54 protein-coding genes and 2 tRNA genes (2 of these 56 running past the window's edge) are annotated in these 56,881 nt (G+C 61.8%); 28 read left to right on the top strand and 28 right to left on the bottom strand.

The genetic code is table 11. The annotated features are described in order from the left end of the window. From LPW11_RS05810 to LPW11_RS05800, 3 genes are all read right to left on the bottom strand, one after another. On the bottom strand, positions 1-802 hold the 5' portion of the coding sequence (locus LPW11_RS05810) for a hypothetical protein (protein WP_230997186.1). Its footprint begins 314 nt before the window's first position; the window shows 802 of its 1,116 coding nt (coding positions 1-802); its start codon is at positions 800-802; its stop codon lies off the left edge, out of view. A gap of 27 nt (positions 803-829) precedes the next feature. Next, positions 830-1,231: a hypothetical protein gene (locus LPW11_RS05805; protein WP_230997185.1), complete on the bottom strand. Its 402-nt coding sequence runs from the start codon at positions 1,229-1,231 to the stop codon at positions 830-832. Between the two features lie 324 nt (positions 1,232-1,555). Further along, positions 1,556-1,631: transfer RNA gene (locus LPW11_RS05800), tRNA-Asn, on the bottom strand. Positions 1,632-1,908: 277 nt separating this feature from the next. On the opposite strand from LPW11_RS05800, the gene mobB reads away from it, so the two are divergent. Together mobB and LPW11_RS05790 are read left to right on the top strand one after the other, a co-directional pair. Next, positions 1,909-2,415 carry a molybdopterin-guanine dinucleotide biosynthesis protein B gene (mobB, locus tag LPW11_RS05795; RefSeq protein WP_230997184.1) on the top strand — a complete coding sequence of 169 codons (507 nt, stop codon included), beginning with the start codon at positions 1,909-1,911 and terminating at the stop codon, positions 2,413-2,415. Positions 2,416-2,795: 380 nt separating this feature from the next. Continuing rightward, entirely contained in the window at positions 2,796-4,196 is a 1,401-nt protein-coding gene (locus tag LPW11_RS05790; RefSeq protein WP_230997183.1) for an OmpA family protein, read from the top strand. A 108-nt stretch (positions 4,197-4,304) separates the two neighbouring features. Here the strand turns inward: LPW11_RS05790 and LPW11_RS05785 are convergent, their stop codons facing one another. Together LPW11_RS05785 and LPW11_RS05780 are read right to left on the bottom strand one after the other, a co-directional pair. After that, positions 4,305-4,964 (bottom strand): hypothetical protein, encoded by a 660-nt coding sequence (locus LPW11_RS05785; RefSeq protein WP_230997182.1) that lies wholly within the window; start codon positions 4,962-4,964, stop codon positions 4,305-4,307. A 133-nt stretch (positions 4,965-5,097) separates the two neighbouring features. Then, positions 5,098-7,467: a PAS domain S-box protein gene (locus LPW11_RS05780; RefSeq protein WP_230997181.1), complete on the bottom strand. Its 2,370-nt coding sequence runs from the start codon at positions 7,465-7,467 to the stop codon at positions 5,098-5,100. Positions 7,468-8,027: 560 nt separating this feature from the next. On the opposite strand from LPW11_RS05780, the gene LPW11_RS05775 reads away from it, so the two are divergent. After that, entirely contained in the window at positions 8,028-9,050 is a 1,023-nt protein-coding gene (locus LPW11_RS05775) for a DUF2950 domain-containing protein (protein ID WP_230997180.1), read from the top strand. A 439-nt stretch (positions 9,051-9,489) separates the two neighbouring features. Here the strand turns inward: LPW11_RS05775 and LPW11_RS05770 are convergent, their stop codons facing one another. Then, positions 9,490-10,311: a metallophosphoesterase family protein gene (locus tag LPW11_RS05770; RefSeq protein ID WP_230997179.1), complete on the bottom strand. Its 822-nt coding sequence runs from the start codon at positions 10,309-10,311 to the stop codon at positions 9,490-9,492. Then, a complete protein-coding gene (locus LPW11_RS05765; protein WP_230997178.1) occupies positions 10,308-11,294 on the bottom strand; it encodes a diacylglycerol/lipid kinase family protein in 987 nt (328 codons plus the stop codon). Before LPW11_RS05765 ends, LPW11_RS05770 begins: the two co-directional genes overlap by 4 nt. A 135-nt stretch (positions 11,295-11,429) precedes the next feature. Between LPW11_RS05765 and LPW11_RS05760 the strand changes: the two genes are divergently transcribed. From LPW11_RS05760 to LPW11_RS05730, 7 genes are all read left to right on the top strand, one after another. Further along, entirely contained in the window at positions 11,430-11,930 is a 501-nt protein-coding gene (locus LPW11_RS05760; RefSeq protein WP_230997177.1) for a GNAT family N-acetyltransferase, read from the top strand. Between the two features lie 722 nt (positions 11,931-12,652). Next, entirely contained in the window at positions 12,653-15,178 is a 2,526-nt protein-coding gene (locus LPW11_RS05755) for a PAS domain S-box protein (protein WP_230997176.1), read from the top strand. Beyond that, positions 15,153-15,803, top strand: coding sequence for a response regulator (locus tag LPW11_RS05750; RefSeq protein ID WP_230997175.1), 651 nt, complete (start codon positions 15,153-15,155; stop codon positions 15,801-15,803). The genes LPW11_RS05755 and LPW11_RS05750 overlap by 26 nt, the downstream gene beginning before the upstream one ends. 238 nt (positions 15,804-16,041) lie before the next feature. Next, the gene (locus LPW11_RS05745; RefSeq protein WP_230997174.1) at positions 16,042-17,985 is read left to right on the top strand and encodes an ATP-binding protein; all 1,944 of its coding nucleotides are present in this window, start codon (positions 16,042-16,044) and stop codon (positions 17,983-17,985) included. Further along, positions 17,982-18,425, top strand: coding sequence for a response regulator (locus tag LPW11_RS05740; protein WP_331001598.1), 444 nt, complete (start codon positions 17,982-17,984; stop codon positions 18,423-18,425). The genes LPW11_RS05745 and LPW11_RS05740 overlap by 4 nt, the downstream gene beginning before the upstream one ends. Positions 18,426-18,454: 29 nt before the next feature. Beyond that, complete coding sequence (locus LPW11_RS05735) at positions 18,455-20,404, top strand: hybrid sensor histidine kinase/response regulator (protein ID WP_230997173.1); 1,950 nt, start codon at positions 18,455-18,457, stop codon at positions 20,402-20,404. Positions 20,405-20,525: 121 nt separating this feature from the next. Then, positions 20,526-22,835, top strand: a complete 2,310-nt coding sequence (locus tag LPW11_RS05730; RefSeq protein WP_230997172.1) for a response regulator — start codon at positions 20,526-20,528, stop codon at positions 22,833-22,835. A 176-nt stretch (positions 22,836-23,011) separates the two neighbouring features. Here the strand turns inward: LPW11_RS05730 and LPW11_RS05725 are convergent. Continuing rightward, a tRNA-Phe gene (locus tag LPW11_RS05725) sits at positions 23,012-23,087 on the bottom strand. A gap of 55 nt (positions 23,088-23,142) precedes the next feature. Continuing rightward, a complete protein-coding gene (locus tag LPW11_RS05720) occupies positions 23,143-23,706 on the bottom strand; it encodes an elongation factor P (RefSeq protein WP_230997171.1) in 564 nt (187 codons plus the stop codon). A gap of 111 nt (positions 23,707-23,817) precedes the next feature. On the opposite strand from LPW11_RS05720, the gene yaaA reads away from it, so the two are divergent. Then, complete coding sequence (yaaA, locus tag LPW11_RS05715; protein WP_230997170.1) at positions 23,818-24,015, top strand: S4 domain-containing protein YaaA; 198 nt, start codon at positions 23,818-23,820, stop codon at positions 24,013-24,015. 4 nt (positions 24,016-24,019) lie between these two features. On the opposite strand, the gene LPW11_RS05710 is transcribed toward yaaA, so the two are convergent. Both LPW11_RS05710 and LPW11_RS05705 read right to left on the bottom strand, forming a co-directional pair. Then, complete coding sequence (locus tag LPW11_RS05710) at positions 24,020-24,385, bottom strand: translation initiation factor Sui1 (RefSeq protein WP_230997169.1); 366 nt, start codon at positions 24,383-24,385, stop codon at positions 24,020-24,022. A gap of 199 nt (positions 24,386-24,584) precedes the next feature. Then, on the bottom strand, positions 24,585-25,670 hold the full coding sequence (locus tag LPW11_RS05705; protein WP_230997168.1) for a ribonuclease Z: 1,086 nt from the start codon (positions 25,668-25,670) through the stop codon (positions 24,585-24,587). A 147-nt stretch (positions 25,671-25,817) separates the two neighbouring features. Between LPW11_RS05705 and LPW11_RS05700 the strand changes: the two genes are divergently transcribed. Next, positions 25,818-26,150, top strand: a complete 333-nt coding sequence (locus tag LPW11_RS05700; protein ID WP_230997167.1) for a cupin domain-containing protein — start codon at positions 25,818-25,820, stop codon at positions 26,148-26,150. A gap of 246 nt (positions 26,151-26,396) precedes the next feature. Here the strand turns inward: LPW11_RS05700 and hemB are convergent, their stop codons facing one another. The 6 genes from hemB to LPW11_RS05670 all read right to left on the bottom strand — a co-directional run bounded on the left by hemB (position 26,397) and on the right by LPW11_RS05670 (position 33,197). Then, positions 26,397-27,383 carry a porphobilinogen synthase gene (hemB, locus tag LPW11_RS05695; protein WP_230997166.1) on the bottom strand — a complete coding sequence of 329 codons (987 nt, stop codon included), beginning with the start codon at positions 27,381-27,383 and terminating at the stop codon, positions 26,397-26,399. Between the two features lie 114 nt (positions 27,384-27,497). Continuing rightward, entirely contained in the window at positions 27,498-29,063 is a 1,566-nt protein-coding gene (gene cobA, locus LPW11_RS05690; RefSeq protein WP_230997165.1) for a uroporphyrinogen-III C-methyltransferase, read from the bottom strand. A 234-nt stretch (positions 29,064-29,297) separates the two neighbouring features. Further along, the gene (gene hemC, locus LPW11_RS05685; protein WP_230997164.1) at positions 29,298-30,254 is read right to left on the bottom strand and encodes a hydroxymethylbilane synthase; all 957 of its coding nucleotides are present in this window, start codon (positions 30,252-30,254) and stop codon (positions 29,298-29,300) included. A gap of 99 nt (positions 30,255-30,353) precedes the next feature. Further along, positions 30,354-31,655, bottom strand: a complete 1,302-nt coding sequence (gene hemA, locus LPW11_RS05680; RefSeq protein WP_230997163.1) for a glutamyl-tRNA reductase — start codon at positions 31,653-31,655, stop codon at positions 30,354-30,356. Between the two features lie 55 nt (positions 31,656-31,710). Further along, positions 31,711-32,526, bottom strand: a complete 816-nt coding sequence (gene ccsB, locus LPW11_RS05675) for a c-type cytochrome biogenesis protein CcsB (protein ID WP_230997162.1) — start codon at positions 32,524-32,526, stop codon at positions 31,711-31,713. Next, complete coding sequence (locus LPW11_RS05670) at positions 32,523-33,197, bottom strand: precorrin-2 dehydrogenase/sirohydrochlorin ferrochelatase family protein (RefSeq protein ID WP_230997161.1); 675 nt, start codon at positions 33,195-33,197, stop codon at positions 32,523-32,525. Before LPW11_RS05670 ends, ccsB begins: the two co-directional genes overlap by 4 nt. 348 nt (positions 33,198-33,545) lie before the next feature. Between LPW11_RS05670 and trxA the strand changes: the two genes are divergently transcribed. Together trxA and LPW11_RS05660 are read left to right on the top strand one after the other, a co-directional pair. Then, a complete protein-coding gene (trxA, locus tag LPW11_RS05665) occupies positions 33,546-33,875 on the top strand; it encodes a thioredoxin (protein ID WP_230997160.1) in 330 nt (109 codons plus the stop codon). A gap of 4 nt (positions 33,876-33,879) precedes the next feature. Then, a complete protein-coding gene (locus tag LPW11_RS05660) occupies positions 33,880-34,401 on the top strand; it encodes a TlpA family protein disulfide reductase (protein WP_230997159.1) in 522 nt (173 codons plus the stop codon). A gap of 34 nt (positions 34,402-34,435) precedes the next feature. Here the strand turns inward: LPW11_RS05660 and LPW11_RS05655 are convergent, their stop codons facing one another. The 7 genes from LPW11_RS05655 to gcvT all read right to left on the bottom strand — a co-directional run bounded on the left by LPW11_RS05655 (position 34,436) and on the right by gcvT (position 41,404). Next, positions 34,436-35,038, bottom strand: coding sequence for a M23 family metallopeptidase (locus tag LPW11_RS05655; protein ID WP_230997158.1), 603 nt, complete (start codon positions 35,036-35,038; stop codon positions 34,436-34,438). A gap of 194 nt (positions 35,039-35,232) precedes the next feature. Further along, positions 35,233-36,111, bottom strand: a complete 879-nt coding sequence (gene lipA / locus LPW11_RS05650) for a lipoyl synthase (protein ID WP_230997157.1) — start codon at positions 36,109-36,111, stop codon at positions 35,233-35,235. A gap of 23 nt (positions 36,112-36,134) precedes the next feature. Further along, entirely contained in the window at positions 36,135-36,953 is an 819-nt protein-coding gene (locus LPW11_RS05645; RefSeq protein WP_230997156.1) for a lipoate--protein ligase family protein, read from the bottom strand. 102 nt (positions 36,954-37,055) lie between these two features. Then, complete coding sequence (gene gcvPB, locus LPW11_RS05640) at positions 37,056-38,492, bottom strand: aminomethyl-transferring glycine dehydrogenase subunit GcvPB (RefSeq protein ID WP_230997155.1); 1,437 nt, start codon at positions 38,490-38,492, stop codon at positions 37,056-37,058. Continuing rightward, positions 38,483-39,820, bottom strand: coding sequence for an aminomethyl-transferring glycine dehydrogenase subunit GcvPA (gene gcvPA / locus LPW11_RS05635; protein ID WP_230997154.1), 1,338 nt, complete (start codon positions 39,818-39,820; stop codon positions 38,483-38,485). The genes gcvPB and gcvPA overlap by 10 nt, the downstream gene beginning before the upstream one ends. Next, positions 39,820-40,194: a glycine cleavage system protein GcvH gene (gene gcvH / locus LPW11_RS05630; RefSeq protein ID WP_230997153.1), complete on the bottom strand. Its 375-nt coding sequence runs from the start codon at positions 40,192-40,194 to the stop codon at positions 39,820-39,822. The genes gcvPA and gcvH overlap by 1 nt, the downstream gene beginning before the upstream one ends. A gap of 118 nt (positions 40,195-40,312) precedes the next feature. Further along, entirely contained in the window at positions 40,313-41,404 is a 1,092-nt protein-coding gene (gene gcvT / locus LPW11_RS05625) for a glycine cleavage system aminomethyltransferase GcvT (RefSeq protein ID WP_230997152.1), read from the bottom strand. 171 nt (positions 41,405-41,575) lie between these two features. Here gcvT and LPW11_RS05620 point away from each other — a divergent pair, with 171 nt between their 5' ends. The 7 genes from LPW11_RS05620 (at position 41,576) to LPW11_RS05590 (ending at position 48,395) form a co-directional block, all read left to right on the top strand. Next, positions 41,576-41,914, top strand: a complete 339-nt coding sequence (locus LPW11_RS05620; protein WP_230997151.1) for a hypothetical protein — start codon at positions 41,576-41,578, stop codon at positions 41,912-41,914. A 3-nt stretch (positions 41,915-41,917) separates the two neighbouring features. Beyond that, positions 41,918-42,916, top strand: a complete 999-nt coding sequence (locus tag LPW11_RS05615) for a 2-hydroxyacyl-CoA dehydratase family protein (RefSeq protein ID WP_230997150.1) — start codon at positions 41,918-41,920, stop codon at positions 42,914-42,916. 22 nt (positions 42,917-42,938) lie between these two features. Further along, positions 42,939-43,703 (top strand): acyl-CoA dehydratase activase, encoded by a 765-nt coding sequence (locus LPW11_RS05610; RefSeq protein WP_230998251.1) that lies wholly within the window; start codon positions 42,939-42,941, stop codon positions 43,701-43,703. A gap of 952 nt (positions 43,704-44,655) precedes the next feature. Beyond that, the gene (locus tag LPW11_RS05605) at positions 44,656-44,958 is read left to right on the top strand and encodes a cytochrome C (RefSeq protein ID WP_230997149.1); all 303 of its coding nucleotides are present in this window, start codon (positions 44,656-44,658) and stop codon (positions 44,956-44,958) included. Next, the gene (locus LPW11_RS05600; protein WP_230997148.1) at positions 44,955-45,539 is read left to right on the top strand and encodes a putative metallopeptidase; all 585 of its coding nucleotides are present in this window, start codon (positions 44,955-44,957) and stop codon (positions 45,537-45,539) included. The genes LPW11_RS05605 and LPW11_RS05600 overlap by 4 nt, the downstream gene beginning before the upstream one ends. Positions 45,540-45,801: 262 nt before the next feature. After that, positions 45,802-47,001, top strand: coding sequence for an MFS transporter (locus tag LPW11_RS05595; RefSeq protein ID WP_230997147.1), 1,200 nt, complete (start codon positions 45,802-45,804; stop codon positions 46,999-47,001). Between the two features lie 104 nt (positions 47,002-47,105). Next, a complete protein-coding gene (locus LPW11_RS05590) occupies positions 47,106-48,395 on the top strand; it encodes an FprA family A-type flavoprotein (RefSeq protein ID WP_230997146.1) in 1,290 nt (429 codons plus the stop codon). 115 nt (positions 48,396-48,510) lie between these two features. Here the strand turns inward: LPW11_RS05590 and LPW11_RS05585 are convergent, their stop codons facing one another. The 3 genes from LPW11_RS05585 to LPW11_RS05575 form a co-directional block, all read right to left on the bottom strand. Next, positions 48,511-49,146, bottom strand: coding sequence for a flavodoxin family protein (locus LPW11_RS05585; protein ID WP_230997145.1), 636 nt, complete (start codon positions 49,144-49,146; stop codon positions 48,511-48,513). 212 nt (positions 49,147-49,358) lie between these two features. Further along, entirely contained in the window at positions 49,359-50,345 is a 987-nt protein-coding gene (locus LPW11_RS05580; RefSeq protein ID WP_230997144.1) for a DUF4382 domain-containing protein, read from the bottom strand. A 75-nt stretch (positions 50,346-50,420) separates the two neighbouring features. Continuing rightward, a complete protein-coding gene (locus LPW11_RS05575) occupies positions 50,421-50,912 on the bottom strand; it encodes a cupin domain-containing protein (protein WP_230997143.1) in 492 nt (163 codons plus the stop codon). A 358-nt stretch (positions 50,913-51,270) separates the two neighbouring features. Between LPW11_RS05575 and LPW11_RS05570 the strand changes: the two genes are divergently transcribed. The 5 genes from LPW11_RS05570 to bfr all read left to right on the top strand — a co-directional run bounded on the left by LPW11_RS05570 (position 51,271) and on the right by bfr (position 55,271). Continuing rightward, positions 51,271-52,509, top strand: a complete 1,239-nt coding sequence (locus LPW11_RS05570; RefSeq protein ID WP_230997142.1) for an FprA family A-type flavoprotein — start codon at positions 51,271-51,273, stop codon at positions 52,507-52,509. Between the two features lie 248 nt (positions 52,510-52,757). After that, the gene (locus LPW11_RS05565) at positions 52,758-52,967 is read left to right on the top strand and encodes a hypothetical protein (protein WP_230997141.1); all 210 of its coding nucleotides are present in this window, start codon (positions 52,758-52,760) and stop codon (positions 52,965-52,967) included. A 318-nt stretch (positions 52,968-53,285) separates the two neighbouring features. Next, complete coding sequence (locus tag LPW11_RS05560) at positions 53,286-54,101, top strand: rhomboid family intramembrane serine protease (RefSeq protein ID WP_230997140.1); 816 nt, start codon at positions 53,286-53,288, stop codon at positions 54,099-54,101. A 173-nt stretch (positions 54,102-54,274) separates the two neighbouring features. Then, entirely contained in the window at positions 54,275-54,655 is a 381-nt protein-coding gene (locus LPW11_RS05555) for a molybdenum cofactor biosynthesis protein MoaE (protein WP_230997139.1), read from the top strand. A 142-nt stretch (positions 54,656-54,797) separates the two neighbouring features. Further along, positions 54,798-55,271 carry a bacterioferritin gene (bfr, locus tag LPW11_RS05550; RefSeq protein WP_230997138.1) on the top strand — a complete coding sequence of 158 codons (474 nt, stop codon included), beginning with the start codon at positions 54,798-54,800 and terminating at the stop codon, positions 55,269-55,271. A 300-nt stretch (positions 55,272-55,571) separates the two neighbouring features. Here bfr and LPW11_RS05545 read toward each other — a convergent pair whose 3' ends face one another. Continuing rightward, positions 55,572-56,033 carry a hypothetical protein gene (locus LPW11_RS05545; protein WP_230997137.1) on the bottom strand — a complete coding sequence of 154 codons (462 nt, stop codon included), beginning with the start codon at positions 56,031-56,033 and terminating at the stop codon, positions 55,572-55,574. Between the two features lie 106 nt (positions 56,034-56,139). On the opposite strand from LPW11_RS05545, the gene LPW11_RS05540 reads away from it, so the two are divergent. Beyond that, positions 56,140-56,307: a hypothetical protein gene (locus LPW11_RS05540; RefSeq protein ID WP_230997136.1), complete on the top strand. Its 168-nt coding sequence runs from the start codon at positions 56,140-56,142 to the stop codon at positions 56,305-56,307. Between the two features lie 391 nt (positions 56,308-56,698). Then, positions 56,699-56,881 carry the start of an acetyl-CoA hydrolase/transferase C-terminal domain-containing protein gene (locus tag LPW11_RS05535; RefSeq protein WP_230997135.1) on the top strand. 1,464 nt of this gene lie beyond the right edge of the window, so only the first 183 of its 1,647 coding nucleotides appear in the window; it begins with the start codon at positions 56,699-56,701; its stop codon lies off the right edge, out of view.

Genomic DNA, 56,881 nt, shown 5'->3' with positions numbered 1-56,881 from the left:
CCATGTGTTCGGGGTCTCCAGAGTATCGAGCCACAGTTGCTGGATGGAGCCCAGCGGCATTGTACGTCGAAGCCGTCAGGCCGCTGCCACCTTGTGCTGCACTTGCCAAGCCCCCGCCGAGGGAATGACCGACGATGTGTACATCCGCTTGAGTTTTGGCTAGGAGGTTACCGATCAGTACGGCATTACGGTAGTATCTGGATTCTTGGTTCGCATCCTGCGCGAGATTGTTTCGCCAATCCTCCTGTGCAAGCGTCGAACCGCGGAATGCAACGACAGCGCTCGGTTTGGGGTCCAGTCCCCAAACGGCCGGATCCTTCACGTAGACTGCTGCCCGAAAGTTGCTGCCTTCCGGCCGCAGCATTTTTTCCTGCAGTCCCATCGCTGCTAGGTCCTCCGGCGTTGCCTTTTTGAACCCGGGCGGGGGATTGTCGCGCAGATCCTCAGGAGCGTTCGGGTCATTGGCTAAGTACACATGCTTCGCGCAGCGCATGTTCTCCACTTCGTCCATGTCCCCGCGTAGCCGGGCTGCTTGTGTGGCGTGGGTGGGGCAGGCGACCATATGTCTGCTGACCAGGTCGAGACGCTCCTTGCGCCGTGCGGCTTTCGCGTCGACGATGCAATGCTGGCAGATAGGGAACGGCTGCGACGAGAATTCTCCGAGGATGGCCTGGCGAGCCACGTCATACTCGTGCTGCCGCATCGCAGGAGTCTTCCTCGCCTCAGCCTCTTGCAGCTGAGTGGACTTTTTGTTGGCGAGCCAATTGCCTAAGGCAGCCTTCACCGGATCTGAAAGTCCCATGGGCGTCCCTTTATCGTCAGCACTTTTCTACCTGCCCCATGCCTCTGTTCGGCCGAATGCCTCTTTAAGTTTTCTATCTGCAGCGGCTATGTCGTCGGGGTTGCCGATCATCTCATGGACCCACTCGTTCATCGCGTGCACCTTGCGGGTCTCCGGGTAAGAACTCCCAAGCAACGCCTGAAGTTCCTCCGAAACGGTCTCGAAATCCGGCCCCAGCCACCATACCGCAAGCGCGTAAGATGCCATGCCCTGCTCGGTGATCAAGCCGATGGCTTCTGCAGCGGACATGCTCTCGTCAAGGAACTCCTTGCGGTCCTGTTCCGCGAGATCGGCAAAGCCGGGAATGTCCCGCGAAAATGCTGCCTGCATCTTTTGAATGAACATGGCGCGCGCCAGTTGTTCCTGTTGTTGCGAGTGCACTTTCAGCATGATCATCTCCGTTATGGCGGGAGGAGGGTGAGTTTCCACCTGTTTTCTTGCTGATCGCAAAATGGCATGAAAAACGTGCGCCGGCGGGAGGCGGACCCGGGAAAGGGTACCACAAGATCATCTAATGTGAATTATGCGGAGTCGTGGAAGGGGTCGCCGGGGGGAAGCTACTTGAGGTGCAGACGTAGCCGTGTCGGTGCTGTGTTGTTTGTGGAGGTGGGGATTCTGCACGCCAACTAGCCACTTGATGGGAAGTCGGAAGATCGTGTGGAGGGAAAAGAGAAAGGGCCGATTTCCTGGAGGAAATCGGCCTTTTCTTGAAGATGGCTCCCCATCGCGGACTCGAACCACGGACATGGTGATTAACAGTCACCCGCTCTACCGACTGAGCTAATGGGGAATAAATTGCTGATGCTACAGGCTTTTCTTCGGTGCCCGCGCCGTTGCGGGGTGTACCTCGAAAGCAGAGAGTTTATAACACGGTCGTTTTTTACTGTCAACTTCATTTTTTCCAGCCGTCAACTTTTCCGAAATTCTCCCTGCTCCCGCCGCGCAGCGAGCTCGTCGGCAGCTGTTGACTTGTCGCAGGCGGATGGCTATAGTGCACCTGCGCCGGGAGGTGCCTGCGTGCACAAGACCCCCGGGACGGCGAGCCCGACAGCAAGGAGGCAGCAGCGATGCAGACGAAGGTTGTTTCATTTGTAGCGAAATCGGGGACCGGAAAGACGACCTTGCTGGAGAAGGTTATCACCGAGCTGAAAAAGCGCGGGCTCCGCGTCGGCGCCATCAAGCACGACGCCCACCGCTTCGATATCGACATCCCCGGCAAGGACAGCTACCGCCTCACCGCGGCCGGTGCGGATACCATGCTCGTCTCTTCCCCTGAAAAGCTCGCCCTCGTGAAACAGCACAACGTCTCCCCCGAAATCGACGAACTCATCGCCACCTACTTCGGCGACGTGGACATCGTCGTCACCGAAGGGTTCAAAAAGAGCGGAATGCCGAAGGTGGAGCTGCATCGCAAGGAAAGGAGCGCCACCTTGCTCTGCCGCGGCGAGAACCACGACCCCACCCTCATAGCTGTCGCCAGCGACGAGCCGCTCGAACTGGACGTGCCGGTGCTCGATCTGAACGACCCTGCCCAGGTCGCGGAGTTCGTGATACAGCACTTCAATCTGCATTAAATAACGTTCACATTAATTGTTGCGACCCGCGGAAAAAATGATAGCATAGCGAACATGCATTGATATCTGATTCCGCGGGGTGAGGGGATGCAGCAACTATCGAGTCACAGGGAACCGTTCAGTACTCCTTGGCATCCCGCACGGCCGCACTCCGTCAGCACACATTCCGCCTTCCTCACAAGAATCTCCCAGCCGAAAGGCTTTTTCCCTCCATCAGGTGACGCAGCAACACTCGTTTCGCAGGTGCCGTTTCCACGACGGCATGAACGGAAAGAAGCGCGAAATTTCGCCCGGCGACCCGCGGTGAAGTCCGTGCATCAGCATGCAACGCTCGTTCGGCAGCGCATACGAGATTCCCATCATTCAAAGGAGGTCGGAAGATGAAAAGGTATCTGCTACTAATCCTTGTTCCAGCCCTGTTCCTGACAGTGCCAAATCTTGCCAGCGCCGGGGTCAATGCCGAGAGTTTCTCCGTCACCCCGGTGGTCGGGGGGTACACCTTCATGGGGGCCGAGCACCTGACGACGAGGCCGGCGTACGGAATCCGCTTCGGCTACAACTTCACCAGCAACTTCGGAGCGGAACTCGCGTTCGACTACATCCGCACACACCAGAATACCAACACAAGCCCCTACGGGGTCTCCCCGGGTGAGGACGTCAGCGTCTACAAGTACGGCCTCGACTTCCTCTATCACTTCATGCCGGAGGGGCCGTTCGTTCCGTACCTTGCCGCCGGTTTCAGCGAGATAACCCGCGACTATCCCGAGCCCGCAGGAACCCGCCACAGACCCGCCTTCAACTACGGCCTCGGCATGAAGTACTTCTTTGCCGACAACATGGCGGTAAGGACGGACCTCCGCCACATCGTGATGGACGACAACAAGACCTACCACAACCTCGAATACCTGCTCGGGCTCGATTTCCTCTTCGGCGGAGCGAAACCGGCAGCACTCCCTGCAGCAGCCACTCCCGCACCGGCCCCCGCGGCCCCTGCCCCCGGGAAGGAAGCCCCGCTGGCGCCGGTCCCCGCCGCCGAACCGTCGCCGGGACATTACAAGTACTGCATGACGCTGCACATCGAGTTTGATATCGACCAGGCCCTGATCCGCCCCGAATACCACAACGAGATTGCGAAGGTCGGAGAGTTCATGAAGAAGTACCCGACCACGACCGCGGTAATCGAGGGGCATACCGACAACGTGGGCAATGCGGAATACAACATGGATCTCTCGCAGCGCCGGGCCCAGGCGGTGGTGGACTACCTCTGCGACAAGTTCGGCATCGACGGGTCGCGCCTTAGCGCCCGCGGTTACGGGCTTACCCGCCCGATCGCCGACAACGCGACCGAGCAGGGGCGCCAGCAGAACCGCCGCATCGAGGCGATCATCGACTGCGCCTTCGACGTGAAACAGGCTCCTCCTCCGCAGCGCCTGTGCATGACGCTCGACCTCGAGTTCGATACCGGCAAGGCGGACATCAAGCCGGACTGCACCGGCGATGTCGACAAGCTCGGCGAGTACATGAATACCTACCCCACGACCACCGCGGTAATCGAGGGGCATACCGACAACACGGGGAGCTACGAAGGGAACATGAAGCTCTCGCAGCAGCGCGCCGAGGCGGTGGTCAATTACCTGGTAGAGAAGTGCGGCATCGACCGCAGCCGCCTCTCCGCCAAGGGGTACGGTTCCAGCCGCCGCGTCGCCTACAACAACACCGCGGAAGGGCGGCAGAAAAACAGAAGGATCAACGCCGTCGTCGATTGCGTGATCAAGAAGTAGCTTCTGCAAACGAAAAGAGGCGCCGCGGTCACGCGGCGCCTCCTAAGGCGGGAACGGAAGGGGGGGCTACCTATGGCTCCCCCTTTCGATTTACCACCGTAACCAGATTCAGGTGCGGTAAAGCTCCCTGTCTATGAATCGTTCCACTCCCCGCAGCATCTCCTCGATATCGATCATGCGGTACTTGTCGCCGTAGCAGCGGAGCATGTCGTCCCAGATGCAGCACCAATCCGTGATCCGCTGGCGCATCCCCACCTGATAGATCCCTTTCCTGTGCAGCGTCTCATTCATCTGCGCCACGCTCTGTTCCGGAAGCCGGTTCCTGGCACACAACTCCTTCAGCGCGCTTTCCAGGAGGACCCCCGCGAGCACGCACGCCGTTTCCTTCTCGCCGCGGCGCATGAACTCGCGGCTTCTCTTGGAGAGGTACTCGAGGACTGCGTAGCCGAGAAAACCTTGCAGCTCAAACTTGTATCCTGCCTCGTAATCCTCCCGTGCCGCCTGCATTATCGCCCTGCAGTTGTCGAAGCTCTCCTGGTAGGCGATGTTGATGATCTTGGAGTAGATCCCGAAGAAGTTGCGGTAGTGCACGCTGTTCTCCCCGAAGACCCGCTGCAGCAGGTTCAGCGAGGAGGTCGCCCACTCCTGAAACTTCTTGCAGTCCACCGAGGCGGCGATGTCGGTGACCTGCAGGGTGGCGCGCACGGCATTCCCCTTCTCGGCAAGCTCGTCGAACCGCCCCAGCACCATGGCATCAAGCTGCTTCATCGGCTAATCTCCCGTTCCGGCACCGCTTTGGGAAAAGGGAATACCATAGTATCGCGGTGCGGTAAAGGAGCCGCAGGTAAAAATACCTGTTTTTACCGGGGAAAAAGCGCGGTGGGAGATGAAAAAGGGGGCTCTACCGTTCGAGCATGCCACGCACCTTCTTGAGGAGCTCGCGGGGCTCGACAGGCTTCATCAACAGTTCGGCGCCGTCCGCCAAGTCCCCCCGGTCGCGGATGTAATCCATGGTGTAGCCGCTCAAATAGAGGACCGGCACGCCGTGGCGCATCCGGCGGATCTGTTCGCAGGCTTCCTTGCCGTTCATCTGCGGCATGATCATGTCGAAAAGGAGGAGCTGCACCTCGTCGCCGTGCTCCTCGAAGGCACGTACCGCCTCGCTGCCGTCTTGCGCCACGATGACGCGGTACCCGTAGCTGGTAAGGATGCTACTCATGAGCTGACGGACGGCTGCATCGTCCTCAGCCAGAAGGATCGTCTCTCTCCCCCCTGCCGCGGCTTCGTCCCCAGCGGACTCCTGCTCGGTGCAGACGCAGTTCTCTGCGGCGGGTAGGAATACCTCAAAGGATGCGCCGTTGCCGGGCGTGCTGCTGACGATGATGAAGCCGCTGTGCTGCTTCACGATGCCGTAGACGATGGAGAGCCCGAGACCGGTCCCTTTCCCCACCCCTTTCGTGGTGAAGAACGGCTCGAAGATCCTCTTCCTGATCTCCTCGTCCATCCCCCTGCCGGTATCGGAGACCGTTATCACCGCATAGCTTCCGGGGGTGCCGAGTCCGTGGCAGGAGACGAAATCCTCGTCGATGTCGCGGGATCCGGTCTCTAGGGTCAGGACCCCCCCCTTCGGCATCTCGTCCCTGGCGTTGGTGGCGAGGTTGATGACCACCTGCTGTATCTGGGTTACGTCCGCGTACACCGTGGGGATGTCGTCCCCAAAGATCGTCCTGAAGCTGATCTCCTCGCTGATGATGCGCTTCAGGAACCGTCCGAGGTCGGAAAGCGCGTCGTTCAGGTTCGCAGGCCGAAGGTTTACGTTGTGCGTCCTGCTGAAGGTGAGGAGGCTCCGGGTGAGCGTCGCGGCGCGCCCGGCTGCGGCAAGGATCTGCTCCACGTTGCTCTGCAGCGGGTCGGTTAGGGGCATGCGCAGCTGCATGATGCTGGCAAAGCCGATGATGGCTGTAAGGATGTTGTTGAAGTCGTGGGCAACCCCGCCTGCGAGCTGTCCGACCGCTTCCATCTTTTGCGCCTGGAGGAGCTGTTCCTTGATGCGCTTTTGCTCGGTGATGTCCTGTTCCAGTGCGACGAAGTGGGTCACCCCTCCGCGGGTGTCGCGGATCGGCGAGACGGTGACGTGCTCCCAGAGCGGTTCCCCCCCCTTTTTCCTGCAATGGACCTCCCCCTCCCAGACCTTTCCGTCCCGAAGCGCGGACCACATTTCCTCGGCATACGGTTCCGGCGCAACGGAGCGGCCGAGAATGCGGGCGGCTTTCCCCACGACGTCCTCAGGAAGGTATCCCGACACCCTCGTGAACATGGGGTTAACAAACTCGACGGCACCGTCTGCATCGGTGATGGTAATGCTCACCGGACTCTGCTTCACCGCTTCCGAGAGCTTGCGCAGCTCCTCTTCCGCCTTCTTACGCAGGGTGACGTCCTCGATGAACCCCTCAAGGAAGGAGATCTCGCCTGTTTTGTCACGGAGCGCCATCATGGTGAGGGTGCCGCAGAAGGTGGAGCCGTCGCGGCGGCGATAGATGACCTCGGTACTGACGAATCCGTGGGAGGCGAGCGCGGCGGAGACTATCGCCTCCCGGACCTCCGGATCGGCGAAGTACGACGGCGCGGTGGAATCCTTCTCGGCGAGCATCTCGTCGGCGCTGGCGTAGCCGAAGAGTCGCGCCAGCATCGGGTTTACACCTAGGATCTCCCCCTGCACGGTCGTCTGGTAGATCCCCACCGGGGCGTTTTCGAATATGCCGCGGTACTTCTCCTCCGACTCGCGTCTTCTCTCCTCCGCAACTTTACGTTCCGTGATGTCCTGGATCATTGCGTGCTTCGACACCGTCCCGTCGTCCTTGTAGAGCGGCGTGTTCACCACGTAGTACCAGCGGCCATCCTTCGGGCTTTGCACTTCCCAGCGCACCGTTTCCCCGCGGGAGACACGATCCTTCACGCACCAGGGGCAGACGTCCGGGAGGTGGTGCAGCACCTCGTAGCAGAACTCCCCCGTGGCGTTGCGACCTGTCCTTTGCACCATCTGCTCGTTCATGAACTCGATGCGATAATCGTGCGAGCAGATGTAGATTTGACCATCGAAGGAATTGATGATGGCAAGGTAGCGCCTTTTTGTTTCCCGCATCGCTGCGAGGGCGCGCCGGTCCGCTGCGTGCGCCTCTTTCACCGCATCGAGCTCGGCTTCGAGTTCTTCTATGCGTGCAAGGAGAGTTGCTTGCGCGTTGTCGGGGCAGGTTTGTCTTTGTCCAGGCATGGAAATCCGTATTGTGTAAAGAATGTGTGGTAGCAGAAGAACCCGCGACGGTCGGAAGGTTCTCGATGCTCCGCCTTCCCGACTCCTCAGCGCACGGTTACTTTGCAGCGCGGCCAGTTTACCGGACGAAACGTCGCACATTCAACTGCTTTTCCTTCTTATGGGTCGCAGCGCACACTTTTGCCTCCTCTACTTGATGTCGATTTCGCCGGATCCATCAGGCGAACCGTCTCCAACGATGGGTGCCCGTCATAATCGGGCGGGGCAGCTGGTAATTATCCGCAACGGAGTCGCCGACGGAAAGTGGCGGCGGCAGGCTCACCTTCATCACGGCTGTCTCTCTCTTTCCACCACTGCATGAACACTCCAGGCGCCTAATCTCTTGGCTGAAGCCCCGTGTGATAACATTGATCGTAAAGGGGTGGCAAGGGTTTTGGGGCAGTCGAGCCGGAGCGCCGGGCGAGGCTTTTACGGTCGGTATCTTCTTGCCGTGGGCGGCGCAGATACTGCTGATGGATCGGATAGTTGGAAAAAAGCACGAAGAGAAAGAGAGGGAAACGATGAAAAGGACATGTGCCACAGGAAGGGCGTTCCACCTCCTCCACTTTGTACTCGCCGCGGTCCTGGTCCTTGCGTTCCAGGGGATGGTCGATGCTGCCAATGAGGTAAGCCGGCAGGTTTCCTTTTCCTCACCCGAGGAGGCGGCGCAAGCCCTCTTTGCGGCTCTGAAAAATAGCGACGAGGCCAGGCTCGCCGAGATCCTCGGCCCCGGCTCCGAGAGTCTCATATCATCGGGAGATGTGGTCGCTGATCGCGCCGGCCGGGCGGAGCTGGTGAAGCTCTATGAGGCGAAAAACCACCTGGACATGGTGCAGGGGAACAAGGCGGTTCTCCTGGTCGGGGCACAGGACTATCCGTTGCCGATACCGGTCGTGAAGCAAGGGGAGTCCTGGATCTTCGACACCAACGCGGGTAGAAAGGAGATCCTCAACCGGCGAATGGGAAAGAACGAGCTGGAGGCCATCGAGATCCTGGATGCCTACGTCGAGGCGCAGCGCGAGTATTCGGCGCGCGCGCACGCGCCGGGTCGGCCATCGGAGTATGCCCAGCAGCTCCTCAGCACGCCAGGAAAGAAGGACGGTCTGTACTGGGAGGCGAAGGAAGGGGAAGAGGAGAGCCCCCTGGGTCCCCTGGTAGCTCAGGCGGCCCGCGAAGGGTACATGAAGCCTGAGGGGAAGTGGCCGGTACCTTTCCATGGCTACTACTTCAGGATACTGAAGGGGCAGGGGAGGAACGCGCCGGGCGGGGCGTTCGACTATGTGGTCAACGGTCGCATGGTGCGGGGATTTGGCATGGTGGCATACCCCGCGCGGTATGGAGCGTCCGGCATCATGACCTTCATCGTCAACCAGGACGGCGTAGTGTACCAGAAGGATCTGGGGCAGGATACGCCGAAGGTGGCACCCGGGATGCAGCTTTTCGATCCCGACAAGAGCTGGTCAGAAGTAGGGGGGGACGGCGAGTCTCTGCCCACCGTTTCAGACCTGGCTCTCCCGCAGGCGGGCTCGGCTGAGGGGAGGTAGCAGCTAGCGGGTAGGGAGTCCGACAAGAAGGTAATGGATCCAGATAGACAGGGCCTTGTGGTTTGTTCGCAAGGCCCTTCTTTTAGGCTCATCCGAGGAATTCCGGGAATTCAGCCCGGTCGCTTCCGTTGACGTGAGGGGACACTAGTGGCGCCGCGCTGGAGCACAGGCTTCCCAGCCTGTACCGCGGCGCCAGCCGCGCGGTCTGTGGCGGCTGCGCCGCCATCGCAGGCAAGATGCCTACGCTCCAGCGTGGGGGCACCCGGATTCTTTGTAGCGCGTTCCCCAGAATTCCCGGAAGACCCTTCGCAAAGGGGGGAACGTTGGGCCTTCTGCAGTGCTTCGTGGCAATGGACCCACGGTCCCCCGGAATTCCCAGAAGAACCTTCTTTTATACGCGTTCTGCGAGGGATGTTGTCATCTCCCAGCTCTTTCCACCTCATCTGGCAGTGAACGTATCGCCGAGATGGAGAACGTGCTGATCCGTCCGAGCAAAGCTTCCTCTTTCGTGGTCGTAATCCCAACGATCCACCACGCAGTGCCGCGGGGTATCGGAGGCGAGATAGCGGATGATGTTGACGGAGTTCGGTATTGAGCTGCGGATCCGCCAGGAAAGGGAGGTGCCCGCCTGGACGGCCCAGAGCGGGCGCGGCAGGTCTGGGAGTATTTCTTTCAAAGGACGCACGTACGGGAGATGGATGTGTCCACCGAGAATGAGGTCGGCCCCCGCAGAGGCCCACGCCTGCACCGCATCGAGATGGCCTCGCAGGATATTCTTCTCGTCGCTCGGGCGGATTACGTGCACCGGCTGGTGCGTGACCACGATGCGCAGCTGTTCTGGTGCGGCGTGCCGAAGCCGCCTGCTGATGCGGTCGATCTGCTTCGGCGAAATGGTGCCGACGGTGTGGCGGCCGGGGCGGGTAGTGTTCACTCCGACCGCGAGAAGGTCCTCCGATTCGTACTCCGGCTCAAGATCGTCAAACGCCCGCATATAGTTTCCGTATGGCGTAAAGGCCCGGGCGAAGACGTTGAAAAGGGGGATGTCGTGGTTTCCCGGCAGTACGATGGTGTTTGCAATGCCGAGCCGCTGCAGGAAGGCGGCGGCCCGGTCGAACTGATGGCGCCTTGCGCGCTGGGTGACATCGCCCGAAAGGATCAGCAGGTCAGGTTGCTGCGTCCCGGCCAGTTGCAGAAGCGCCTCCTCCACAGGAGACTGGTCGGTGCCGAAGTGGGGGTCGGAGAGGTGCAGGACGGTGCTCATGCGGTAACCGCCAGGGCAGGAGCTGCGGAGGAGGCGGGCGCCTCTTTGGGTGCCGGAAGCACCAGGAGCAAGGGGTCAGGGGCCACGGTAAATACGAGGGGGGGTGCAAGCCATACGATCTCCCCGTCCGTTGCCACCTTTATGCGCCGGCGTCTCAGGGGCTTCACAGTCAGGGTCTCGAACGGGAAACTGAGCACCTTCTCCGCCTTCGCGAGCTTCCCCAGCGCTGCGTAACCGAGGAGGACCAGCATCTCGAAGACCCCGCGTGCCTGCACCGTTACCGCTGCAAGTTCCCCCCTCTTTACCGCGTGCGCCTCCGGGAGGCCGACCTGCTCGAGCTGGAGGGCGTTGTTATCCACTACCAGGGTCGGAGTAGTCACCACCCGCTTTTCTCCTCCTTCTTCAAGGGTGAGGGCCATCTGGCGCGGGGGGCGCAGGACCGTCATCAGCGCGGAGAAGAGTGCCACAAGGCGGGTGCGCCCGAACTGGCGCTTGTGCGCCTCGCGGTTCTCCAGAAGGCGCGGGTAGAGGCCCACGCTCGCATTGACCAGGAAGGCGCGGCCATTTACGAGGCCGACCTGCACCGGTCGGACCACGCCGTCCAGCAGCGCTGCCGTGGCCTCCGCGGTGTCCAGCGGGATGCCATGGGTGCGGCTGAAGTAGTTGAAGGTACCTTGCGGGAGAACGCCGAACGGCCTGCCGCTTCCGAGCACCGCCTGCACCACGCTGTTGATCGTCCCGTCCCCCCCTGCGGCGACCACGATGCCGGATCGTTCCCGGGCCAGCGCCACCGCCTCCCGGGCCGCAACGGAAAGCTGCTCGGCATTGCGGACAGGCCACAGCCGGTGCTCCCTTTTTGCGTCGCTTAGTACCTGCCGGATGGTAGCTTCTCTGGTTTTTACATCCTCTTTTCCAGAGCCGGCGTTCATAACGATAAAAATAGGGGGGGAAGTCGGTGCAGAATCTCTTTCAGGTAGAGGCACTTCAGTATTCCTTCCGTAAGTGTTGCCGCTTGTACTCGGCCGCATAAGGCAGTACTATCGCTCGTCATTCTATGTCAATTATAGCGGGATAGGGAGTGCGCGTACTTCAGGATTGTGTATCAAAGAGGAGGAGAGATGGATGTGAAAATAAGAAGGGAATCAGCCGCAGATGCCGCCGAAATATCCGCCGTCACCCGGGCAGCATTCCTGGAAGCCCCATACCGCAGCGGGACGGAAGCATTCATCGTGGAAGCGCTGCGGGACGCAGGGATGCTTTCGGTATCGCTGGTCGCGGAGCATGAAGGGAAGGTAGTGGGGCACGTCGCGGTGTCCCCCGTCTCGATTTCCGACGGCACGCCGGGGTGGTACGGACTGGGCCCGATCTCAGTGCTGCCCGAGTTTCAACAACGCGGCATTGGATCGCGCCTCATGGAGGAGGCGCTGGCAGCTCTGCGGGAGCTGCGAGCATCTGGGTGTGTCTTGCTGGGGGAGCCGGAGTACTACGGCCGCTTCGGGTTCAGGGCGGAACCGTCACTGGTCTTGCCCGGCGTTCCGCCTGAATATTTCCAGGCTCTTCCGCTTTCCGGCCCGCTGCCACACGGCGTGGTGCAGTACCACGAGTCCTTCTCGCAGTAGCGGCATCTCAGCCGCCGGCAGGACGGCCCTCCCCTTTCGAGGGGGAGGACAGGAGGGTGATGGGGGGGCGATTACGGCAACCTCCAGCCATCCCCACCCTGTCCCTTGAAAGGGGGGGGACGCATGGGCCTCGCCTAGTCCTTCGAGCGAACACGACCCCGGCTCCCAAAATTCCCTGAAGAACCTTCGCAAACGGGGGGACGCCCGTTCTGCAGAACCGCAGCCGCTTGCAACAATATCTGTCGGTCGTGGAACGACTTCCTGAAGAAGCAAAACTCGGCCGCGGCACACCTGGTGCGCCACCGTTGGGGACGGGGGCGCCATCCGGATCTACAGCCGGAGCCAGGCCGCTACCATCCAGCTCCACCCACCCCCAGGCCCCCTCCCTCTACGGCGGCGGGATCCCCTTGCGGTGTATCTATTTTGCCGAAGAACGCTTGATGAAAGGCTTCTCGAGCTTCCTCCACAGTATTAGCCATCGGTTCTTTTCTATGAAGAAATATAATACCCTGTTAAACTGCTACTGCCTGTGCCTTAGACTTATGTTAGTTGGTTGGAAAATTATAACTACATGTAGGATGTTTTTCTACAACCCTTGCGGCATTTCTGAGACACTGTGCCAGCCATCCAACAGTCGATCCTCGACCGCCTAAAATACTGTTTCAATTTGTGTAAATCGATGCTACCATTCCGTATTTAATCAGCCGGCCAAGGACGCATCGATGTCTGTCGCAAACAAATCCACCATCAGAACCCGCTTGATACTGCTGGTCTTCACCTGTGTCGTTCCGATCTGGGTCCTGTCAGGTGTTCTCCTTTTTGCGGCGCATTCATCGAAGCTCGAGGTACTCAGACGGGAAATGACGGATCCCGTCAGACATCTGGAGAAGGCGGTCGACAGCGAATTGGCAAACCTCCAGTTCGCCCTTGAGGGCCTCGCCACTTCACCGGCCTTCCGCTCCGGGGACCTCGGGGAGATCCACCGACAGTGTCTTGATCTGCTGCACGCCTTTCCGGGCGCCGACATCATTGTTGCCGACAGAAGCGCCCAGCAGTTGGTCAATAGCTACCGTTCCTTCGGAACCCCCCTCCCCAAACGCAACAACCCCACCACGGTGCAGCACATCTTCCAGCACGGCAAGCCGGTGGTAAGCAATCTTTTCTTCGGGGCGGTCACCAAGCGACCTCTGGTTGCCGTCGACGTCCCGGTCTTCGTCAGCGGTCGGGTGGCCTACGACCTCTCTATTGCCGTTCCCTCCGACTGGATCGGAAAAAGAACCTGCGCGGGACTCAGGTTGCCCGCCGGCTGGCATGCAGCGGTCATCGACGGCAAACGTAACGTGGTCGCCAAGACCGGCAATTCGGAGTATGTGGTCGGCAGGCCCATACCTGCCGCACTGCGTCTCGCCTTGGACACGAGAAGCTCAGGTACCGCAGAGGTGAAAAATGCGGCCGGGGTTCCTGTCCTGGTATCTTTCGCCCAGTCCCCCGCGACGGGGTGGGCGGTATTGATCGGCGTCCCCACCTCCATCGTCATGAGGGACCTGGTCGGCTGGGCCGGCCTCGTAACCGGCGGCGCACTTTGCGTTTCGCTGCTGAGCATCTTTCTGGCCATGGGGATCATAAGAGACATCGTCGATTCGCTGCGCTCCCTGGTCCCCTACGCCCTTTCCATAGCGCAGGGTAGAGCGGAAGGGACGTTCGGACCGCATCCTGTCGCCGAAATCGATGACATCGGACGCTCGCTGGAGAAGACCTGTCTCCTTCTGCAACAGCACATCGAGAAGGAAAGCAAGCACAAGCAGAGGCTGGAACTGAGCGAGGAGCGGCTGCGGCTGGCCTACCAGGCGACCGGCATCGGTGCCTTCGAATGGAATATCCAGACCGGGGTGAATACCTGGAGCCCGGAGCTGGAAAAGATGTATGGTCTGGCGCCCGGTACTTTCGGCGGGACTGAGGAGGCGTGGGAGCAGCTTATTTACCCCCCCGACAGGGAAGGCGCCATCGCCACCGTGAACCGGGCGCTCGCCTCCGGTGAGCCGGGGGAGGGGGAGTGGCGCGTACTCCTTCCCGACGGTTCCCTGCGCTGGATCTCCGCGCGCTTTCAGGCGTTCAGCGGCCCGTCCGGGGAGCCGGTCAGAGTCATCGGGGTCAACATCGACATCACAGCGCGGAAGGCTGCGGAGGAGGAGCTCAGAAACAGCGAGGAGCGCTACCACAGCCTCTTCGAGACCGAATCGGACGCGGTCGTTCTCACCGACTGGGAGACGGGCAGGTTCATCGACGTGAACAGCGCGGCGATCCGCATGTATGGCCACACCCGCGAGGAGTTCCTGCAACTGAGGCACGTCGATCTCTCCGCCGAACCCGCGCAGACGGAGAGGGCGATCGCCGAACGGGAAACCGCGGTTCCCCTGCGCCTGCACAGGAAGAAGGACGGCACCGTCTTCCCCGTCGAGGTAGCCGCAGGGTACTTCTCCTCCCAGGGTCGCCAGATGCACGTGGCCGCCGTTCGCGATCTGACGGAGCGGGAGAATGCCAGGCAGGCTCTGCTGGAACTTAACAGGAAGATTCTCTCCCTGAGCGAGCACGTGCAGGAGGTCCAGGAGCGGGAGCGGATCGCGCTGGCCCGCGACATTCACGACGACATAGGGCAAAACGTTACCCTTTTGAAAATAGACCTGGAGTGGCTGCAGTCCCGGGTACCCGACCTTCCCGAGGTGCGGGAACGCATGGAGGAAATGAGGACGGGGATAGACCAGCTGACCGCCTCGGTGCATCGCATCGCGGCGGACCTGCGCCCCCCCCTGCTGGACGGCCTCGGGCTCTGCGCCGCCCTCGAGTGGCATGTGGCCGAATTCAGCAGGCGCAGCGGACTCGAATGCTTCCTCATGCTAAACGACGAGGCGGCACCCTCCGATCAGCAGACAGCGACCGCGGTCATGCGCATCGTGCAGGAAGCTCTCACCAACGTGGCCCGCCACGCACGTGCCACCGAGGTGGGGATCTCGCTCTGCCAGCAGGGGGACACCATGGTCCTGGAGATTTCCGACAACGGGTGCGGAGCGGGGAGCGAACAGCTCTCCTCCCCCAGGGCGTACGGGGTCCTCGGCATGCAGGAACGTGCCAGGATCTGCGGGGGGACAGTGGAGATCAACGGCAAACCAGGTAGCGGCACCGTCCTGCGGCTCAGCATGCCTCTAGGAAAAGGGGAAACTCACCATGAAGAAACTCCTCGTTGTCGATGACCATGCCATTCTCAGGCAGGGGATCATCAGGATCCTGAAGGATTTGCTGGAGCCGGCGGAGTTCGACGAGGCACAGGACGGCCAGCAGGCGATCTCCATGTTCTGCTCGGCCAGCTACGACCTGGTGCTGCTGGACATCTCCCTTCCCGACATGAACGGGCTGGACGTGCTCAAGAGGCTGCAGCGGCACAACCCGCAGGTGCCGGTGCTCATTCTCAGCACCCACAGCGACGAGCATTACGCGGTCCGTTCGCTGCGGGCGGGGGCGGCAGGGTACCTCAACAAGGCAGGAGACGCGGCCGTCCTCAAGGAAGCGATCGAGACCGGGCTGAACGGCAGGCGCTACGTCACCTCCGCCCAGACGAGCCTCATCATCGATGCGGTCGGCAAAAAAGGGGAGACCCCCCCCATGCCGGACATCCTGTCCGACCGCGAGTTCCAGCTGATTTGCATGATGACGGCGGGCAAGACCCTCACCGAGATCGCAGGGGAGTTGGGGCTGAGCGTCAAGACCGTCAGCACCTATCGCACCCGCATTCTGGAAAAGCTTCAGCTCCGGACCACCGCGGACATCATCAGCTTCGGCCATTTCCACCGACTGGCGGAGCGGAAGTTTCCTGCCTAGCCACCCCCTTCATCTTTTCCTACACGCCATCAGACCTTCACCGACTTGACCGCGTCTGCGATTGATGTTCTGCTGTTCCGTCTCGCGCCATCTCCTGCGCGACACACCCGCCAAGCCCGGGGGAGAGTGCGCCCGCAACGGTCGCTCTTCTGGCGCACCGCCCCCTCACCTCGTGCCGGCCGTTACGGGCCGGAACCGGGCACCCCACCGTACCCGCTGAGAAGGGAGCGCCAGAACGATGAAGTGTGCAAAGACGGCCCTGGTCGCCGTGATCTTCCTCTGGATCCTCTCCCCCTTTGCCGCTCGTGCACAGGGGGTGCTCAGGGTGGGGCTGTACGACTTCAAGCCCCTTATCTTCAAAGACGAGAACGGTAGCCCGGCGGGTCTCTACGTCGACGTGATCAACCACGTCGCGCGAAAGGAAGGGTGGCAGGTCCGCTACCAGTACGGCACCTGGAAGGAGACCTACCAGGCGCTGCTGGACGGCCGGCTCGACCTCGTCCCCTGCGTCGGCGTCACGGAGGCGCGCAAGGGGGAGGTCGATTTCGGCGAACAGGCGCTCTTTCTCGACTGGGGGGTGATCTACACCCGTCCCGGCAGCGGGATCGAGACCATCTTCGATTTGCGGGGCAAACGGATCTCCGGGCTCCACGGGAGCGTGTACACCGACGGGCTGAAGCAGACGCTGCGGCAGTTCGAGATCACGGCGAACTTCCTGGAGGAAGGGAGCTATCTCCAGGCATTCCGCGACCTCGAGCAGCAGCGCTGCGATGCGGCGGTGTCCACCAACCTGACCGGTCTGCAGTTCGAGGAGAAATTTCACGTCCGGCGCACCGCCATCTTGTTCACCCCGGTGAAGCTCGGCTTCGCGGTGAAAAAGGGTGCCAACCGGGAGCTCCTGGCGAGCCTGGACCGCGAGATAGGGGCTCTCAAGGCGGACAAGGGATCGCTCTACTACGAGCGCTACGAGTACTGGGTCAACAACCTGGAAAAGGACCGCTTCGGCGCCGTGGTGTGGCTTGCCTGCGCCTTCCTGGCGGTCGGGCTGGCGGTTGCGGGGAGGATCGCGTGGGTTTCGAGCCGGGAGGTCAGGCAAAAGAAGGAGTTGCTGGAGCTCAGCGAGCTCAGCTTCAAAAACCTCATCGAGTCGATGCTGCAGGGGGTGGCTCTGCATGAGCTGATCTGCGACGAAACCGGCAAGGGGGTCGACTACCGCTTCCTCATGGTGAACGCGAGCTTCGAACGCCTCTCCGGCGTCACGGGGGAGCAGGTGGTCGGGCGTACCGCACGGGAGGTCTTCCCCGACAGCGAGCCCCAGTGGCTGGAGATCGGGGAGGCGGTGGTCAGAACCGGCACCCCTGCGCATCTGGAGCGATCGGGGGACGGCCTGGACCAGCACCTGGACGTCGTGGTTTACCGGCCGCAGCCCCGGCAGTTCGCCCTGATCGTCACCGACATCACCGACCGCAAAAAAGCGCAGGAGGAACTCTCCCGCAGAAATGCCGAACTGGAGCGCTTCACCTATACCGTCTCCCACGACCTCAAAAGCCCACTGATCACGGTGAAGGGCTTTTCCGACTCCCTGAAGCAGGACCTGGCGACGGGGACGTACCACCGGATGGAGAGGGACCTGGAACGGATCGGCGCGGCCGCCGACAAGATGGCGGGGCTCCTCAACGACCTGCTGGAACTCTCCAGGATCGGGCGCGTCATCAGCACCCCGGAACGGGTGGAGATGGGGACGCTGGTACAGGAGGTGATCGTCCAGATGGCGGGACCCCTGCAGGAAAAGGGGGTCGAGATCACGGTGCAGTCCGGGCTCCCCGCCGTGCTGTGCGACCGGCGGCGCCTGCACGAGGTCTGGCAGAATCTCTTGGAGAACGCCATAAAGTACCTGGGGGCCCAGCCCCATCCCGTGATCTCTCTGGGGACGCGCCGCGCCGGCGGCAGGGAGGTCTTCTTCGTGCAGGACAACGGGGTGGGGATCGATCCCAAGTACCACCAGAACATCTTCGGGCTCTTCAACAAGCTCGATGCCAGGACGGAAGGAAGCGGCATAGGTCTCGCCCTGGTCAAACGGATCGTGGAGGCCCACGGCGGAGAGGTGTGGGTCGAGTCGGAAGGCCCGGGAAAGGGGAGCGTCTTTTGCTTCCACCTGGGGTCGTCACAGGGAGGGAAATGATGACGGGTGAGGCGCTGGTGATTCTTCTGGTCGAGGACAATCCCGACCACGCCGAGATAGTGACACGCAACCTGGAGGATTTCCACGTCGCCAACCGCATCGTCCATGTGGAGGACGGCGAGCAGGCGCTGGACTACCTGCACGGACGAGGCTGCTATGCCGATAAGGCGAGCTTTCCCACCCCTCACCTGATGCTTTTGGACCTGCGCCTGCCTAAGGTGGACGGTCTCCAGGTGCTGAAGGAGGTGAAGGAGAGTCATGTCCTGCGCTCCATACCGGTGGTGGTGCTCACCACCTCTGATGCCGAGCGCGACATGGCCCTGGCCTATGAGTACCACGCCAACAGCTACCTCACCAAACCGGTCGCCTTCGCGGATTTCAGCAGGCTCTTGAAAGACCTGGGGTTTTACTGGCTCGCCTGGAACCGGCGGCCGTGGTGACTACCTTCCCCTGAGACAGGAGGCGCGACGTGCCTACGGATACACCTGCCCCACCTCTCGTGCTGGTTGTAGAGGATGACGAGAACCACGCGGAGCTGATAAGCCGTTCCTTCGAGGCCGGTCACGAGCGCTATCGACTGGAGAGGGCCCGCTCCCTCGCCGAGGCCGCCTGTCTCATAGAGCGCTGCGTCCCGGACCTGGTCCTTACCGACTACCGCCTGCCCGACGGAGACGGCAACGCGGTGGTGGCCATGGTGAAGGAGCTGTGTCCAGTCATCATCATGACCTCCCAGGGAAACGAGCAGGTCGCGGCCTCCACCATGAAGGCGGGCGCAAAGGACTACCTGGTGAAGTCGCCCGACGTCTTCCTCGCCCTCCCCGGGATAGTGAAGATGGCCCTGGCGGAGTGGGACCTCGTCAAGGAGCGCAGAAGGACGTATGAGGCGGTGGCCCGGGGGAAGCGGGAATGGGAGCAGACCTTCGAGGCGGTCTCCGACCTTATCTTCATCATCGATGCCGGGTACACGATAACGCGGGTGAACCGCGCCATGGCAAGCCGCTTCAACCTGGAGCCCGACGAACTGACAGGGCGCAGATGCTGCGAACTCATGCACTCCACCGCTGCCCCCCCTGAGGAGTGCCCCGTCTTCCGCGCCCTTGCCAGCGGCCGGGAGCATTCCGAAGAGCTGGAAGTGCACGGCTGCTTACTCGAAATCTCCGTTTCTCCCCTCTACGACGAAGAAGGGTGCATCACCGCCTTCGTGCACGTGGCTCGGGACGTCACCGAGCGCAGGAAGGCGGAGCGGGAGCGTCTCTGTCTCGAGCAGCAACTGCAGCAGACCCAGAAACTGGAAAGCCTGGGGGTCCTTGCCGGCGGCATCGCCCACGACTTCAACAACATCCTGATGATCATTCTCGGCCACTGCATGCTGGCCCAGGAAAACCTCGACTCCCGCGCCGCCGTCGAAGCACACTTCCAGCACATCGATGGTGCCGCGCGCAGGGCCGCCGACCTTTGCCGCCAGATGCTTGCCTACGCGGGGAGAAGCCCCCTGGTCCAGACTCAGGTGAGCATCCGCCCCCTGGTGGACGAGATGGTGCGCATGCTCAGATCGGCCATCAGGAAGAACGTCTCCTTCACCCTCGACCTGGCAAGCGAGGTGCCGGCCGTGCACGGCGACCAGGCCCAGATCCAGCAGGTCGTCATGAACCTCATCATGAACGCCGCCGAAGCGCTCGGCGACGGTGCGGGGACGGTGAAGATCGCGGTTGCCGAGAGGGAGGTGGCGGAAGATGCGGAAAGGGACTTCCTCGGGGTGCCGATTCCGGCCGGCAGGTACGCCTGCGTGGTTGTCGCCGATACCGGCTGCGGCATGGACGAGGAGACGAGGAAGCGGATCTTCGAGCCCTTTTTCACCACCAAGCTCGCCGGCCGCGGTCTCGGGATGTCGGCGGTGCTCGGCATCATCAAGTCGCACGGGGGGGCCCTCAAGCTGTGCAGTGCGCCCGGCGCAGGAACCACCTTCACCGTCTACTTCCCGTTGAGCGCCGACGGCGACGAGGGGGAGCCGGTGCAGACCCCCCCGTCTCCTCCGGCAACGACACCGCGCGGCACCGTTCTCCTGGTCGACGACGAAGCGCAGCTTCGCCTGATCGGGGGGAAGCTGCTGAGGTCGATGGGCTTTTCGACCATCACCGCATCAAACGGTCGGGAGGCGCTGGAGATCTACCGGGCGAGGGGTTCCTCCATCGATCTCCTCCTGATAGATCTCGTGATGCCCGAGATGGGAGGACTGCAAACCTACACGGAGCTACGCAAGATCGCCCCGACGATCCCGGTAGTCATCTGCAGCGGATATGACGGAGACGAGGTCGCCTCTTCGATAGAGAGTGACGAACACGCCGTTTTCGCCGCGAAGCCGTACCAGCCGGAGCAGCTGCGCGAGCTCCTGACGAGACTTCTGGCACCCCTTGAGTAACCTGCACGCGGCGCACGGTGACTCCCGACTGCGCCAGAGGTGCCGAGCCCGCTCGCTGCTGAAGAGAGAGGGGTGCTGCGGTTGGGCCGACGGCGCGCCCCCCACATTTTGCGAGGCATCGATGAAATTACCGCACCGGGACCTTAGCCGGGATAGCATGCTGATCGTTGAGGACGACCCCATAACGCGGGACGCGCTTCAACGCGCCCTCTCACGAAGGTATCCCCACCTCGCCCTCGATTTCGCCGACAACGGCGCGCGGGGGGTGGAGCTCTTCAAGGGGGTCAGGCCGGAAATCGTCCTCACCGATCTGAAGATGCCGAAAATGAGCGGGCTGCAGATGGCGCAAGAGATACGCCTCCTTTCGCCGCAGGCGCACATCATCGTCCTCTCCGCCCACACCGAGGTAGAGCAGCTGATCCTCAGCATCAGCCTCGGCATCAGCCGCTACGTGTTGAAGCCGATCGTATATCCGCAGCTCTTCCAGGCGATCGACGAGGCGATGAACCAGATCCGGCTGAACCGGGAGCTGAAGGCGCACCAGGAGGCACTGGCGGAACGCGAACTGCGGCTGCGCCAGGCTCTCGACTCGGCGGAGCTCGGCACCTGGGAGTACCGGGTAGGGAGCGGCGAGGTCGTTCTGGACGAGCGCAGTCGCGCCATCTTCGGGATCGCGCCGCGGGTACCGGTCACCTACATGGAGATCCTGCAGTGCGTCCACCCCGTGGAGCGCGCCCAACTGCACGAAGGGATCAAGAAGAGCGTCATAGACGCCGACGGCGGCACCTACCGAAAGATACACCGCGTCGTCGGGCCCAAAGGGGAGGTGCGCTGGGTAGCCCTGCACGGCAGGATGTACCGGCACGATGAAGGGGGAAGGGCGGCCGGGTGCTTTGTCGGCATCGCCAGGGACATAACCTACCGGGTCCACGCGGCGGAGGAGGTAAAGGAGCACGAGGCGCGCTACCGCGAGCTCTTCTCCTCCCTGCAGGAGGGGTTCTCGCTGCATGAGGTGGTCGTGGAGACGCATCTCGAGTATCGCTTCGTCGAGCTGAACGCCACCTTCGAGAGGATGGCCGGTATAGGGCGGGAATATCTGGTGGGACGGAGCCTGGGCGAGGTGATGCCGGAGCTTTGTATGGTACTGTCGAGCCGGATGGATCAGGTCGCCAGGACCGGCGTCCCCGCCGAGATCGACTGCAAGATGCGCGACCGCTACCTGGAGATACGCATCTATGCGCCGGACAGGACCCATATCGCCATCATCTATACCGACGTGACCGAGCGCAGAAAGCTGCAGGAGGAGCAGGAGAAGAACGAGCGGCTGGCGTCGCTCGGGGTCCTTGCGGGTGGCATCGCCCACGATTTCAACAACATACTTACCGCCATCGGGGGAAACATCACCGTGGCCCAGCTGGAGGTGGAAAGCGGGGGGGATCCCACGCCGCGCCTGGTGGAGAGCCAGGTCGCCATCGCCAAAGCCGCCGGACTCACCCGCCAACTCCTCACCTTCGCAAGGGGTGGCGAACCGATCCGCAAGCCGCTGGACAGCGAGCCCCTGATACGGGAAGCGGTGTCGCTCTTTCTGAGCGGCACCAACTGCAAGGCCGATCTCGACCTGGTGCCGGACCTGTGGTGCATGGATGCGGACGCGGCCCAGGTCCAGCAGGCCCTGAACAACCTGATCCTGAACGCAGTGCAGGCGATGCAGGGGGGCGGCGTCATCTCCGTCACGGCAACGAACGAGGAGATCGCCGTCTCCCAGAGGAACCTCGCGCCTGGCCGCTACGTGAAGTTAAAGATCGCCGACCAGGGGGGAGGAATTCCCCCCGACACCCTCCCGCGCATCTTTGACCCGTACTTCACCACGAAGCCGACCGGGTCCGGGCTGGGGCTCGCCTCCGTCTTCTCCATCGTGAAGCGGCACCGGGGGGACATCGCCGTGTCGTCAGAGCAAGGGGTGGGGACCTGTTTCGAAATCCTGCTCCCGGCAGCCGGACCGAGGGAGCCCGCGCAGCAGGGGGTTCCCGCCAGCGTTGTGCCGGTGACAGCACGTGGGCAGATCCTTGTGATGGATGATGAAGCGTCCGTACGCTCGGTGGCCCGCCGCATGTTGAAGAAGATCGGCTACGACGTCGTTACCTGCTGTGACGGCGAGGAGGCGATCACCTTGTACCGTGAGCGCCTCGCCGGGGGAGAGCCTTTTGACGCGGTGCTCCTCGACATGACGGTGCCGGGGGGGATGGGGGGGAAGGAGGCGGCGCTGCAGATTCGGCAACTGGACAGTAACGCCGTGATCGTCGTTTCCAGTGGGTACTTCTCCGAGGCGTTGTCCGAGTGGCAGAGCGAGGCGGCAGTAAATGGTGTCGTGGCAAAGCCGTACTCCATTTCACAGTTGGCCGACGAACTCTCGCGGGCGCTGGGCCATTAGTGAGAGCGGGCATGGCTGAGGCGCTCGCCCGCCGTGTCTTCCCGGGGGTAAAGGGGTAACTTCCCAAACATTGACGGTGTGAGCATCGGGAAGGAGTGCGACTTGGGTGGGACAATGTGAGTGCAAACAAAAAAGGCCTTGCGGTCGGTAACTCGCAAGGCCTTTCTATTTTTGCATGGTGCCCAGAGACGGAATCGAACCGCCGACACGAGGATTTTCAATCCTCTGCTCTACCGACTGAGCTATCTGGGCGAAGAACCACTCTTATACGCGGATTGACCTTCGGTGTCAACCCTTTTTTTACCTGCTATGCCCGGGAGATGAACCGGCCGTCTCTGGTGTCGACCTTTATCTTCTCTCCGCTCTCCAGATACGGCGGGACCTGGAGCCTCAAACCGGTCTCCAGGATCGCTTCTTTCGTCTGCGCGGTGGCGGTGGCGTTCTTCAGGGCGGGTGCGGTCTCCGCTACGACCAGTTCGACGGTCATCGGCAGGTCGACGCTTACCATGCGCCCCTCGAAGAGCCCCAACTGCACTTCGGTACCGTCGAGAAGGTACGGCGCCAGCTCGGAGAAGTCGTCTTCGTCCATCTCGAACTGCTCGTAGTTCTCCAGATCCATGAACACGCCGCGGCCGCCGTCGGCGTAGAGGAACTGCCCCTTGTGACGCTCGAAATCGGCCTCGTCGACCTTGTCGCCGGAACGGAACGTCTTGTCCAGCACCTGCCCGGTGATCAGGTTGCGGTACTTCGTCTTCACCATGGTGTTGGCGCCGCGGGCACTCGGGGACTGGAAGGCGACATCGACAAGGACGCAGGGGGCGCCGTCTAACTGGATGATCAGCCCCTTCTTAAAATCGTTGGTGGTAAACATTCGGTTCTTCTCCTTGGGAAAATTTGTCCTTTCTACCAGAATTCTGTGATAAATTCAACGGCTGCCGTAAAGGCGGAATTCCCGGGCGTCACTCGCACAATTGGAGAAAGCATGAAGATAGACACAGAATACATCAAGTTGGACAGCTTCTTAAAGGCGGTAAACGCCGTATGTTCGGGCGGTGAGGCGAAGATCATCGTCTCGGAAGGGATGGTGCGGGTAAACGGGGAGACGGAACTGCGCCGCGGCAGGAAGCTGCGCCCGGGCGATACGGTGGAGGTCGAGGGAAACAGCTTCCAGGTGGAGTGACCACTCACCCTCCAGCGCGCTTCGCCTTGTAGCCGCGCTTGGCAAGCTCCTCGAGGAGGAGATCCCCGTGGTCTCCCTGTATCTCTATGACGCCGTCCTTGGCAGTGCCGCCGCAGCCGCAGCGCCGCTTCAACTCCCCGGCGAGCAGGGTGAGGGCGGCCGCGTCCAACGGGAGGCCGGTGATGACCATGACGGTCTTGCCGCCGCGCCCTTTGCTCTCGCGCCTGATGCGCACGACGCCGTCACCGGCGGGGGGAGCGCCCTTTTTCGAGCAGACGCAGCTTTTGACGGGCTTGTTGCAGGACGGGCAGATTCTGCCGAGTTCGGAACTGTAGACCAGGGTGGAATTGCTGGAGGTGTTCTTTTTCATCCGTCTCTTGTAGCAGAAAGGTGGTGCCGTTCACAAGTTCATTTAGCTGCGATTGCAGTCAGCGAACCCCATCCCCACCCTGACCCTCCCCTTGAAAGGGAGGGGACGTAAGTGAGACGGTGGAGGTGTGATGTAGGCCGGGATATGCCGCAGGCGTTCCCGGCATCACTGCATCAGGCGAACCAGGAGTCGCTACCCATCACGCGTGCATCTTGCCGAAAAGGCTCGGCACTTCGCATGCCATGATGGGACGGGGGGTGATTCTGTCCGGCACCTTCAGCACCGTGACTCCCGGCGGCGGCTCGATCTCCTGATAGAGACGCGGGCTGTGCTCGAGATATCCCTTGGAGAGGTGCATCGGCAAGGCGTAGCGCGGCCGCAGCCGGTCCAGGAGCTTGTTGAGATCGGTCGTGCACAGGTGGCGCGAGGAAGCTGCCTTTTCATGCTCCGCGGAAAGAAAGGCGCACTCGCAGATCAGGAGCGTTACGCCGCTGAGAAGCTTCTCCACGCGCTCCAGGTTTTCGGCGGAGTAGGCAATGTCCGTCACATACCCGATGCTCGCCGGTTCCTCCATCCTCCTGATCGTTTCATAGAAGCATGCTGCGTCGGAGGTCTCTTCCTCCACTACTTCTCCATCCTTCATTACCAGATACCTCAACGGCGCGCGCGCCATGGTCGCCGTGTGGAAAAACCTCTCAAGTTCCTTTATCCACTCTCCCTTTACCACTCCCGCCGCCGCCATGCGTGCGTCGTCCACCATGAAAGCTGGGGTTTCCGTGATACGGTAGGCGAGGACCGGGATCCGGTGCTCGCAGAGCAGCCCCTCCACCTTGAGGAACTGGTTGCGGTAGATCTCGCCGAAGCGCTCCCCGTCCGGAGTCGCGGCGAAGGCATCCGGCCCACGGTACAGGGTGGAGACGATGCGCTCTCCTTCCACCTCTCCTACGCGGAAGTTGCCCCAGAAGGTGTCGGCGAGGTTCCAGTCGTAGGAGGCGAACTTGTTCTCCAGCTTCTTTGCGAGACCGGGGGGGCCGAAGACGTCGATGGTGCGCGGCGAGACGTGGCTGTGCCGAATGAAGATGTCCATTCCCATGAAGTGATCCATGTGGGCGTGGCTGATGAAGATGGCATCGATCGATTTGAGGACGCGCTTGGCGAGGTGGTGCATCTGCCCGCAGTCGAATAGAAGGCACCGTCCGAGGGGGCGGACGTAGATCAGCAGGAGTGGGTCGTCGAAGAGGCCGGAGAAGAAGGTCGGTTCTATGTATCGGAATGGCTTCGGCATGGCCTTATTCTATCATAAGGCCTTTCAATCATCGGGCGCGCGATGACTGAGTCATTCTTCAGAATGTTGATCTGTATCAATTGCAGGCGCACTCTCTCAATGTAGAGTTGTTTCAAAAGAAAATGATGCTCTTCAAAGGAGGATGAGATGGCTGAGAAAAAAGGTGTTGTCACGGGTGAGAAGCTGGAGCTGGCTGGATTAGCTGGTTATCAGGATGGTGCTGTGGTCAGTCGCACTATTCTTGACAAGCCGGTGGGTACGATCACCGCTTTCGCGTTCGACGAGGGGGAAGGGCTGAGTGAGCATACCGCACCGTACGACGCGTTTGTGCAGGTGCTGGACGGCGAGGCGCAGATAAACATAGATGGTACCGCGCACAATGTAGCCGCAGGGGAGATCATCGTCATGCCGGCGAACAAGCCGCACTCCCTGCGCGCGGTGCAGAAATTTAAGATGTTGCTGGTGATGATAAGGGCTTAAACGCGGCTTTTTCCGCAGATTACGCACATCTTAAAGGCGGGTTTTATCCGCAGATTACGCAGATTTCCGCAGATTTTAAAGGTAAAGGCGGAGGGTAAATCGAGAACCTGATCTTCCCTCAATTACTTCTCGAATAAGAGGTAAGGCTGGCAGCTGCTCGAAAATAATCTGCGCTAATCTGCGTAATCTGCGGACGAAAAAACAAAAGGGGCAGCGGTGTCGATGACCGCTGCCCCTTTTCGTGCCCTAGGCGCCGTACCCCTTCTTCAGGAGCTTCGCCACCTCTTTCGAGTGGTAGGTGAGGATGAGATCGGCTCCGGATCTCTTGAACGCCATCATCGTCTCCATGATGACGCGGTCCTCGTCGATCCACCCCATTTTCGCTGCGGCCTTCACCATGCTGTACTCGCCGGAGACGTTGTACACCGCCAGCGGCAGGTTGAACTCGTTGCGCACCTCGCGCACGATGTCCAGGTACGGCAGCCCCGGCTTCACCATGAGGATGTCGGCGCCTTCTTCCACGTCCATCCGCGCCTCGCGGATCGCCTCCAGCCTGTTGGCCGGATCCATCTGGTAGGAGCGGCGGTCGCCAAACTGCGGGGTGGACTCGGCGGCTTCCCTGAACGGCCCGTAGTAGCCGGAAGCATACTTCACGGCGTAGCTCATGACAGGGATGTCCTTGTAGCCGTTGTTGTCCAGCGCCTCGCGGATAGCTGCGACGCGCCCGTCCATCATGTCGGAGGGGGCGACCATGTCGGCGCCTGCCTTTGCATGGGAAAGAGCCTCCCTCGCCAGGAGCTCAAGGGTCTCGTCGTTGTCGACGTCGCCATTTTTGATGATGCCGCAGTGGCCGTGGTCGGTGTACTCGCACATGCAGACGTCGGTGATGACGGCGAGACCGGGGACCGCCTTCTTGATGGCGCGGATCGTTTCCTGGATGATCCCCGTGTCGCAGTACGCATCGCTTCCGACCGCGTCTTTCGTCTCGGGAATCCCGAAGAGGATCACCGCCGGCACGCCGAGCTCATAGGCCTCCTGAGCTTCCTCGACGATGTACTCGATCGACTGCTGGTAGATTCCCGGCATGGAGGAGATCTCCTTGCGGATCCCCTTGCCGAAGGCGGAAAACATCGGGTAGATCAGGTCGTTGGCGGAGAGGCTGGTCTCGCGGACCATGTTTCTGAATACCTCTTTGCTGCGAATGCGCCGGGCGCGGTAGACTGGGTAGAACATGTGCTGTCTCCTTTGGTTATGCGATGAGGCTCCTGACGATGCCTCGGCAGTGACATGCGGCGCGTCTGCCGACCTTGAAATCGCGCCTCTTTTGTAAAGTTGTGATCTTTCTGCCTAAACCGTGGTGGCGGCCTCCGCCTGCGGCGTCCCAGCGAAATACTCCACCAGCTCCGCTTCCAGTGCGTCCAGTGTGTACTGTGCGGGCTCCACATGCACCTCCAGCCCGAGTTCCCGGCAGGTGGACGAGGTGATCGGGCCGATGGAGGCGATGGCTACGCCGTCCAGCAGGTGCAGAAATCTCTCGCCGCCAAGAATACGCTGAAGATTCTGCACAGTCGAGGATGAAGTGAAGGTGACGCAGTCGATCTTTCCGTCTTCCAGCGCGGCCAGAGATTCCGCCGGAATGTCGGCGGGGATGACGTTGGCGTACGCCACGGGCGTCACCACCTCTGCCCCCATCCGGGCGAGCTCCCGCGGCACGACATCGCGTGCACGGTCCCCTTTCGGAAAGAGCACTTTCTTCCCCGCGATCTCCAGCGAGCCGAAGGCGTCGACCACCCCCTCAGCCTTGTAGTCGGGGGGGACAAGATCCGCGCGCACTCCGAAGACCTTCAGCGCTGCGGCGGTTTTCGGGCCGACGGCGCAGACCCGGCAGCGCCCGAGGGCGCGGGTGTCGAGACCGTGCGCGTTGAGGCGGCAGAAGAAGTACTTCACCGCGTTGTACGAGGTAAAGATTATCCAGTCGAAAGTGTCGATCTCGGTGATGGCGCCGTCCAGCTCCTCGAAGCTTGCCGGCGGAATGATTTCGATCGTGGGGCAGCTGTACACGCGGGCACCGAGGCGCTCGAGGCGGCCGGAGAATTCACCCGCCTGGTCCGCCGCACGCGTCACGAGGATCGATTTCCCGAAGAGGGGCCTGTTGTCGAACCAGCGCAGCGTCTCCCGAAGGCTCACGACTTCTCCGACGACCGTTATGGCGGGAGCGCGGAATCCGGCCTCGCGCGCCTTTTCGGCGATGTTTTCCAGGGTGCCGACCAGCACCTCCTGCTCAGGCCGCGTCCCCCAGCGGATAAGGGCTACCGGAGTCTCGGCCGGCCTGCCGTGGGAGATCATGTTCTGGGCGATCTGCGGGAGGTTTTTGACTCCCATGTAGAAGACGACCGTCCCGGAGCCGAGCGAGAGCCGCTCCCAGTCGATCTGGGAGTTCTCCTTCTCCGGGCTTTCGTGCCCGGTGACGAAGGCGACGGATGTGGCGATGCAGCGGTGGGTGAGGGGGATGCCGGCGTAGCTGCTAGCCCCGATCGCGGCGGTGATACCGGGGACCACCTCGAACGGGATCCCCGCAGCCTCGAGGGCCAGGCACTCCTCACCGCCCCTGCCGAAGATGAACGGATCGCCCCCCTTCAGCCGCACGACCTGCCGGCCGCTCCGTGCTTTCTCCACCAGTAGCTCGTTTATCTTCTGCTGATCGCTGTTGTGCCCACCGCCGATCTTTCCTGCGTAGATGAGCTCCGCTCCCGCCGGCGCGAGCCTCAGCAGATCGTCGTTGGCGAGGTAGTCGTAGAGGACGACCTCTGCCTTGGCGAGGCAGTCGCGCCCCTTGACGGTGATCAGCCCGGGGTCGCCGGGACCTGCGCCGACAAGATACACGAAGCCTTCGGCTGCTGAATTTTCTGTCATACCGTCACCACCTTCCGGGAGAAATGCCGCTGGCGCCTTCCCTTTTGTGAGCGGCCGCGAGACCGCGTCCAGGGTTGTCGCCTTCAAAAGCTAAAAGGCTAAGGGAGGACCGTTAGCCTTTTTGATGCCTTCTACGTCTGCTGCTGAATCCCTTCCGCGAAGGATGAATGCCCCCCTGTGAGAGGGGCATTCATCGGACCAACAGACGTTGTGATGCTACCTGATAAGCGGTGCTTAGACCGGGATTTCCTTCTCCCGGGAAACTTCGCGCTGGTATACCTCGGCGAGAATCGCGTGGCCCCCATCCGCCAGAAGCTGCTCGGCGAGCTTGATGCCCAGCTTCTCGCACTCGACTGCCGGCCCGGTGACGGTGCCCTTCACGGAGGTCTTGCCGTCAACGGACGCGATGAAGCCGGTAAGCTTCAGCTCGTCGCCGGTAACCTGCCCGAAGGCTGCGATCGGAACCTGGCAGCCCCCCTCGCAGCGCCACAGGAGCGCGCGCTCGGCGCGGACCGCATGGGCAGTGTCGGGGTGGTTGAAGAATTCGATCGCCTGCTTCACCTCTTCGTTGGCGAGTGCGCACTCGATGCCGAGAGCGCCCTGCCCGATGGCCGGGAGGGAGAGGTCGGTGTCGAGGTACTCGCTGACGTTGTCGGCAAAGCCGAGACGATTGAGGCCTGCTGCGGCAAGAATGACTGCGTCGAGCCCTTCGGTCTCCAGCTTCTTCATCCTGGTTTCCACGTTGCCGCGGATGATCACCATTTCGAGGTCCGGGCGCACCTTGAGGAGCTGGGCCTGGCGGCGCAGCGCGGAGGTGCCGATCTTCGCGCCCCGCGGGAGGTCGGCGAACTTCACGCCGCGGGAGATGACCGCGTCGCGCGGATCTTCGCGCTCGGTGATGCAGTACAGGCCGAGCCCTTCCGGGAACTCGGTCGGCACGTCTTTCATGCTGTGCACAGCGATGTCGATCTCGCCGCGCAGCATCGCTTCCTCGATCTCCTTCACGAAGAGCCCTTTGCCGCCGACCTGCGCCAGCGGTACATCAAGGATCTTGTCGCCGATGGTCTTGATCTTGACGAGGGTAACTTCCATATCCGGATAGCGCTTCTCAAGCTCGGATTTTACCCAATTTGCCTGCCACAGCGCGAGCTGGCTCGCGCGGGTCCCAATTCTCAGCTGTTTCAACGCCATCTAGATACTCTCCTTATAGTGAACAAGTCCAACTCGGTGTGTCTTTTCTTTAACGTCAGGCTGCGGGGCGCCCCTCAAGGGGACTCGTGAACCTCGGTATTACTCTTCTATCTCCATCAGCGCCTCGCGCGGCGCGGTGTCCTCCAACTCGAAGAGCTGGCGCAGCGCGTCTACGTACAGCTCGTTGCGGCTCCCCTGGTCGGTCTTTTTCAGGATGCTGGTTGGCTGGTGCAGAAGCTTGTTCATGATCGCATTGGTCAGCGACTCCAGCTTCTTCTCGGCGTCCGGCGGCAGGTCCTTCCAGTTTGCCAAGGTCTTTGCGAGCTCGGTCCTGCGCACATCGTCGAAGCGGGTCCTCAGCGCCACGATGGTGGGGGTCACCTCCAGGGAGGAGAGCCACTTGAAGAACTGCCCGATCTCCTGCTCCACGATCGCCTCTGCCTTCGCAGCCTCGATCTTTCTCTGCTCCAGGTTCGTGGCGACGACGCCATTCAGGTCATCGACCGTGTAGAGGTAGACGTTCTCCACGTCGTTGACCTTCGGGTCGATGTCGCGCGGCACGGCGATGTCGATGAAAAACATCGGCTTCAGCTTGCGGCGCCGGATCACCTCGTCCACCTCTTTCGGCTTGATGATGAAGTGCGGCGCGCCGGTGGAGGAGAGGATGATGTCCGCCTTGTGCAGGTGGTCGAAGAGCTCCTCGAAGCGGACCGGCTTCCCGTCGAACTCCTCGGCGAGCTTCTCGGCGCGCTCGAAGGTCCTGTTGGTGACCATGACGCCGCGCACTCCGGAGTTTATGAAGTGCTTCGCCGCCAGCTCGCACATCTCCCCTGCGCCGACGAGGAGGACGACCTTGTCCGAGAGGTCGCCGAAGATCTTCTTGGCGAGCTCCACTGCCGCGAAGGCGACGGAGACCGCAGAGGAGGCGATCTTCGTCTCGGTGCGCACCCTCTTTGCGACGGAAAACGCCTTGTGCAGGAAGCGGTTCAGGATGACGCCGGAACTCTTGAACTCTGCGGCGTAGCCGTAGGAGGTCTTGATCTGTCCGAGGATCTGCGGCTCCCCCACCACCATGGAGTCGAGGCTCGCGGCGACGCGGAAGACGTGGCGGGTGGCGTCCTCGCCGTGGTAGGCGTAGAGGTGCTTTTCCAGGAGCTCCAGGTCCACCTTGTGGTAGTCGGCAAGGAAGCGTTTCAGGCGCGCCATGCCGCCAGCCACGTCCCTCGTGGTGGCGTAGATCTCTACCCGGTTGCAGGTGGAGACGATGACGGCCTCGGTGATATCGGGAAGCGCCACCACGGCGCGCAGCGGTTTTTCCATCTGAGTCGGGGCGAACGCCACCTTCTCCCGGATTTCCACTCCGGCAGTCTTATGGGACAGCCCGACCACGATAATGTTCATAAACAACCTGCCTCTTTTGAGAAGTTACAGCTGACGGCGCTTCGGTTCCGATAACTCATTTGTAGCTGTGCAGCCCCGGCGGAAGGAAATTCAGCCCCAGGAAGGTGAAAAGGAGGATCGCAAAGCCGAGAATGGAGAGGAACGCGGCCTTTCTGCCGCGCCAACCGGTGGTGAGACGACCGTGCAGGAGTGCTGCGTACACAAACCAGGTTATGAGGGACCATGTCTCCTTCGGGTCCCAACTCCAGTAGGTGCCCCAGGCGGTTTCCGCCCAGATGGCGCCGGAGATGATGGCAAAAGTCAGAAGCGGGAAGCCCCAGGTCAGGCAGCGGTAGCTGATCTCGTCCAGAAGGTCGAGGGGGGGGAGCTTCTGGAAGAGGGCGCCGAGCTTCTTTTTCTTCAGGTAGTGCGACTGTATGAGGTACATGATGCTGACGCCGAAGGAGATGGCGAAGGCAGCGTATCCCAGGAAGGCGAGGGCGGTGTGGATCGAGAGCCAGCCGCTCTTGAGCGCCGGGTTGAGCGGCATGATGTCCGAAGGGTACCCTGCCGAAAGCGCCAGGAAAAGGAGCGCCAGAGGAGTTACGAAGGACCCGAGGATAAAGACGTGGTAGCGCCTCTCGCAGACGATGAAGACGCCGATGACGGCGAGGCTGAAGAAGGAGAGGGATTCGTGCAGGTTTGTTATCGGAAAGTGTCCCGCCTCGCGGAAGCGGTTCAGGGTGAAGATGAGATGGACGAGAAAGCCCGTCGATATGAGCCAGTGAGCGGCGCGCCCAAAGATGTCCCGCGGCTTGACCAGAAAGGCGAGGTATACGGCGGTGGCGGCTGAGTAGATGGCCAGGGCGGAATTGAAGAGCAACGCGTTCATGAAGGATCCTTTTTTACCGCTGCGGAGAGGACCTGTGCGAATTCGGGGCCCAGGAGTTTTAGGAGCGTCTGGAGTGCTTCGTCCCGGGAGCCGTTTTTGATCATGGCAGGGAGGTCGAGCGCGGCGAGCTCGGAAAAAATCGGCTCATTGTATTCGCTACCTGCCTTGGCAGTCAATATCTTTTCACGGACGCGTCCGAGAAGCTCCAGAGCCTCTGCGTACTCCGGTCCGAATTGCGTTTCCAGCGTCTCCACGATCTTGCGGGAGAGCGCGGGGCTCACTCCGCCGGTGGAGACGGTGATCTGCAAGTCGCCGCGGCAAAGGAGGGCGGGAGTGCCGAAATCGGAGTCCGCCGGGGCGTCCACCCGATCGACTAGGACCCCGATGCGGCGGGCCTCCGTCGCGACGGAGGCATTGGTCGCTTCATCGTCGGTGGCGGCAAAGGCGAGAAAGGCGCCGGCGAGATCCCCCTCGGAGTAACCCCTGGCGAGGTGGGTCGCGTTCCCGGCGGAGACGATGGCTTGGAGCTGGTTGCAAAGTTCAGGGGCGATGACGGTGACGGAGGCGCCGGCGGCGACGAGACGTCCGGCCTTGCGCGCGGCGACCCGACCCCCGCCGATGATGACGACTTTTTTGCCGTGGAGGTTCAGGTTGATCGGGTAACAGCGCAAGGAAGGGTCTCCTGGTGATATGAAGCCTGCAGTGGTATGTAATTCTGCTATGGCAGTGGCCGCAGCGCCAAATGTGAAGCCCCCCGGCGATGGCGGCCGAGCCGCCTGGAGGGATCGCAGGTGGAGGTGCCCCTGGCGGCCTCTGCGCTGCATACACTATTGCGGCGAAATGCAACTGTTACTCGCCACTTTTTCTCAGGGTGTCACTATGGCCCAACCTGCGAAGCCCTGTCAACAGCGGATGTGGAACTGTCACAGCGCCGCTGCCGGCTTTAATTACTCCTTGCTTTTTTTGGCCGCTCATCTATGATCATAGACGATTGTATATTTCCTTAAGGAGAGGGTTACATGGCCAGTGAACACGTGCATGCATTCACCGATGACAACTTTGAAAAAGAAGTTCTTCAGTCCGATATACCGGTGCTGGTAGATTTTTGGGCCACCTGGTGCGCCCCCTGCAAGGCTATCTCCCCCCTCATCGATTCCATCGCAGAGGAGTACCAGGGGCGCGTTAAGGTCGGGAAGGTAAACGTTGACGACAACCCCGCTACTCCGGGAAAATACGGCGTGCGCGGCATCCCCACCGTCATCCTCCTGAAGGACGGCAAGGTGCTCGATCAGGTCGTCGGTGCGATCCCCAAATCACAGCTGGAGGCGCTGATCAAGAAGGCCCTTTAACTCCATGAAAAGAGTTCTCGCCAGAATCAGTCGATACTCTCTCCCCTTAGCGGTTGCCGGCATGCTGATGAATGCAGTGCCGGCCGCCGCTATTTTGCAGAAAGGGGATGTCGCTCCTCCCATCAAGCTGACCACCACTGCAGGACAACCGATCTCCCTCGCGAACTACCGCGGCTATGTGCTCGTCATGGACTTCTTCGCCACGTGGTGCGTCCCGTGCAAGAATTCCATTCCGCATCTCAATACGCTCAATCGCAAGTACGGGAAGCAGGGGCTGCAGATCCTGGGAGTCAGTGTGGATGAGGGGGGGGAGAAAGAGGTGAAGTCCTTCTCCGCCGAGAAGAAGATCGGCTATCCGATCGCCATAGCCGGTGAAGATATGCAGACCGATTACGGCCTGCGCTCTGTGCCCACCATCTACATCATCAACAAAAGAGGGGTGGTCGCGGAGAAATTCCAGGGGTATTCCGAGCAGACCGGCAAAGCGATAGAGGACACAATCAGAAGGCTCATCGCCGAACAGTGACGTAATAGAATAGAAGAATCGACAGGGAGTAGAGCTACTCGTTCAGGTCATCCGGCAGGTAGAATTCGCTCCCTCCACCCATCCCCCCCCCGTTGAGATGCGGTCCCGCATTCCCTTTCACCTGACCTTCCACCCAGCCACCGATCTTATTCTCCACAAGCTGTTTCAGGTCCTTCTCCATCTTGGCGCGCTGCACCTTCTGGTAATTGGGGAGCATCCGCATCTCGTAGTGGACGTGGGGGCCGGTCGACCTGCCACTGGTGCCGGAGAGGGCGATGACGCTGTCGCTGGTGACCTTCTCCCCTGCACGCACCTTCACGGCGGAGTTGTGGCCATAGATGGTGAGGTAGCCGTTGCCGTGGTCGATGGCGACCATCTCGCCGTACCCCTTGTAGGTGCCGGCGAAATAGACGGTTCCCGATTCGACGGGGTGCACGGGAGTCCCCATCGGGACGGCGATGTCGTAGCCGTTGTGGTACATCATCCTCCCGGTGCCGAAGGGGTCGAGGCGCCACCCGGTCCCGGACGTGACCGTGCCGCCATCGACGGGGGAAGTCCTGCGGGCTTCGGCTGGAGCGGGGCAGACGGAAAGTGCGGTGAAAAGGATCGCGCCAAGGGCGAGAGTGCGGTGAAGCATTCCGATCTCCTGGTGCGGCATGGCCGCCGCGGGTACTAGGTTGTGCATCATACCCTTGTGAGCCGGAAGAAACAACCGTGTCGGTGAAAAGCATTCTGGGGGCGAGCCGCGGGGGCGGATGTGGCATCTGAATGTAGGCCGGGATAAGCCGGAGGCGTTCCCGGCGGCTGTGGACTCTGCCGGAAACGCTGCGCTTATTCCGGCCTACATCGATTCCGTCCTATCCTTTTCGATTCATAGTCCTGCGCATGGTACGAGCTGCGCACGTAGGGGGCGCTTTCCACGTGGAGGAACCCCAGGGAGAGGGCCTTCTCCCGGTAGCGCTCGAAAAGCTCCGGCTCGAGGTAGCGCTGCACCGGGTAATGCTGCCGGCTCGGGGCGAGGTACTGCCCGAGGCTCAAGTATGAGCATCCCGTCGCGCGGAGCTCTTCCAGCACCGCGAAGAGCTCTTCTTCCTCTTCCCCGAGGCCAAGCATCAGTCCCGACTTCGTCTTCAGCTGCGGTGCAAGCTGGTGTGCCCTCGCCAGTAGCTGAAGAGACCGGCCGTAGTCGGCGCCGGCGCGGATGAAGTACAGCCGCGGCACCGTCTCGAGATTGTGCCCCAGTATCTCCGGAGCGCTCTGCAGCACCACCGACAGCGCCCCTTCGTCTCCGGCAAAATCCGGCACCAGAAGCTCCACCGCGGTCTCCGGAGAGGCCCGCCGAATCTGCCGGACCGTCTCCGCGAAGTGTGCCGCGCCTCCGTCTGGGAGGTCGTCGCGCGTGGGGCTCGTCACCACCACGTGGGCAAGCTTCAGCCGCTGCACCGCCTGCGCCACGTTTCCCGGCTCCTGCGGATCAGGGGGGCGTGGCGCTTCCTTCGAAACGTTGCAGAACGAACAGTGCCTCGTGCAGATGCGGCCGAGGATGAGGAAGGTGGCCTGGCTCCTGGAAAAGCACTCGGTGATGTTCGGGCAATGCGCCTGCTGGCAGACCGTCTCGAGACGCAGCTCGCTCAGCAGCCCCTCCATCTCTCCGTGAGCGCCGGGGTTGATCTTTTTCTGCAGCCAATGTGGTTTCCGCAACGGATCCATGCACTACCTTTCCAGTTGAGCTATTACTTCCCGGCGTCTCCCTTGAGGGTCCACCGTTCGCACCGGTACTTTTCGTCCAGAAGCCTCTGCACGTTTTCCCATTCCTGCGCCGTTACCGGATGAGGCTTCAGCGTCACCTGCACATCTGCCTCAAACGAGGCCGCCAGCGCTTCCTTCAGTGTCTCCACCGGTACGGTTACGCCGAGCTCTTCGAGACTTACGGCGCGCTCTGCTCCCGGAGCCGGCTCGCGCAGGTAGCGCAACCCCCGGGCCACGCGGCTCGACAGCGGGATAGACCCGTGCTGGAAGATGAGGTCGCGTTTCCTGCGCTGCGCGTTCCCCCCCAGCTTCCGCCCCCCCACCACGATGTCGTACGCTTCCCTCCCCGCAAAGCAAAAGGGTGTCGCCGCTCCGAAGCGGACCTCGTCGTCGCTGCACTCCGTCGCAAACGCGGGATCGAGCCCGAGTCCGCGGTAGGTGCTCATGAGGAAAGCGCAGAGCTGGCGAAAGCCGTCCTTTACGCTGGAGATGTGGCCGAGATGGGAGGGTGAGCAGACGAGGCTGTAGGTGAGCTCGTGGTCATGGTAGATGATGCCGCCGCCGGTCATGCGCCGAACGACGTCGACGCCGTCGCCGCTGCAGACCGGCAGGTTCAGGGAAGCTGCGGCATCCTGGTAGCGCCCGACGCTCAGGGCGGCCGGGCTCCAGCCGTAGAGGCGAAGTACCGGAGGGGAAGCGCCGGCGGCAAAGCTCTCCAGGAGTGCCTCGTCGAGCGCCATGTTGGCGGGGCCGTCCAGCCTCCCGCTGTCAACCAGGCGCCACGCGCCTCCGTTTTCTCTCACTGCAACTCCTTTCGTTCGATCTTCCCGCGCGACGGAGAGGGGGACAGCGACGGAGAGGGGGACAGGCACCTTTTAACAAAGGAGCCAGTCCCCGCCTAGTCCCTACTCGCAGCAGACCTGCTGCGCCCTCGCGGCGCGCGCCTCGTCGAGCCGCCCGACCGGTGTCCCGACCGGAGCCTGCCGCAGCGATTCCGGATCGGTAGCCGCTATCCGCGCCGCTTCCAGCATCGCGTCGACAAAGTCATCGAGAGTCTGCTTGCTCTCTGTTTCGGTCGGCTCGATCATGATCGCTTCCTTCACGTTGAGCGGGAAGTACACGGTCGGCGGGTGGTAGCGGCGGTCGATCAGGTACTTTGCGATGTCGATGGCGTGCACGCCGTCCTTCGTCTGCCTGCTCGCGGAAAAGACGCATTCGTGCATGCACAGGGTGTCGAAGGGAAGATCATACGCTTCTTTCAGCCGCGCCATAACATAATTCGCATTCAGAACCGCCTGCTCGCTCACCTCGATCAGTCCTTCCTTCCCGAGGCGGGTGATATAACCGTAGGCGCGGGCCATGATGCCGAAGTTGCCGAAGAAGTCGGAGACGCGGCCGATGCTCTTCTCGCTGGGGACGAGGGTAAACTTGCCGTCCTCCCCCCGCACCACCCGCGGTCCCGGCAGGAAGGGGGCGAGCCGCTGCGCCACGCCGACCGGGCCGCTCCCGGGGCCGCCGCCGCCGTGCGGGGTGCCGAAGGTCTTGTGCAGGTTCACGTGGATGACGTCGAAGCCGAGATCCCCAGGCCGCACCTTTCCGAGGATGGCGTTCAGGTTCGCGCCGTCGTAGTAGGTGAGGGCGCCCACCTCGTGCGCCATGCGGCACACGTCGGCGACGTAGGGGTTGAAGATGCCGAGGGTGTTGGGGCAGGTCAGCATGACCGCGGCGACCTCGTTCGTGAGCACCTGCCGGTAGGCGTCCAGGTCCATGTCGCCGTACGGCGCGCTCGGTACCGTGATGAGCTCGTAGCCGGCGATCGCCGCGCTCGCGGGGTTTGTGCCGTGGGAGGAGTCGGGGACGATGACGTAGCGCCGCTTCTCCCCGTTTGCCCGGTGGTAGGCGGCGATCATGAGGATCCCGGTCATCTCCCCGTGCGCCCCCGCCAGAGGCTGCGTCGTTACCTGGTCCATCCCCGTGATCTCGCACAGCTGCCGCTCCAGCTCCCAGATAAGCGACAGAGGCCCCTGCGCCATCTCCGCGCCCCCAGGAAGGAGTGCCAGCATCGGGTGGCAGTCGCGGAAGAGGGCGGCGAGGTCCTCCATCACCTTCACGTTGTACTTCATGGTGCAGGAGCCGAGGGGGTAGAAATTGGTATCGACCGAGAAGTTGCGCCTGGAGAGGTTCGTATAATGCCGCACCAGATCGAGCTCGCTCACCTCCGGGAGCCGCGGCGGCTCCTTTCGGGAGAGCTCGGCGGGGAACGGTTCGGCGTGCGGGACGTCCGGCGCGGGGAGCCTCACCCCCGGCCGCCCCGGCATCGATTTTTCGAATATCAGCTGCATACCGCCTCCTGCAGACCCTCGGCGAGTTTCTCGATCTGCTCCCGGCTGCGCCGTTCGGTCACCGTCACCACGAGGGAGTTCTCGCGCCCGGGGTAGTACGACCCGAGCGGCACCCCCGCGGCGATCCCCCGCGCCAGGAGCCGCTGCACGACACTTCCCGCGTCCGTGGGGAGCGTGAGGGTGAATTCGTTGAAGGTCGGCGCACGGTTTTCCAGGGTGACGCCGTCGATCAGGGCGAGCACCTTCTTGGCGTGCTCCGCCTTGTCGTAGTTTAGCTGTGCCAGCTCGCGGAAACCGTCCGCGCCGAGCGCCGTCATGAAGATCATCCCTCGCAGCGCGCAGAGGCTCTGGTTGGTGCAGATGTTGGAGGTCGCCTTGTGCCTCTTTATGTGCTGCTCGCGGGCCTGCAGGGTGAGGACGTAGCCGCGACGCCCGGAGCGGTCGATGGTCTCCCCGACGATCCTCCCGGGAAGGTTCCTGATGAGGCTTTTTGTGGCGGCGATGAGGCCGAAGGCGGGGCCGCCGAAGGAGAGGGGGTTGCCGAGGCTTTGTCCCTCACCGACCGCGATGTCCGCGCCCATTTCCCCGGGACTCTTTACAAGACCGAGCGAGATGGGGTAGCACGACACCACCAGGAGCGCCCCCTGCTGGTGCGCCCGTTCGGCGAGTGCGGTGAAATCGGCGACGCTCCCGAAGAAGTTTGGATTCTGCACGAGGACCGCCGCGGTCTCCCCGCTGATGGCGGAAGAGAGGCGCTCCAGATCCGCCTCGCACCCCTTCGCCTCGATCTCCACGAGCTGCGCCTCGTGCCCCGCCAGATATCCCCTGACGATCTCCCGGTGCAAAGGGTTCACGGACTGGTCGAGCACGATGGCGTTGCGGTTGGTGACGCGCAGCGCCATGAGCGCCCCTTCCGCAAGGGCCGTCCCGCCGTCGTAGAGGGAGGCGTTCGATACCTCCATCCCGGTGAGGCGGCAGATCCCGCTCTGGTACTCGTAGAGCGCCTGGAGCGTCCCCTGCGAGCACTCCGGCTGGTACGGGGTGTAGGAGGTGGCGAACTCTGCGCGGGAGCCGAGGTGGTCGACGGTCGCCGGGATGAGGTGGTCGTACAGACCTCCGCCGATGAAGGGGACGATCCCGCTGCCGCCGGCCTGCGCCAGCTGGCGCGCCCGGTCCATGAGCTCGAATTCGGAGATGCCGGGGGGGAGGTCGAAGGAGCGGGCGCGCAGCTCCTTCGGTATGGGGGCGAAGAGATCCTCGATCGTCTCCACCCCGATCACCGAGAGCATCTCCCGTATCTCCTCGGGGGTGTTCGGGCAGTATGTCATCAGCTGAGCCCCTTCAGGTACTCCTGGTATTTTGCCTCATCCATGAGGGCGGAGAGCTCGGAGAGGTCGGCGGGCTCCAGCTTGCAGAGCCACCCTTCACCTTCGGCGCTCTGGTTTACTATCTCCGGTGCGCTCTCCAGATCGGGGTTCACCTCGATGACGGTGCCGGAGAGGGGTGCGTACACGTCACTTGCCGCCTTCACCGACTCTATGCCGGCAAGTACCTCGGACTGGCTTACCGTCTTCCCGGTCGCGGGCAATTCGATGAAGGTGATGTCGCCGAGCTCGTGGGCGGCATGGACAGAGATGCCGACCGTCGCCACTTCACCGACCACCTCCACCCACTCGTGCTCCTTCGTGTAGTACTTTGTCATCTGCCACCTCCCCCCTGGAATGGTGCCGCAGCACCAGATGCCCCGTAAAATGCACGCGGTAAAGTATTGCAGCAGGAGGGTCCCGCGTCAACCCGCGATGAGCGCGGTTTTATGGATATTATCCCCGCAGGGACCCCTCGCGGTAAAAGGGAAGCTCCACGACCACCCCCTGCAGTTCCACCTTCTCGTGCCTGATGGTGAGGGGGGTTCCGATCGGCGCGCAGTGAGGGGTGACATACCCAAGCCCTATGCCGCACCCAAGCATGGGAGAAAAGGCGCCGCTGGTCACGCGGCCGACCTCCGCGCCTTCGTGGTAGATGCCGTAGTCATGCCGCGGTGCGCGCCGCGAGTCGACGCGGAAGGCGACCTTAACCCGCTTTGATCCCTCGCGCTCCTCGGCTACGAGCGCTTCCTTCCCCACAAACTCCTTCCCCAGGTCCACAAAGCCGCCGAGACCGGCGGAGATCGGTGTGGTCTCCTCGTCTATGTCCGAGCCGTAGAGGGAGTAGCCGAGCTCCAGGCGCAGAAGATCCCGCGCCCCGAGCCCCGCGGGCGCTACCCGCTCATCCCGCACGAAAAGATCCCAGAGCTCGCCTACCTTTTCCACCGGAATGAAGATCTCGTAGCCGAGCTCCCCGGTGTAGCCCGTGCGGCTCACGATCGCCTCCACTCCGAGGAGTTCCCGCTTCACGAATTTGAAGAAGGGAATGGATGCGAGGTCCTCCCCGAAGGTCTCCACCAGCACCGCGCGGGCGAGTGGCCCCTGCAGGTCGAGCTTCCCGAGGGCGGGGGTGATGTCGGTGAAATCGGCGCCGGGGCGCAGGCGGGAGCGGATGACGGCAAAGTCGTTCTCCGTGGTCGCCGCATTGACGACAACCATGGCGCGATCTTCGGCAAGTCTGAAGACGATGAGGTCGTCGAGGATCCCACCCCGCTCGTTCAGCAGAAACCCGTAGCGCGAGCGGCCGACGGGGATCTTCTTGACCGAAAAGGTGAAGACATGCTCCAGCCCGTCCCCCTCGATGTCCCCCTGGAAGAGGAGCTCACCCATGTGGCAGATGTCAAAGAGGGCGGCCTTCTCGCGGCACCACCTGTGCTCGGCGAGAATTCCGGCGTACTGGATCGGCATGAGCCACCCCCCGAATGGTGCGAGGAGCGCCTGCAATCCCTGGTGCTTTTCAAGTAGCGGTGTGTTCTTCATTCCATCCATGATCCTCTCCTTTCCCGGATTGTTGAACGAAGGGCAGAGGTCGACGGACAGATCCCCTTTCCTCCTATATTCAATACACTTTTACTCGCAGGACATTTTCTGCTATATCTTTACTGCGACTTTACCAGGATTTTTTGCTGCAGGCAGAGAAGTACGGCCCCTGGAGGGGGTATGGACAAAGAGGCGATACTGAAAAAGACGGCCGAGGTGCTCACTCCCTTCGAGACAGGGAACCTGGTGGAGTTCGTCCGGCACCTCACCGTGCAGAAGGCGATTTCCAACCCCTGGTTTGTCGCCGTCTTCTTCGTTCTCGCCTTTTACGCCATCGTGAAGCGCTCCAAGTTCGTGCTGGGAGCCCTTTTCACTGCGGCTTCCCTGCTGATCCTGATTCATTATACGATTCCTGCCGAAGGAGGCCAGCTCTCCCTTTCCACCACTCTCCCCTTCGCCTTCGGGGCGCTCGCCATCGGCGGGGTCCTCATCTACTGGAACTTCATCAAGACGGAGTAACTTTTGCGCAAAGTCGGATTTACCAGCACCATCCCCCTCGAAGTCATCATCGCGGCGGGAGCGGTCCCGGTTGACCTCAACAATATCTTTATCACCTCCCCAAAGAGCACCATACTCATTGAAGACGCCGAACTCGCCGGTTTCCCCCGCAATGTCTGCGGCTGGATCAAAGGGATCTACGGCACGGTCGTCGCCCACGGCATCGACGAGATGATCGCGGTGACGGAGGGGGACTGCAGCTACACGAAGGCGCTCATGGAGGTACTCTCCCTGCAGGGTGTGCGCGTCCACCCCTTCGGCTACCCGGCAAGCCGCGACCCGCAGGTCCTGCGCCACGAGATAGAAAAGCTCATGGAGTACCTCGGCGTGGGGTGGGAAGAGGTGAACGCGGCGAAGAGGCGGCTCGACGCCATACGCCTGAAGGTGCGCGAGATCGACCGGCTGAGCTGGGAGGAAAACCGGGTGACCGGGGAGGAGAACCATTACTTCCAGGTCGCCACCTCCGACATGAACGGCGACCCCGATACCTTCGAGGCGGAGGTCGACGCCTTCCTCGCGGAGGCGCGCGGGCGGGAGCCGATGAAGCAGAGAATGCGGCTGGCCTTTCTCGGCGTTCCCCCCATCACCTCCGGGCTGTACCCCTTCGTGGAGAGCCTGGACGCCCGGGTCGTCTTCAACGAGACGCAGAGGCAGTTCGCCATGCCGTACGGGATCGAGGACCTCGTTGAGCAGTACCGCGCCTACACCTACCCGTACGACATCATGCACCGCCTCGCCGATGTAAAGCGGGAGATCGGGAGGCGCCGCATAGACGGGGTGATCCACTACGTGCAGTCCTTCTGCTTCCGGCAGATCGAGGACCTGGTGCTGCGCCGCCAGCTGGAGATTCCCATCATCACCCTGGAGGGGGACAAACCGGGGCCGGTCGACGCGCGGACGAAGATCCGCATGGAAGGTTTCCTGGAACTTCTCGCCGAGCGGCTGGACGAGCGGAGCGCATAAAATGGAGCAATCGCCTGAGAAGATGAAGATAGGGATCGACCTCGGAAGCCGGAAGGCGAAGTTTGCGCTTCTCAGCGGGAAAGAGGTGGTGAGGCTTGCCAACCTCGATACCATCACCTTTTACAAGCGCTTCGGCCGTATGGAAGGGGACGAGCTCTCCCTTGACCTGGAAGGGAGCGGGATTTTCACGGGGGATGAGCTTGCCGCGGCATCGGTGACGGTAACGGGATACGGCCGGAACACGGTGAACCTGAAGGGGGCGCGGGTGATCTCGGAGATCCGGGCGCATGTGGCGGGCGCGGTGCTGCAGACCGGGCTGCACGACTTCACCCTCCTCGACATGGGGGGACAGGACACGAAGGTCGCCCAGGTGTCGGGGGGGAAGCTCATGGATTTCGTCATGAACGACAAGTGCGCGGCCTCGAGCGGGAGATACCTGGAGAACATGGCGGCAGTTCTCGAGGTGCCGCTGGAGGAGCTCTCCCGGCACTACGAGGAGCCGGTGGCGCTCGATGCGACCTGCGGGATCTTCGGGGAATCGGAGCTTATCGGCCAGATCCTGCGCGGGTACCCGATGTCGCGGCTCTGCGCCGGGGTCAACCTCACCCTGGTGAAGAGGGTGCTCCCCATGCTGAAGCGCTACCCGTCGAAGGCGCTGGTTGTTACAGGAGGGGTTGCGCTGAATACGGCAATGATCCATCTCCTGGCCGAGCACCACGGCATCCTGCCGGTCGTGCCGCGCTACCCGCAGCACAACGGCGCCATCGGATGTGCGTCGATGGGGTAGGGGAGGAGGCCGCTGCGTTACGATCGCTGGCACTTCTGGCGTTGTAGGCCGGAATAAGCGGGTAGCGTTTCCGGCATTCGCTGCCGCGCGGCTCCGGCTGTGGTGGACCGCCCGGGAACGCCGGGCGGCTTATCCCGGTCTACATGGACGCGCCCCATCCGCACCTGCCCCGGCGTTGCACTGTAGGCCGGAATAAGCGGTAGCGTTTCCGGCATTCGGTGGCCGCGGCTCCGGCTGTGGTGGACCGCCGGGAACGCCGGGCGGCTTATCCCGGCCTACATGGACGCGGCCCCATCCGCCCCTGGCCCGGCGTTGCACTGTAGGGCCGGAATAAGCGGTAGCGTTTCCGGCATTCGGTGGCCGCGGCTCCGGCTGTGGTGGACCGCCGGAAACGCCGGGCGGCTTATCCCGGCCTACATGGACGCGCCCCATCCGCACCTGCCCCGGCGTTGCACTGTAGGCCGGAATAAGCGGTAGCGTTTCCGGCATTCGCTGCCGCGCGGCTCCGTCTGTGGTGGACCGCCGGGAACGCCTGGCGGCTTATCCCGGCCTACATGGACGCGGCCCCATCCGCCCCTGGCCCGGCGTTGCACTGTAGGCCGGAATAAGCGGTAGCGTTTCCGGCATTCGGTGGCCGTGGCTCCGTCCGTGGTGGACTGCCGGGAACGCCTTGCGGCTTATCCCGGCCTACATGGACGCGGCCCCATCCGCCCCTGGCCCGGCGTTGCACTGTAGGCCAGAATAAGCGGTAGCGTTTCCGGCATTCGGTGGCCGCGGCTCCGGCTGTGGTGGACCGCCGGGAACGCCTGGCGGCTTATCCCGGCCTACATGGACCACACCACGCTCCAAGGCTCCGCCCCCTCTTCGACCCCAGCCCGCCTCCCTTTTTCTCTTGAATTTTCAGTCGCTCGCGTTTACCCTCTGGCAACCTTTTTGTTGCGGAGGAAGTACCGTGAAGATCAGCAAGAAAGACTGGATATTCATCGCCATTGTTGCAGCCGTAATAATCACCTTCGTCGCCATTTCCGGTGAGGAAAAGACGAAGCAGGTGCCGATGGACAGCCAGCACGCTCCCGCCTACGAGCTCATGAAAAAGACCGGCAGCAAGATGGAGGTCGACAAGACCTGTCCGTCCTGCCACTACGAGCCCGGCGGCATTCCCTTCCCGCCGAAGCATCCGGTCAAGCCGAAGGACGGCCCGATGCGCTGCCTTTTCTGTCACAAACTCAAGCTGGCAGGTATGACCGAGAAGTGATCGTACTGAACCTTACCGGGGAGCTCGAGTCGCTGATTCGGGAGATTTCGCTCACCACCCCGGAGCTTTGCCACATAGATCCCGACAGAGTACTGGTCTGCACCTCCACCGGCCGCACCGGTGGAGGGGGCAGCTATGCGAAGATCCACCCCTTGCGCTTTCCCGGGGGTGAGCGGAGCATGACGACCAAACGCGGCAGGCGGAACTATCTCTGCACCATGCCCACCATCAAGCACATGGGGCAGGAGATGCTGTACGTCATCTACTTCATGGTCCCGCGCTTTCTGACCCTTTCCTTCCGGGAGAAGCTCGTCACCGTCTTCCACGAGCTCTACCACATCTCTCCCGCCTTTGACGGCGACATCAGGCGCTTCCCCGGTAAGAACTATGCCCACGGCTCCTCCACGAGGCGCTACAACGCCTACATGGAGACGCTGGTGCACGCCTACCTGGAGCGCCTTTCCGACCGCTCGCATCTCTCCTTTCTGGACGGAAACCTCGAAGAGCTGCGCCGCCGTCACGCCGGCATCGTGGCAAGGCGCCTGAAGGCCCCCCGCATTTCCGTTACGCTGGCACGGTGAGCATGGGCGACGCAAGGTGCCTTCGCGCTGGAGCGTAGGCATCCTGCCTGCGTTGGCGGTGCAGCCGCCATAAGGGCGAAGAGGGGGACAGGTGAAGAGGGGGACAGGCACCTTTTAACAAAGGAGCCAGTCCCCGGGCGAAGGATGCTGTGCCGGGAGCGTACACTTGTGAGAGCGGTATTGCTGCCACACCCGCGCCTCACGCTCGGTGCCCCGCCGCACCGCTCTTTGTCTCCCGCACAATCTGTGCTACTCTCCGCCCATGAAGAACCTCGACCGAAACGTCCCGAAGCTGTACGCCTTCGCCTTCCTGCAGATGACGCTTTTTCCCATGGCGATCATCACGCTCTTTTGGAAGGACCACATCGGTCTCACTCTGGCACAGATCCTTCTCCTGCAGAGTATCTTCTCCGTTGCCACCGTCATCCTCGAGTATCCTTCCGGCTACGTAAGCGACAGGGTCGGATACCGGGTCTCGCTCACCATTGCGTCCGTCCTCGGCATGGCCGGTTGGGGCTTCTACACAGTGGCGCATTCCTTCGCCGACGTCCTCGTCGCGGAAATCCTCCTCGGAATCTCCCTCTCCTTCATCAGCGGCTCCGATAGCGCTCTCCTCTACGAGACGCTGCGCGCCGAGGGGCAGCTCGACCGGTACGCCCGGTGCGAAGGGCGCATGACCGGCTTCTCCCAGACCGGCGAGGCGTGCGGTGCCCTCTGTGCCGGTCTCATCTATGCCGCGGCGCCGCTGCTCCCCTTTTTCCTCCAGGTCGGCGTCTGGCTCCTCGCCTTCCTGGTGACGACCTCCATCTCGGAGCCCCCCCGGCACCGGAAGCCGACCCGCTCCCACCTGAAAGAGGCCTGGGGGATCGCCCGCTACGCCTTCCTCGAGAACAAGCTCCTGCGCTACACCATCCTTCTGAATACCATCCTCGGGCTCTCCTCGTTCTTCCCGGTGTGGCTCATCCAGCCGTACATGCGCCATGCGGGGGTGCCGCTGACCTGGTTCGGCCCGGTGTGGGCGGGGGCGAACCTCATGGTGGCGCTCTCTGCCATGGCAAGCCATCGCCTCCACGACCGGCTGGGGGACCGGGGGATGATGATCCTCTTTTTCGCGCTCATCGCAACCGGGTACTTCGGGCTCGGGATCATAGGCGGGCTCTGGGGGTTTCTCTTCTACTACCTCCTCACCTGCATGCGCGGGCTGCGCGGCCCGATGATGCTGTCACACACACAGGGGGAAACTCCGTCCGGACAGCGCGCCTCCGTACTCTCTCTCCAGACCCTCTCTTTCCGCATCTCCTTTGCCTGCATCGGTCCGGTGGTGGGGAAGGTTGCGGACAAGGCCGGGGTGCAGGGGACCTTTCACCTCCTCCTCTATCTTTTCCTCCTCGCCGTCCCCCCCCTTGCCTATCTCTGGCTGAGACGCGTCCGCCTGAGATATGAAGGCGCCCCTCTTTCCTAAACGGTCGCCGTCTCTCGAAATTCTTTTTGTGCGCTACACTGTACGGTACAAAATCTGCTTGTACGCCCGACTCACCGCGTGACCGGGCCAAGGAGGCAGCGACCATGGCGGCAGCGCACATTTCGCACGGACTGTATCGGCTCTCGGTAAACCTCTTCAACGACACCCTTTTTGAAGGGATGTGGCCGCTGCCGCAGGGGTGCTCCATGAACTCGTACGTGGTGAAGGGGTACGATGTAGCCATGGTCGACGGGGTCTGGGGAATGGACCCGGCAGCCCCTGCCGCTCTGTACCGGCAGCTGCAAGGTATGGGAAGCGATGTCGGCGACATCCGCTACGTCGTCATCAACCACGCAGAACCGGATCACACCGGGTGGCTGAAGTCGCTGCTGGAGATGACGGAGCGGGTCGAGATCGTCGCCACCGAGAAGGGAGTGGAGATAGCGAGAAGCTTTTACGGAGCAGATGCCAACTACCGCGTCGTGCATACCGGTGACACCATCGACCTGGGGAAGGGGAAGATACTGCGCTTTGTCGAGACGCCGAACGTGCATTGGCCCGAGACGATGGTGACGTACGAGGAATTCACCGGCGCGGTCCTCTCCTGCGACCTCTTCGGGAGCTTCGGCGCGCTCGGCATGGCCATGTGCGACGACCAGATGAGCGGGGAGCAGCTTGGCGGCTATGAGGACGAGGCGCTGCGCTACTACTCCAATGTCCTCGCCCACTTTTCACCGTCAGTAGCCCGTGCCATCGAGACGGTAAAGGAACTCGATCCCGCAATCATCGCGCCGGCGCATGGCCCGATATGGCGCGGGAACCCGCAACGCATCATGGAGCTGTACCGGCGCTTCACCTCCTTTGTCGACGGCCCGGCCGAGCCGGTGGTGACGGTAATCTGGGGAAGCATGTACGGCAACACGGAAAAGGCAATCGATCCGATTGTTCGGGGGGTGACTTCCGAGGGGGTGGAGGCGGTCGTCCATCGTGTCCCGCAGACGCATGTAAGCCACATCCTCGCCTCCGCCTGGCGCTCGACGGGGATCATTCTCGCCATGCCGACCTACGAGTTCAAGATGTTCCCGCCGATGGCTGCGGTCCTTGAGGATCTCGGGCGCAAGCAGGTGATCAACAAGCTCGCCTTCCGTGTGGGGAGCTTCGGGTGGTCCGGAGGGGCGCAGCGTGAACTGGAGGAGATCGTCGAGCGCCAGAAGATGAAGTGGCAGTTTTTGGAGCCGGTCGAATTCAGGGGGGACGCGGGAGTGGAGACGCTGGATCTATTGAAGGAACGCGCGGCCCACCTGGCGCGCGCGGTGAAGGAGCGGGCGGTTTGTCGAGCCGCTCACCCTTATAGTTCCCCCTCCCTCGACGGGAGGGGGTCAGGGGGTGGGTGAAGCTGCGATCAGCTGGAGTGGTGGCGCCTTCCCCCCCACCCTGACCCTCCCCCGCAAGGGGGGAGGGGACCTTACAGCCTACTCGGCAGTATTGGTATCATGATCGGTTTCAATTTCAGTGGATAAAGCTGAAGAAGGTCTTCTGCTCTCTCTCCGGCGGTGTCACCGCACCTTTCCCGTTTTCCACGAGTTTCATGAGGAAAGCCATGTTTTTCCCGAGTACCCGCATGATCTGCACCCCCTCGGGATCCTGGTGCACCTCACCGGGCGTCCTGCCGTGGATGACGTTCCAGTAGTTGGAGGTGGGAATGAGCATCTCCGCGTACATCAGAAAGTTGTTCAACTGGTCGAATGCGGGGAGCCCGCCGGAGCGGCGCACCGCCACCACCGATGCGCCGACCTTGTGGCGCAGCAGACCATCATTGACGCCGGCGACGAAGAAGGCGCGGTCGAGGAACGATTTCATCGCCCCCGCCATCGCGGCATAGTGCACCGGCGTCCCGAGAAGGATGCCGTCCGCCGCCTTCATTTTCTGTATCCACTCGTTCACGTCATCGCCGGGAAGGACGCACTCTTCATTCCTGTTCTTCAGGCAGGCGTAGCAGGCGGCACACCCCCTGATCGCCGCGTTCCCCACATGGACGATTTCGGTCTCGATCCCCTCCCTTTCCAGCTCGGCCGTCACCAGCTTCAGTGCGTTCCAGGTATTCCCCTCTTTGTTCGGACTGCCATTGAAGGCCACAACTTTCATATCAATTCCTCCTGTTTGTACTGGTGCATTCAGGTAAAGTCTTCCGTCGCAACCGGAGCGCTACCGTGACTCGTATGGGGACTTTCGTCAATAAGGAACTTTTTAGGTACTTCGTTCCTCAAAGGTGCCACAAAAACAGACCCCGCCGGATTCGGCGGGGTCTGTCATTGCTGTGGGCTGTCAGTGTGCGGAGCACCTCTACCAGGGTAATGCTACGGTGCCAGTTGCACCACCCCTGCCGGCGGGACGGCGGTATCGACTCCCGTGCTGACCGTGAAGAGGGGGGAGGAGTACAGGCCAAAGACCGGACCCTGCGAGTTCGTCGCCCGATACGCCTGCACCAGCACCCTGTAGTTTGCCGACGGCATGGTGCCTCCGCCGGTCGGCGGCAAGATCGCTGTGAACGGCGCCTTCCACACACTCGGGGAGCTGAAGTTGCTGAAGATAATCCCGGAGGTGACTGCGCTCCCGGCAGGATTGCGCGGTACGACGGAGACCGTTGCGCTCGACCAGGCGCCGAAGGCCGGAGAGCGGATCGTGCCGGAAACGGAGCCCGCATTCGCGAGGGAGTCGAAGACCTGGATGATCCTGATCCCGGTCGGCTTCAGGTTGACGTTCCCGGAGTTTCCCGCCACCACGATGGCGGTAGTGGGATTGAAGTCGAGAAGTATTGTGTTGAGCACTCCTGCGGTGACTGTGAAATTCCCGATGATCTTCACCCCCGACTGCTGCGCGCTCGGCGTCGTCAGTGCGACCCTTTGGCTCGGGGCGTTGGCGAAGGTGACGTAGTTGGTGAGCGCCGTGGGAGGGTTCGCCGCCAGGATCAGCCTGACCTGGCTGTAGCTCCCCGCAGGGATCGTGGCGCTGCCGAGGAGTTGCGGCAGGAAGTGCAGGTTGAGGATGTCCACCCCCACTCCCGACGGGAAGGTCGCAATGACCGGGAGGGATGCATCGTTGTCGGGCGCCCCTTCGCGTCCCACCGGGACGACCACGACCTTGTCCACCGTGAGGTGCACGCTCGCGAAGACCGGCGCCGTCGGGGGCGCGTCCGTGATGGAGACCTGCAGCGTCCCTGTTGTCGCGCTTCCTCCCCCACCTCCGTCCCCCCCTCCGCCGCACCCCGGGACCTGGGAAATCGCAAGGAGAACCAGAAGCAGGAAAAGGGAAGGGATGATCTTTGTCTCGATCGTTCTTTTCACAGTCGTTCCTCCTGCATTTTGATGGAGCCAGCATAACAGAGAAGCGGCGGCCTCGCATGCCGCCGCCGCAGAAAGCTACCGTACCTGCCCGCGCGGGTCGTCACTCTGGCGCACGTAGTTGATGTCGAACGGCCCCTCGCCGTGTATCTGGACCACCGTCGGCATGTCTGTGAAAGCGAAGTGGTGCATCCTGGCCGGCAGGTAGTGGTATCCACCCGGCTTCAGGGCATGGGCCTTCGAGTAGTCGAAACTGTCGCCGCCGCCGAGGTAGAGCGCGCCGGAGATGACCGTGAGGTTTTCCGCCCTGGTGTGCCAGTGAGGCATGATCTTGTATCCAGCGGGAGTCATGAGCCGGACCACGAACGGCCCCGGCTTGTGCGGGTCGCCATAGACGACCGTCGCCTTCGCACCCGCAGGAAGACCCGGCGGGGCGCTGTCCCACTTCATTTCGTCTGCGTTGATGAAAACGGGATGCTCTGCCTCCTCTGCGGCCGATAGCGGCGCAGCGGCAGGTACAGCGAAAAGGAGTGCTCCGAGGAGCAGGGTCCCGAGATGAAGGTTGTTCATGTGTCGTCTCCTTCCGGCGCGTCCTCTCGTACCGCTTCATCGGAGGGGGGCTACCAAAAGGTGAAGCGGCAGGAGACGGGACCGCTGAGTATGCTAACTATGTGCAGTTCCCCAATAAAATGAGAACTGACTCAGGTAGTATAGCACTTCGGCCGGAGAGGCAGGAAGTGCGCGAGCCCGCGTCAGGTGCGGAATTGTTTACACAATGGAGGTCATTTTGTGATAGACAAAAGCCGCGGCCGGGTTTATGCTCCTTTCCAATACAGGACTAAATCGATCCTAAAAGACCTGAAGTCGTCACGGCAGCACATAAAATACGATAACGGCCGGGGAGCCCGGTCAAGAGGAGGAAGACAGCATGCAGGCATCATTGGTAACCGACAATATCTACCGGCTCTCCGCCAATATAGAATCGGACGTCCTTTTCGAGGGGATGTGGCCGCTGCCGCACGGCTGCGCCATGAACTCCTATGTCATCAAGGGGCGTGACGTGGCGATCGTAGACGGCGTTTGCGACTGGGACGGCGTCCCCGAAACTCTCTACGCGCAGATGGCGGAGATCGGCGTCGACGTGAAGGACATCCGCTACGTGATCATAAACCACACCGAGCCGGACCACACCGGGTGGATCAAGTCTTTCCAGAAGATCACCAACGACTTCGAGGTGGTCATCACCCAGAAGGGGCTGGAACTGGCGCAGGCCTTCTACGGGCTCGACGTGAAGTACAGGACCGTGCGCTCCGGTGACAGCATCGATCTCGGTAACGGGAAGAAGCTCGTCTTCGAGGAGACCCCGAACGTGCACTGGCCGGACACCATGGTGACGTACGAGGCATCCACCGGCACCCTCCTGCCGTGCGACGCCTTCGGCAGCTACGGCTCCGTCGGGACCGCCGGGTGCGACGACGAGATGACCGAGGAGCAGCTGCAGTTCTACGAGGAGGAGGCGCTTCGTTACTTCGCAAACATCGTGGCCCGCTTTCACCCCTCGGTGGTTCGCGCCATCGACAAGCTGAAGAACCTGGACGTAAAGATCATCGCTCCGGGGCACGGGCTCGTGTGGCGCCGCGACCCGCAGAGGGTGGTCTCCCTCTACCAGCGCTTCGCCTCCTTCGGGGCGGGACCTGCAGAGCCGGTCGTGACGGTATTGTGGGGGAGCATGTACGGCAACACCGAAAAAGCGATCGCGCCTCTTCTGGAGGGGCTCGCCTCCGAGGGGGTGAAGGCGATCGTCCATCAGGTGCCGCAGACGCATATCAGCGACATCCTCGCCTCCGCCTGGCGCTCCACCGGCGTCATCCTCGCCATGCCGACCTACGAGTTCAAGATGTTCCCGCCGATGGCGGCAGTCATCGATGAGCTGGGTCGGAAGATGGTGACCGGAAAGGTGGCGCTCAGGGTCGGAAGCTTCGGCTGGTCCGGCGGCGCCCAGCGCGAGCTCGACGAGATCATGGAGCACCAGAAGATGAAGTGGCAGTTCCTGGAGCCGGTCGAGTTCAAGGGAGCCGCCTCCGAGGAGCAGCTGCAACTCATCAGGGAGCGCGCGGCGGAGCTTGCCCGCCAGGTGAAAGCTGCCGCCATCGTAGCTGCCGCCTGACCTGCCACGACACGGGGCGCCTCCACCGGGGGCGCCCTGCCATCTTCCCTCCCATAGTTGCACCCCCTTCCGCACCCGCTTTTCTGTGTATTCCTCAACCGTTTTCTGAAAAAAGCCGCCGCCCGAGCATGCTGTTGACTTTGTATCGGGTGTGTTATCCTTTTAGATGAAAGTAGCGGTGAGCTCGGATACTGCCGCGGGAAGGGGGTAATGAAACAAAACGGGATAGACGGTAGAAGGAGGAAGAGATGGCACAATCGGTACTCAAGAATAAAGACTATGACATTATAAGTGTCATTTATAACTCTTCGCAAGCAGTGGAAACCTGCAGCCAATATCTGCAGGATGCAGAGAGCGAAGGGGATAACGAAGCAAAAAGCTTCTTCGACGAAGTACAGCAGATGAACAACAACCTGATATCAAAAGGGAAGGATCTGCTGAAGAGCAGATTGCAGTAGCTTCTATCACAGTCACACTAAATTTGATAGAGGCGGATGGCGTTGATGGATTTCCCGCGGAAGTAAACCTTTCCGGTTCTCCGGCTATTTAGACATAAGCTTTGGGTAGAAACACCAGATGGGGAGTAGAAACATTGCTCCCCATTTCCATTTTCATCTCCCTATGGCTTCTGCAAGAGGCCGCTCCTTCCATGACAGAGGCATCTCCCTGAACTCTTTTCCTGTCAAAGATCGTCTTTGTTGCCATTGAAACGGCACCATGTTTGATTTACCCCTCCCGGATGCTATAGTGACCGGCAGACCAGTCAGGAGGCACCAATGAAGGACCGCTCCGTCCTCTGCCCGCAGTGCGGACAATTGATGGGCAGTAGCCAGGCGCGCTGCTCGTGGTGCAACACGCCGCGTCCGGGGCGATTGCAGTGGGCCGTCTCCCGTCAGGGGGGATGGCTGGTGCAAACGATCCTCGGGGCAAACATCGTCTTCTTCCTCCTCTCGCTCGCCCTCAACGGCCGACACGCCTTTTCCGCGGGTCCCTTGAACATCCTTTCCCCGAGCCGCATGAGTCTTCTCCTCCTCGGCGCGACCGGCACCGTTCCGGTCGTCGACCTCGGCCGGGTGTGGACCCTTCTCGCCGCCAATTACCTGCACGGCGGACTCCTGCACATCTTCTTCAATATGATGGCGCTGCGACAGATCGCCCCCTGGGTGTCGCGGGAGTACGGGCCGAACCGCATGTTCATCATCTACACCCTCAGCGGGATCGGCGGCTTTCTGCTGTCCGTCGTCGCCGACGTCCCCTTCACCATCGGTGCGTCCGCCGCGATCTGCGGCCTCATCGGCGCGCTCCTCTACTTCGGGAAGAGCCGCGGAGGGTGCTACGGCGCCGCCGTCTACCGGGAGGTCAGCGGCTGGGTCATCAGCCTCGCCCTCTTTGGGTTCGTCTTTCCCGGAATCAACAACTGGGGTCACGGTGGGGGAATCCTCTCCGGTATCGTCCTCGGAAAACTCCTCGGCTACCAGGAACATGGCGAGGAGAACCTCCTGCATCGCATCCTCTCCATCGCCTGTGCCGCCGCGACCGCCGGCGTCCTCGTCTGGGCGGCATTGACGGCAACCGCCGCGCGCTTTCTCTAGAAATCCAAAAGAGCGTCGTGCGTCGAAATTGGGGGGCACGCCCTCAACAGAGAGACATGCACGGCCTTCGGCGTTCCCACAACGGCGCAACCTGCTAGAATGGCTTAAGAGGCTGCAAGAAAAGGTCGCTAAACCTAATGAAAATCCCCCGTGCGGGATGAACGGAGGGTTGCGTGGTACGCATTACTGAGGAAGAGATTTCGCCAGAAACGATCTACAGGGAACTCGGCACGAGCGGCGCGGGCTCGGTGGTCTTCCATTACTCCGTCGTCAAGCCGCAGGAGACGGCGGGAGGGACTACGTGCCATGTCGAGTTCCGGATGACGGAGGAGGCCGAGGAAGAGCTGCAGCAGATAGCGGAGGATCTGAAGGGGTCGTATGTCCTGCGGGACGTATTGCTGGTGCGGCGCTCCGGCCGGGTGCCCCTCGGGGAAATCATATCTCTGGTGGCGGCGAGCTCGCCAAACAGTGAGGATGCCTTCGAGGCATGCAAGGCGGGGATAATCCGGCTGAAGAAAATGAAGAGCGTGGAAAAAAAGGAGGTGTGCTCGTAGAGGCGCACCAGCCGCCGTTCTGAAATTGCAAAGTCTTCACCACCGGGTATCATATGGAGGTTCATTTTATCCTTGGCAGTGGCAGCACCCTTTTTACGAATCCGAGGCCGCAGGCCCAACAAACGGAAAGAGGAGGTTACCGATGAAAGGGAACGAAAAGATGATAGAGCACCTCAACAGGCTTCTTGCCGAGGAGCTCACCGCCATCAACCAGTACATGGTCCATGCTGAAATGGCCGAGAACTGGGGGTACAAACGGATACACAAGCAGATCGAGGACAGGGCAATGGCGGAGATGAGGCATGCGGAGAAGCTGATTGCGCGCATCATCTTCCTCGAGGGGCGCCCAACCGTCAACCCGCCGCTGACGATCAACATCGGCTCCGAGGTCCCGAAGATGCACGAAAACGACCGGCTCCTGGAAGAGGGGGCGATCCGCGGCTACAACGACAGCGTCCGGCTGGCGGTGGAGATCGGAGACAACGGCACACGCGAGATCCTTGTGGCGATCCTGGCGGAAGAAGAGGAGCACATCGATGAGCTGGAAGCACAGCTCGACGAGATCGCGCAGATGGGGCCCCAGAACTACCTGGTGGCGCAGATCTGTAAAGAGTAACGAGCGGCGACTCCTCCTTCCAAACTGAAGCCGAAAGAAAAACGAACGAGAAGGGCGCAAAGGTTTTTTTATCCTTTGCGCCCTTTTTTCATGGTTCATCCGGGAATTCCGGGGGAGCGTCGGTACATTGCCACGAAGCACTGCAGAAGCCTAACGTTCCCCCCTTCGCAAAGGGGGGACGCGAGGCCTCGTGAGGCCCTTCATTGGAACATATTACGACTTCCCCGGAATTGTCGGATGAGCGTTTTTATCCGCGAGGACTTATTAAAGCCTTACCCTTTTTTGCCGATAAAGGTCCTGTCACTCCGGCCAGCGCACAGCACCGGTTGCCAGGTCGGAGGTGAAAAGTCCCTCCCACCGGGAGTGGTCCATTCCTTCCGTGAAGCGGTACCGGTAGAGGAACTCCAGCTGCGCTCCCGGAGGCGCCGCGGCTTTGAGGGCGACAGTGAAGGGCGCGGAGTCGTCGAGCTGGATCTGCGAGGGGATGAAAAAGTACGTTTCCTGCGCCAGTACGCGTTGATTGCGGTCCAGAAGCGAGATCTGGAGCGACAGGTCCTCCACGTAGGCGTAACGCACGTTCTTTGCCACCCCTTCCACTGTCAGGGAGCCGGCTGTCGCGTGTGTCTCCCAGGCGAACCGGATGTCGAAACGGTCGGCGCGGTTGGGGAAGTTGGTGAGGGGGGTGGTTTTGGCCTGCCCGGCGCACCCGAAGATGGCTGCGGCAAACGCCAGCAGCAAGATGAAACGCAGCGCTCGAAACATTCGATATCTCCCTTAGCAATCATATTTCCTGCTGCTCCTCTTCCGGAGGAGCTGCAAGGTCAGCAGGCATACCATTGAACAGGCCATGTGCCCCAGGAGAAGCACGATGAAAAAAGGTGTCATCCTCTCACTGACGGAACGGCGCGAGGCGCAAGGCAGAAAGAAGCCGGCCCCGCCCGGAGCCCAGAACGGGCAGCCTACCGATCCGGATCAGCTGTGGCAGCTTCTGGACCGCAACCTCAGTATCAGGCTCTGGAGGGAGAAGGTGGAGTAGAGACTCCCGGCCCCATCTCTGCACACGAATCCCTTGCCACCAGGATGCTCCTTCTCCGCATCTCCCCCTGTATACCATCTCCTTTCAAGAACTTATAGCCATTTTGTTAAAAATGGGCAATAATGCGCGGCCGCGATGCCTGTGCCGCCTGAGGGCGAACCCTTCTCTGCCGCACTTTCGCGCTCTGCTCCCTTTTAACTTATTGCTGCAAGAGGATTTTTGGGCTTCGACAAATTGCGGAGCGCGAAAAAATGCTCTTGACTGTGCCCCTTTAAATTGTATACGGTATACACTCCTGCGTGGAAGCTGCCCGGGGGCCGCTTCTGGCCGCGGCGAGCATGACGCAAGCTTGGGTGGGATCTGTGAGAACACGAGAAATGGAGGTTTCCAGATGTCTGAACTACTGAAGAGGATCAGAAGAAGCTCGCTGCACGGGAAGATTGTGACGGCTGAGGAGACAATCCCGTATTTCAAGGACGGCATGAACCTCGGCTGGTCGGGGTTCACCCCCGCGGGGTACCCGAAGGCGGTGCCGATCGCCTTGGCAGACCATGTGGAAAAGCACGGGCTGCAG

It is taken from the genome of Geomonas sp. RF6, assembly GCF_021044625.1.
Lineage (GTDB): Bacteria > Desulfobacterota > Desulfuromonadia > Geobacterales > Geobacteraceae > RF6.
Note: the sequence above shows the minus strand (reverse complement) of the source record. Positions and strands in the feature narration are given on the sequence as shown.

Coding starts and splice junctions, on each gene's coding strand:
- LPW11_RS05805 (WP_230997185.1), bottom strand. CDS start 1,231: ATGCTGAAAGTGCACTCGCAACAACAGGAACAACTGGCGCGCGCCATG.
- mobB (WP_230997184.1), top strand. CDS start 1,909: ATGCAGACGAAGGTTGTTTCATTTGTAGCGAAATCGGGGACCGGAAAG.
- LPW11_RS05790 (WP_230997183.1), top strand. CDS start 2,796: ATGAAAAGGTATCTGCTACTAATCCTTGTTCCAGCCCTGTTCCTGACA.
- LPW11_RS05785 (WP_230997182.1), bottom strand. CDS start 4,964: ATGAAGCAGCTTGATGCCATGGTGCTGGGGCGGTTCGACGAGCTTGCC.
- LPW11_RS05780 (WP_230997181.1), bottom strand. CDS start 7,467: ATGCCTGGACAAAGACAAACCTGCCCCGACAACGCGCAAGCAACTCTC.
- LPW11_RS05775 (WP_230997180.1), top strand. CDS start 8,028: ATGAAAAGGACATGTGCCACAGGAAGGGCGTTCCACCTCCTCCACTTT.
- LPW11_RS05770 (WP_230997179.1), bottom strand. CDS start 10,311: ATGAGCACCGTCCTGCACCTCTCCGACCCCCACTTCGGCACCGACCAG.
- LPW11_RS05760 (WP_230997177.1), top strand. CDS start 11,430: ATGGATGTGAAAATAAGAAGGGAATCAGCCGCAGATGCCGCCGAAATA.
- LPW11_RS05755 (WP_230997176.1), top strand. CDS start 12,653: ATGTCTGTCGCAAACAAATCCACCATCAGAACCCGCTTGATACTGCTG.
- LPW11_RS05750 (WP_230997175.1), top strand. CDS start 15,153: ATGAAGAAACTCCTCGTTGTCGATGACCATGCCATTCTCAGGCAGGGG.
- LPW11_RS05745 (WP_230997174.1), top strand. CDS start 16,042: ATGAAGTGTGCAAAGACGGCCCTGGTCGCCGTGATCTTCCTCTGGATC.
- LPW11_RS05740 (WP_331001598.1), top strand. CDS start 17,982: ATGATGACGGGTGAGGCGCTGGTGATTCTTCTGGTCGAGGACAATCCC.
- LPW11_RS05730 (WP_230997172.1), top strand. CDS start 20,526: ATGAAATTACCGCACCGGGACCTTAGCCGGGATAGCATGCTGATCGTT.
- LPW11_RS05720 (WP_230997171.1), bottom strand. CDS start 23,706: ATGTTTACCACCAACGATTTTAAGAAGGGGCTGATCATCCAGTTAGAC.
- yaaA (WP_230997170.1), top strand. CDS start 23,818: ATGAAGATAGACACAGAATACATCAAGTTGGACAGCTTCTTAAAGGCG.
- LPW11_RS05710 (WP_230997169.1), bottom strand. CDS start 24,385: ATGAAAAAGAACACCTCCAGCAATTCCACCCTGGTCTACAGTTCCGAA.
- LPW11_RS05705 (WP_230997168.1), bottom strand. CDS start 25,670: ATGCCGAAGCCATTCCGATACATAGAACCGACCTTCTTCTCCGGCCTC.
- LPW11_RS05700 (WP_230997167.1), top strand. CDS start 25,818: ATGGCTGAGAAAAAAGGTGTTGTCACGGGTGAGAAGCTGGAGCTGGCT.
- hemB (WP_230997166.1), bottom strand. CDS start 27,383: ATGTTCTACCCAGTCTACCGCGCCCGGCGCATTCGCAGCAAAGAGGTA.
- cobA (WP_230997165.1), bottom strand. CDS start 29,063: ATGACAGAAAATTCAGCAGCCGAAGGCTTCGTGTATCTTGTCGGCGCA.
- hemC (WP_230997164.1), bottom strand. CDS start 30,254: ATGGCGTTGAAACAGCTGAGAATTGGGACCCGCGCGAGCCAGCTCGCG.
- hemA (WP_230997163.1), bottom strand. CDS start 31,655: ATGAACATTATCGTGGTCGGGCTGTCCCATAAGACTGCCGGAGTGGAA.
- ccsB (WP_230997162.1), bottom strand. CDS start 32,526: ATGAACGCGTTGCTCTTCAATTCCGCCCTGGCCATCTACTCAGCCGCC.
- trxA (WP_230997160.1), top strand. CDS start 33,546: ATGGCCAGTGAACACGTGCATGCATTCACCGATGACAACTTTGAAAAA.
- LPW11_RS05660 (WP_230997159.1), top strand. CDS start 33,880: ATGAAAAGAGTTCTCGCCAGAATCAGTCGATACTCTCTCCCCTTAGCG.
- LPW11_RS05655 (WP_230997158.1), bottom strand. CDS start 35,038: ATGCTTCACCGCACTCTCGCCCTTGGCGCGATCCTTTTCACCGCACTT.
- lipA (WP_230997157.1), bottom strand. CDS start 36,111: ATGGATCCGTTGCGGAAACCACATTGGCTGCAGAAAAAGATCAACCCC.
- gcvPB (WP_230997155.1), bottom strand. CDS start 38,492: ATGCAGCTGATATTCGAAAAATCGATGCCGGGGCGGCCGGGGGTGAGG.
- gcvPA (WP_230997154.1), bottom strand. CDS start 39,820: ATGACATACTGCCCGAACACCCCCGAGGAGATACGGGAGATGCTCTCG.
- gcvH (WP_230997153.1), bottom strand. CDS start 40,194: ATGACAAAGTACTACACGAAGGAGCACGAGTGGGTGGAGGTGGTCGGT.
- gcvT (WP_230997152.1), bottom strand. CDS start 41,404: ATGGATGGAATGAAGAACACACCGCTACTTGAAAAGCACCAGGGATTG.
- LPW11_RS05620 (WP_230997151.1), top strand. CDS start 41,576: ATGGACAAAGAGGCGATACTGAAAAAGACGGCCGAGGTGCTCACTCCC.
- LPW11_RS05610 (WP_230998251.1), top strand. CDS start 42,939: ATGAAGATAGGGATCGACCTCGGAAGCCGGAAGGCGAAGTTTGCGCTT.
- LPW11_RS05595 (WP_230997147.1), top strand. CDS start 45,802: ATGAAGAACCTCGACCGAAACGTCCCGAAGCTGTACGCCTTCGCCTTC.
- LPW11_RS05590 (WP_230997146.1), top strand. CDS start 47,106: ATGGCGGCAGCGCACATTTCGCACGGACTGTATCGGCTCTCGGTAAAC.
- LPW11_RS05585 (WP_230997145.1), bottom strand. CDS start 49,146: ATGAAAGTTGTGGCCTTCAATGGCAGTCCGAACAAAGAGGGGAATACC.
- LPW11_RS05575 (WP_230997143.1), bottom strand. CDS start 50,912: ATGAACAACCTTCATCTCGGGACCCTGCTCCTCGGAGCACTCCTTTTC.
- LPW11_RS05570 (WP_230997142.1), top strand. CDS start 51,271: ATGCAGGCATCATTGGTAACCGACAATATCTACCGGCTCTCCGCCAAT.
- LPW11_RS05565 (WP_230997141.1), top strand. CDS start 52,758: ATGGCACAATCGGTACTCAAGAATAAAGACTATGACATTATAAGTGTC.
- LPW11_RS05560 (WP_230997140.1), top strand. CDS start 53,286: ATGAAGGACCGCTCCGTCCTCTGCCCGCAGTGCGGACAATTGATGGGC.
- bfr (WP_230997138.1), top strand. CDS start 54,798: ATGAAAGGGAACGAAAAGATGATAGAGCACCTCAACAGGCTTCTTGCC.
- LPW11_RS05545 (WP_230997137.1), bottom strand. CDS start 56,033: ATGTTTCGAGCGCTGCGTTTCATCTTGCTGCTGGCGTTTGCCGCAGCC.
- LPW11_RS05540 (WP_230997136.1), top strand. CDS start 56,140: ATGAAAAAAGGTGTCATCCTCTCACTGACGGAACGGCGCGAGGCGCAA.